This is a genomic window from Amycolatopsis sp. CA-126428, from assembly GCF_002904335.1.
Taxonomy (GTDB): domain Bacteria; phylum Actinomycetota; class Actinomycetes; order Mycobacteriales; family Pseudonocardiaceae; genus Amycolatopsis.
Window position 1 is genome coordinate 1 of record NZ_PPHF01000032.1, and the last position, 54843, is coordinate 54843.

The 54843-nt window shown below is 72.3% G+C and carries 59 protein-coding genes and 1 pseudogene (1 of these 60 only partly in view); 33 read left to right on the plus strand and 27 right to left on the minus strand.

Annotation, left to right across the window (positions count from 1 at the left end):
- The coding region (locus C2L58_RS09185) for a M15 family metallopeptidase (RefSeq protein WP_146073563.1) at positions 1-67 on the plus strand (67 nt) is incomplete at its 5' end.
- A gap of 171 nt (positions 68-238) precedes the next feature.
- On the opposite strand, the gene C2L58_RS09190 is transcribed toward C2L58_RS09185, so the two are convergent.
- Positions 239-3412: a tetratricopeptide repeat protein gene (locus tag C2L58_RS09190; RefSeq protein WP_233225634.1), complete on the minus strand. Its 3174-nt coding sequence runs from the start codon at positions 3410-3412 to the stop codon at positions 239-241.
- A 51-nt stretch (positions 3413-3463) separates the two neighbouring features.
- Entirely contained in the window at positions 3464-4027 is a 564-nt protein-coding gene (locus tag C2L58_RS09195; protein WP_103337134.1) for a TetR family transcriptional regulator, read from the minus strand.
- A 133-nt stretch (positions 4028-4160) separates the two neighbouring features.
- Here C2L58_RS09195 and C2L58_RS09200 point away from each other — a divergent pair, with 133 nt between their 5' ends.
- Positions 4161-4478, plus strand: coding sequence for a muconolactone Delta-isomerase family protein (locus tag C2L58_RS09200; RefSeq protein WP_103337135.1), 318 nt, complete (start codon positions 4161-4163; stop codon positions 4476-4478).
- 13 nt (positions 4479-4491) lie between these two features.
- Here the strand turns inward: C2L58_RS09200 and C2L58_RS09205 are convergent, their stop codons facing one another.
- The gene (locus C2L58_RS09205; RefSeq protein ID WP_103337136.1) at positions 4492-5355 is read right to left on the minus strand and encodes a helix-turn-helix domain-containing protein; all 864 of its coding nucleotides are present in this window, start codon (positions 5353-5355) and stop codon (positions 4492-4494) included.
- Positions 5356-5486: 131 nt separating this feature from the next.
- Between C2L58_RS09205 and C2L58_RS09210 the strand changes: the two genes are divergently transcribed.
- Positions 5487-6437: an NADP-dependent oxidoreductase gene (locus tag C2L58_RS09210; protein WP_103337137.1), complete on the plus strand. Its 951-nt coding sequence runs from the start codon at positions 5487-5489 to the stop codon at positions 6435-6437.
- Positions 6438-6457: 20 nt separating this feature from the next.
- Here the strand turns inward: C2L58_RS09210 and C2L58_RS09215 are convergent, their stop codons facing one another.
- Positions 6458-7129 (minus strand): response regulator, encoded by a 672-nt coding sequence (locus C2L58_RS09215; protein WP_103337138.1) that lies wholly within the window; start codon positions 7127-7129, stop codon positions 6458-6460.
- Positions 7126-8313, minus strand: coding sequence for a sensor histidine kinase (locus C2L58_RS09220; protein WP_233225635.1), 1188 nt, complete (start codon positions 8311-8313; stop codon positions 7126-7128). The genes C2L58_RS09215 and C2L58_RS09220 overlap by 4 nt, the downstream gene beginning before the upstream one ends.
- 151 nt (positions 8314-8464) lie before the next feature.
- On the opposite strand from C2L58_RS09220, the gene C2L58_RS09225 reads away from it, so the two are divergent.
- The 3 genes from C2L58_RS09225 to C2L58_RS09235 all read left to right on the plus strand — a co-directional run bounded on the left by C2L58_RS09225 (position 8465) and on the right by C2L58_RS09235 (position 10872).
- Positions 8465-9388: an ABC transporter ATP-binding protein gene (locus C2L58_RS09225; protein ID WP_103337140.1), complete on the plus strand. Its 924-nt coding sequence runs from the start codon at positions 8465-8467 to the stop codon at positions 9386-9388.
- The gene (locus C2L58_RS09230; RefSeq protein WP_103337141.1) at positions 9385-10167 is read left to right on the plus strand and encodes an ABC transporter permease subunit; all 783 of its coding nucleotides are present in this window, start codon (positions 9385-9387) and stop codon (positions 10165-10167) included. The genes C2L58_RS09225 and C2L58_RS09230 overlap by 4 nt, the downstream gene beginning before the upstream one ends.
- A 75-nt stretch (positions 10168-10242) precedes the next feature.
- Positions 10243-10872 (plus strand): dihydrofolate reductase family protein, encoded by a 630-nt coding sequence (locus C2L58_RS09235; RefSeq protein ID WP_103337142.1) that lies wholly within the window; start codon positions 10243-10245, stop codon positions 10870-10872.
- Positions 10873-10917: 45 nt separating this feature from the next.
- Here C2L58_RS09235 and C2L58_RS09240 read toward each other — a convergent pair whose 3' ends face one another.
- The 5 genes from C2L58_RS09240 to C2L58_RS09260 all read right to left on the minus strand — a co-directional run bounded on the left by C2L58_RS09240 (position 10918) and on the right by C2L58_RS09260 (position 15180).
- On the minus strand, positions 10918-11925 hold the full coding sequence (locus C2L58_RS09240) for an RNA polymerase subunit sigma-70 (protein WP_103337143.1): 1008 nt from the start codon (positions 11923-11925) through the stop codon (positions 10918-10920).
- Positions 11926-12025: 100 nt separating this feature from the next.
- Complete coding sequence (locus C2L58_RS09245; protein WP_233225636.1) at positions 12026-12712, minus strand: DUF2306 domain-containing protein; 687 nt, start codon at positions 12710-12712, stop codon at positions 12026-12028.
- 92 nt (positions 12713-12804) lie between these two features.
- Entirely contained in the window at positions 12805-13497 is a 693-nt protein-coding gene (locus C2L58_RS09250; RefSeq protein ID WP_103337144.1) for a response regulator, read from the minus strand.
- Positions 13494-14627 carry a sensor histidine kinase gene (locus C2L58_RS09255; protein WP_103337145.1) on the minus strand — a complete coding sequence of 378 codons (1134 nt, stop codon included), beginning with the start codon at positions 14625-14627 and terminating at the stop codon, positions 13494-13496. Before C2L58_RS09255 ends, C2L58_RS09250 begins: the two co-directional genes overlap by 4 nt.
- Before the next feature lie 142 nt (positions 14628-14769).
- On the minus strand, positions 14770-15180 hold the full coding sequence (locus C2L58_RS09260; RefSeq protein WP_103337146.1) for a hypothetical protein: 411 nt from the start codon (positions 15178-15180) through the stop codon (positions 14770-14772).
- 218 nt (positions 15181-15398) lie between these two features.
- Between C2L58_RS09260 and C2L58_RS09265 the strand changes: the two genes are divergently transcribed.
- Positions 15399-15692 (plus strand): hypothetical protein, encoded by a 294-nt coding sequence (locus C2L58_RS09265; RefSeq protein WP_103337210.1) that lies wholly within the window; start codon positions 15399-15401, stop codon positions 15690-15692.
- A gap of 14 nt (positions 15693-15706) precedes the next feature.
- Here C2L58_RS09265 and C2L58_RS09270 read toward each other — a convergent pair whose 3' ends face one another.
- Positions 15707-18439 (minus strand): AAA family ATPase, encoded by a 2733-nt coding sequence (locus C2L58_RS09270; protein WP_103337147.1) that lies wholly within the window; start codon positions 18437-18439, stop codon positions 15707-15709.
- A gap of 151 nt (positions 18440-18590) precedes the next feature.
- Here C2L58_RS09270 and C2L58_RS09275 point away from each other — a divergent pair, with 151 nt between their 5' ends.
- The 7 genes and pseudogenes from C2L58_RS09275 (at position 18591) to C2L58_RS09305 (ending at position 24519) form a co-directional block, all read left to right on the plus strand.
- Positions 18591-19163: a VOC family protein gene (locus C2L58_RS09275; RefSeq protein WP_103337148.1), complete on the plus strand. Its 573-nt coding sequence runs from the start codon at positions 18591-18593 to the stop codon at positions 19161-19163.
- A 56-nt stretch (positions 19164-19219) separates the two neighbouring features.
- The gene (locus tag C2L58_RS09280) at positions 19220-20584 is read left to right on the plus strand and encodes a dihydrolipoyl dehydrogenase family protein (protein WP_103337149.1); all 1365 of its coding nucleotides are present in this window, start codon (positions 19220-19222) and stop codon (positions 20582-20584) included.
- Positions 20584-21615: an alcohol dehydrogenase catalytic domain-containing protein gene (locus C2L58_RS09285; protein ID WP_103337150.1), complete on the plus strand. Its 1032-nt coding sequence runs from the start codon at positions 20584-20586 to the stop codon at positions 21613-21615. The genes C2L58_RS09280 and C2L58_RS09285 overlap by 1 nt, the downstream gene beginning before the upstream one ends.
- 106 nt (positions 21616-21721) lie before the next feature.
- Positions 21722-22426, plus strand: coding sequence for a flavodoxin family protein (locus C2L58_RS09290; protein WP_103337151.1), 705 nt, complete (start codon positions 21722-21724; stop codon positions 22424-22426).
- 4 nt (positions 22427-22430) lie between these two features.
- Positions 22431-23621, plus strand: a pseudogene (locus C2L58_RS09295) (cation:proton antiporter).
- 44 nt (positions 23622-23665) lie between these two features.
- Positions 23666-24298, plus strand: a complete 633-nt coding sequence (locus tag C2L58_RS09300; protein WP_233225644.1) for an RNA polymerase sigma factor — start codon at positions 23666-23668, stop codon at positions 24296-24298.
- The gene (locus tag C2L58_RS09305) at positions 24295-24519 is read left to right on the plus strand and encodes an anti-sigma factor family protein (protein ID WP_103337153.1); all 225 of its coding nucleotides are present in this window, start codon (positions 24295-24297) and stop codon (positions 24517-24519) included. Before C2L58_RS09300 ends, C2L58_RS09305 begins: the two co-directional genes overlap by 4 nt.
- A gap of 122 nt (positions 24520-24641) precedes the next feature.
- On the opposite strand, the gene C2L58_RS09310 is transcribed toward C2L58_RS09305, so the two are convergent.
- Together C2L58_RS09310 and C2L58_RS51260 are read right to left on the minus strand one after the other, a co-directional pair.
- On the minus strand, positions 24642-25001 hold the full coding sequence (locus C2L58_RS09310; protein ID WP_233225637.1) for a YciI family protein: 360 nt from the start codon (positions 24999-25001) through the stop codon (positions 24642-24644).
- A 163-nt stretch (positions 25002-25164) separates the two neighbouring features.
- On the minus strand, positions 25165-25299 hold the full coding sequence (locus C2L58_RS51260) for a hypothetical protein (protein WP_255410521.1): 135 nt from the start codon (positions 25297-25299) through the stop codon (positions 25165-25167).
- Positions 25300-25855: 556 nt separating this feature from the next.
- Here C2L58_RS51260 and C2L58_RS09315 point away from each other — a divergent pair.
- Positions 25856-26890 (plus strand): zinc-binding dehydrogenase, encoded by a 1035-nt coding sequence (locus C2L58_RS09315; RefSeq protein WP_103337154.1) that lies wholly within the window; start codon positions 25856-25858, stop codon positions 26888-26890.
- A gap of 43 nt (positions 26891-26933) precedes the next feature.
- On the opposite strand, the gene C2L58_RS09320 is transcribed toward C2L58_RS09315, so the two are convergent.
- The 8 genes from C2L58_RS09320 to C2L58_RS09350 all read right to left on the minus strand — a co-directional run bounded on the left by C2L58_RS09320 (position 26934) and on the right by C2L58_RS09350 (position 32429).
- On the minus strand, positions 26934-27164 hold the full coding sequence (locus tag C2L58_RS09320; RefSeq protein WP_103337155.1) for a hypothetical protein: 231 nt from the start codon (positions 27162-27164) through the stop codon (positions 26934-26936).
- Positions 27165-27500: 336 nt separating this feature from the next.
- On the minus strand, positions 27501-27917 hold the full coding sequence (locus C2L58_RS09325; RefSeq protein WP_103337156.1) for a VOC family protein: 417 nt from the start codon (positions 27915-27917) through the stop codon (positions 27501-27503).
- Positions 27918-27974: 57 nt separating this feature from the next.
- Positions 27975-28313: a helix-turn-helix domain-containing protein gene (locus C2L58_RS09330; RefSeq protein ID WP_233225645.1), complete on the minus strand. Its 339-nt coding sequence runs from the start codon at positions 28311-28313 to the stop codon at positions 27975-27977.
- 96 nt (positions 28314-28409) lie between these two features.
- Complete coding sequence (locus C2L58_RS09335; protein ID WP_103337157.1) at positions 28410-29909, minus strand: UvrD-helicase domain-containing protein; 1500 nt, start codon at positions 29907-29909, stop codon at positions 28410-28412.
- A gap of 139 nt (positions 29910-30048) precedes the next feature.
- Positions 30049-30348, minus strand: a complete 300-nt coding sequence (locus C2L58_RS09340; RefSeq protein ID WP_103337158.1) for an EthD family reductase — start codon at positions 30346-30348, stop codon at positions 30049-30051.
- A 28-nt stretch (positions 30349-30376) separates the two neighbouring features.
- Positions 30377-30499, minus strand: coding sequence for a hypothetical protein (locus C2L58_RS51265; protein WP_255410522.1), 123 nt, complete (start codon positions 30497-30499; stop codon positions 30377-30379).
- Complete coding sequence (locus C2L58_RS51695) at positions 30499-31302, minus strand: NAD-dependent epimerase/dehydratase family protein (protein WP_441296294.1); 804 nt, start codon at positions 31300-31302, stop codon at positions 30499-30501. The genes C2L58_RS51265 and C2L58_RS51695 overlap by 1 nt, the downstream gene beginning before the upstream one ends.
- Positions 31303-31364: 62 nt before the next feature.
- A complete protein-coding gene (locus C2L58_RS09350; RefSeq protein WP_103337159.1) occupies positions 31365-32429 on the minus strand; it encodes a medium chain dehydrogenase/reductase family protein in 1065 nt (354 codons plus the stop codon).
- A gap of 108 nt (positions 32430-32537) precedes the next feature.
- Here C2L58_RS09350 and C2L58_RS09355 point away from each other — a divergent pair, with 108 nt between their 5' ends.
- Entirely contained in the window at positions 32538-33230 is a 693-nt protein-coding gene (locus C2L58_RS09355; RefSeq protein ID WP_103337213.1) for a TetR/AcrR family transcriptional regulator, read from the plus strand.
- Positions 33227-33928, plus strand: a complete 702-nt coding sequence (locus C2L58_RS09360) for a TetR/AcrR family transcriptional regulator (protein ID WP_103337160.1) — start codon at positions 33227-33229, stop codon at positions 33926-33928. Before C2L58_RS09355 ends, C2L58_RS09360 begins: the two co-directional genes overlap by 4 nt.
- Before the next feature lie 3 nt (positions 33929-33931).
- Here the strand turns inward: C2L58_RS09360 and C2L58_RS50315 are convergent, their stop codons facing one another.
- The 3 genes from C2L58_RS50315 to C2L58_RS09375 form a co-directional block, all read right to left on the minus strand.
- A complete protein-coding gene (locus C2L58_RS50315) occupies positions 33932-37315 on the minus strand; it encodes a glycosylhydrolase-like jelly roll fold domain-containing protein (RefSeq protein WP_103337161.1) in 3384 nt (1127 codons plus the stop codon).
- Positions 37316-37421: 106 nt separating this feature from the next.
- Complete coding sequence (locus C2L58_RS09370; protein WP_103337162.1) at positions 37422-38363, minus strand: SDR family oxidoreductase; 942 nt, start codon at positions 38361-38363, stop codon at positions 37422-37424.
- A 12-nt stretch (positions 38364-38375) separates the two neighbouring features.
- Positions 38376-38996, minus strand: a complete 621-nt coding sequence (locus C2L58_RS09375) for an NADPH-dependent F420 reductase (RefSeq protein WP_103337163.1) — start codon at positions 38994-38996, stop codon at positions 38376-38378.
- A gap of 137 nt (positions 38997-39133) precedes the next feature.
- Between C2L58_RS09375 and C2L58_RS09380 the strand changes: the two genes are divergently transcribed.
- On the plus strand, positions 39134-40033 hold the full coding sequence (locus tag C2L58_RS09380; RefSeq protein WP_103337164.1) for a LysR family transcriptional regulator: 900 nt from the start codon (positions 39134-39136) through the stop codon (positions 40031-40033).
- 166 nt (positions 40034-40199) lie between these two features.
- On the opposite strand, the gene C2L58_RS09385 is transcribed toward C2L58_RS09380, so the two are convergent.
- The 3 genes from C2L58_RS09385 to C2L58_RS09395 form a co-directional block, all read right to left on the minus strand.
- On the minus strand, positions 40200-40940 hold the full coding sequence (locus C2L58_RS09385; protein ID WP_103337214.1) for a GAF and ANTAR domain-containing protein: 741 nt from the start codon (positions 40938-40940) through the stop codon (positions 40200-40202).
- Positions 40941-40985: 45 nt separating this feature from the next.
- Positions 40986-41708, minus strand: a complete 723-nt coding sequence (locus C2L58_RS09390) for a GAF and ANTAR domain-containing protein (RefSeq protein WP_103337165.1) — start codon at positions 41706-41708, stop codon at positions 40986-40988.
- 226 nt (positions 41709-41934) lie between these two features.
- Positions 41935-43293 (minus strand): extracellular catalytic domain type 1 short-chain-length polyhydroxyalkanoate depolymerase, encoded by a 1359-nt coding sequence (locus C2L58_RS09395; protein ID WP_103337215.1) that lies wholly within the window; start codon positions 43291-43293, stop codon positions 41935-41937.
- A gap of 499 nt (positions 43294-43792) precedes the next feature.
- On the opposite strand from C2L58_RS09395, the gene C2L58_RS09400 reads away from it, so the two are divergent.
- The 15 genes in view from C2L58_RS09400 to hypB are tightly spaced (at most 47 nt apart) and all read left to right on the plus strand, a layout consistent with a single transcriptional unit that may run on beyond the window.
- On the plus strand, positions 43793-44413 hold the full coding sequence (locus tag C2L58_RS09400; RefSeq protein WP_103337166.1) for a D-sedoheptulose-7-phosphate isomerase: 621 nt from the start codon (positions 43793-43795) through the stop codon (positions 44411-44413).
- Positions 44414-44460: 47 nt separating this feature from the next.
- A complete protein-coding gene (locus tag C2L58_RS09405; protein ID WP_103337167.1) occupies positions 44461-44646 on the plus strand; it encodes a HypC/HybG/HupF family hydrogenase formation chaperone in 186 nt (61 codons plus the stop codon).
- Between the two features lie 19 nt (positions 44647-44665).
- Positions 44666-45358 (plus strand): D-sedoheptulose-7-phosphate isomerase, encoded by a 693-nt coding sequence (locus tag C2L58_RS09410; protein WP_103337168.1) that lies wholly within the window; start codon positions 44666-44668, stop codon positions 45356-45358.
- Positions 45355-46410 carry a hydrogenase expression protein HypE gene (locus C2L58_RS09415; protein WP_103337169.1) on the plus strand — a complete coding sequence of 352 codons (1056 nt, stop codon included), beginning with the start codon at positions 45355-45357 and terminating at the stop codon, positions 46408-46410. The genes C2L58_RS09410 and C2L58_RS09415 overlap by 4 nt, the downstream gene beginning before the upstream one ends.
- A gap of 13 nt (positions 46411-46423) precedes the next feature.
- A complete protein-coding gene (locus tag C2L58_RS09420; protein WP_103337170.1) occupies positions 46424-48220 on the plus strand; it encodes a nickel-dependent hydrogenase large subunit in 1797 nt (598 codons plus the stop codon).
- Entirely contained in the window at positions 48220-48744 is a 525-nt protein-coding gene (locus C2L58_RS09425) for a NifU family protein (protein ID WP_103337171.1), read from the plus strand. Before C2L58_RS09420 ends, C2L58_RS09425 begins: the two co-directional genes overlap by 1 nt.
- A complete protein-coding gene (locus C2L58_RS09430; protein WP_199191184.1) occupies positions 48741-49358 on the plus strand; it encodes a DUF5947 family protein in 618 nt (205 codons plus the stop codon). The genes C2L58_RS09425 and C2L58_RS09430 overlap by 4 nt, the downstream gene beginning before the upstream one ends.
- A complete protein-coding gene (locus C2L58_RS09435; RefSeq protein ID WP_103337172.1) occupies positions 49351-49980 on the plus strand; it encodes a DUF6084 family protein in 630 nt (209 codons plus the stop codon). The genes C2L58_RS09430 and C2L58_RS09435 overlap by 8 nt, the downstream gene beginning before the upstream one ends.
- Entirely contained in the window at positions 49977-51131 is a 1155-nt protein-coding gene (locus tag C2L58_RS09440) for a hypothetical protein (RefSeq protein ID WP_103337173.1), read from the plus strand. The genes C2L58_RS09435 and C2L58_RS09440 overlap by 4 nt, the downstream gene beginning before the upstream one ends.
- Positions 51128-51625, plus strand: a complete 498-nt coding sequence (locus C2L58_RS09445) for a hydrogenase maturation protease (protein ID WP_103337174.1) — start codon at positions 51128-51130, stop codon at positions 51623-51625. The genes C2L58_RS09440 and C2L58_RS09445 overlap by 4 nt, the downstream gene beginning before the upstream one ends.
- 3 nt (positions 51626-51628) lie before the next feature.
- Positions 51629-51901: a HypC/HybG/HupF family hydrogenase formation chaperone gene (locus C2L58_RS09450; RefSeq protein ID WP_103337175.1), complete on the plus strand. Its 273-nt coding sequence runs from the start codon at positions 51629-51631 to the stop codon at positions 51899-51901.
- Positions 51902-51909: 8 nt separating this feature from the next.
- Complete coding sequence (gene hypD, locus C2L58_RS09455) at positions 51910-53037, plus strand: hydrogenase formation protein HypD (RefSeq protein ID WP_103337176.1); 1128 nt, start codon at positions 51910-51912, stop codon at positions 53035-53037.
- Positions 53034-54110, plus strand: a complete 1077-nt coding sequence (hypE, locus tag C2L58_RS09460; protein WP_103337177.1) for a hydrogenase expression/formation protein HypE — start codon at positions 53034-53036, stop codon at positions 54108-54110. Before hypD ends, hypE begins: the two co-directional genes overlap by 4 nt.
- Position 54111: 1 nt before the next feature.
- Entirely contained in the window at positions 54112-54447 is a 336-nt protein-coding gene (locus C2L58_RS09465; protein ID WP_103337178.1) for a hydrogenase maturation nickel metallochaperone HypA/HybF, read from the plus strand.
- On the plus strand, positions 54440-54843 hold the 5' portion of the coding sequence (gene hypB, locus C2L58_RS09470) for a hydrogenase nickel incorporation protein HypB (protein WP_103337179.1). It continues 292 nt past the right edge of the window; the window shows 404 of its 696 coding nt (coding positions 1-404); it begins with the start codon at positions 54440-54442; its stop codon lies off the right edge, out of view. Before C2L58_RS09465 ends, hypB begins: the two co-directional genes overlap by 8 nt.

The following is a 54843-nucleotide window of genomic DNA, read 5'->3' on the forward strand; positions in this document are numbered from 1 at the left end:
CCGCGGCTGGACCTGGGGCGGCTCCTGGGACACCCCCATCGACTACCAGCACTTCGAGAAGCCCTGACCCTCCACCGGAAAGCCGTCCGACGCGGTACGCGGACGAAAAGGTCAAGCAAGCACGCGAGCACCCACTACTACCTCAACGACCACCAGGGGTAGGACCCGCTTCGGTGGTCCTGTTCGGACGGCCCGGTCGCTGGATCCCGACCGGGCCGTCCGAACAGGGCCCCGCGCGCTACCCGCCGACAAAGTGCGCGAGAGCAGCCCTCACGGCCTTCGCCTCCGGAGCCTTCAGTTCGTCGAACACGACCAATGCCTCCCGCAGCCGGGCCACGCCGTCCGCGACGTCCACGGCTCTCAACGAACATCGGCCGAGCCCTTCGAGCGCCCGTCCTTCCTGCAGGCGGAGCCCGATGGCTCTCGACTGGCCGAGGGCTTGCCGGTAGAACTCGCCGGGGTCACCCGCTTCGGGCCAGGCCAGGGCCAGGCCGCCGAGATTGTTGAGGTTCTCGGCCTGCCAGGCCCGGTCGTCACCGAACAGGACCCGGGCGCGCTCCAGGTACCTGAGCGCCAGCCTGAAGTTGCCGCCCGCGTGGTGCAGCCGGCCGAGGTTGTTCAGGGCCACCGCTTCCCGGGTCCGGCTGTCCAACCGGCTGTAGATGAGCTGGGCGCTGCTGTAGCAACTGTCGGCCATTCCGTAGTCACCGCACTCGAAGTACATCCGGCCGAGGTTGTTCAGGGCCCTGGCCTCGGTGTACCGGTCACCCAGCTCCCGGGACAGGGAAAGCACTTGATCGAAGGTGTCGATCGCGCTCGCGTAGTCCCCGCAGACACCGTAGGTACAGCCGATGCAGAGCAGGCTCAAGGCTTCACCGAGCCTGTTGCCGAGTTCGGTGTACAGCGCAAGAGCCCGCCGGCCATCGGCTCGGGCGGCGTCGTGCCGGCCGAGCCGGAACTGCACGCTCGCGAGGCTGCCGAGTGCGCCGGCGACCCCGAACGGGTTCTCCAGCTTTTCGTAGAGCGTGCGGGCACGGGTGAGGTACTCGATCGCTTCCGGGTACTCGCAGAGCTCCATTCGAGCGAACCCGATTTCGGTCAGCGCCGCGGCTTCGCCGAGCCGGTCGCCCGATCCGGCACACAGGTCCCGTGCTCGGACCAGGTGTTCGACCGCCGCGGGATAGTCTCCGAGCAGGCTCTGCACCCGGCCCAGGTCCGCGCGGGTGGCCGCTTCGTCCGTGAGGTCGCCCGCCGCCAGTTCCGCGGCCAGCACGGTCTGGTCGATCCGGTGGGCCTCATGCCAGAATCCGTGTTGCTCGAGGTAGGGGTGGAGCGCGACCGCGAGTTCCGCGGCCCGGTGCAGGTGGCCGTGGACCGCGGCATACGTGATGCAGGCACCGAGGTTGGCGCGTTCCGCGCTCAACCACGCGATCGCCTCGCCCTTCGACTCGAATTCGGGTGTCCCGGCCGGCGGCTCGGCGGCGATCTGCGGGCGCGGGCCGCGGGTGGCGACGAAGCGCGTCGCCGACCGGACGGCGTAGAGGTAGTGGTCGAGCAGGCGTTCGAAGGCTTTGTCGTCACCATCCTCGCTGCTCAGGGTGAGGCTGTAGGCCCGGGTCAGATCGTGGAGGCGATAGCGACCGGGCACCACTTCTTCGAGCAGGTGGTTGAGGTACAGCGCGTCGAGACGTTCACAGGTCGTTTCCGGATCTTCGCCGTCGAGCGCCGCGGCCGCGTGCACCTCGATCCGGGTGCCGGGGTGCAGGGCGAGCCGGCGGAAGAGCCGTTTCTCGTCCGGGCTCAAGTCCCGGTAGGAGAGGTCGAACGCCGCGGCCACGGTTCGGCTGCCCGCGCGGAACATAGTGATCCGGTTGCGGGAGCGCCGGAGGTCGTCGGCCAGCTGCTCGGGCGTCCAGCAGGGGTGGTTGCGCAGCCGGCCGGCCGTGAGCGTGATGGCCAGCGGCAGGTACCCGCACATCGCCATCAGCTCGGCCACGGCTCGGGGATCGTGCCGATGCGTGCCGGTGTAGCGCTGGAACATCGCCGCGGCGTCCGGTGGCGGGAGGGTCTGCAGCGAGACCGGGCCGGCGTCGGCGACGGACTCGAGCCGCCGCCGGCTGGTGACCAGCACGAGGCTGCCGGGACTGCCGGGCAGCAGCGGCCGGACCTGCTCGTCACCGACGGCGTCGTCGAGCAGCAGCAGGATCTTCCGCCCGGCCAGCTTCTCCCGCCACAGCCGGGCCCGATCGTCCAGGCCGGCGGGAATGTCGATCGCGGCAACGCCCCGGAGCATCAGCAGCGATGCCAGGGCATCCCCGGGGTCCACGGGTGCCTGGCCGGGACTGTGGCCGTGCAGTTCGAGGAAGACCTGGCCGTCGGGGAAATGGCCGGCGAGCCGGTAGGCGGCGCGGACCGCGAACGTCGTCTTCCCGATGCCCGGCATGCCGTCCACGACGTGGACGGCCATCCCCAGGGTGCCCTGGCCTGCCGCGGTGGACACCGTCGCGGTGAGCTCGGCCAGCTCCTGAGCACGGCCGGTGAACGCGGGGAGGTCACGGGGAAGCGTGGAGCGGCCGCTCACCGCCGGCGGGAAAGGCGCCGCTTCCGGCCGCCGCGGCGGTTGCTCCGGTTCCGCCGGAACGAGCTCTCCGGTGTTCGGCGGGTACGGGTGATCCGGCAGGCTGATCCAGCCGACGGTCGCGGTCTCCTTCACGGCCACGCGCACCGGCCGAAACGTCGAGGAGTCCACAATGGTGCTGCTGCGGACGACTTCGTCGAAGAACCACGTCGAAACGATCAGCGCGAGCGTTCCCGGCGATTCGGCCAAAGCGATCTTGAGCTGAGGAGCTTCAATCAGGCGGAATGCCTGATTGATCGCCGGACCGGTCGCTCCTTGGTCATCATAGGCGACTTCTCCGGCGTGGAGCGCCATTCTCAGCCGGATCCGCTCCTCGGCCCGGTGCGTTTGATTGTGCTGCTCGAGTTCCCTGGCGAGGGCCACGGAAAGAACTTCGACGAACGGTCCTTTGAGGACCTGCGCCGGCACGAGCACGAGGGTTCCGTCGCCGGTGCTTTCGTGCCGGCAATCGAACCACGGCACCCCGGCTTCCTTGAAGGCCCGCCGTAGCGCGAGGTCGAGCCCTTGTCGCACCACGAGCCGGTGCGGCGTGGTCCTGCCCTGGTTGCCGTAACCTTCGATATCCACCGCGAGCACCGTGCGATGGACGACCAGTCGTGAGTGCTCCATTTCCCCCCACACACACACTCGCCCTGGATTCGAGTGTATGGACGGGCCCGTCGGGGCGGCATCCCGAAGTCGCCGAACGGTGCCTCGGAGCGGATGAATGGTCGCCCGGGTAAAAGCAACGTAAAATTCACCGGCCGGACAAAGGTCAACAACGCCAATCAACACTCTAATTGGCCAATGGACAGCAATTCCGGCCAGCCCCGCCGGGCACGGCGATCAGCCGGCCGCGATCAGCGTGCGGAGCCGGGCGAACGACTGGTCGAGGGCCTCGCACAGATCCAGGTCGCCGTCGTCGACCCAGCGCCGGAAGGCGACCCGGTACACCGCGGAGCCGGTTTCGGCGGCCAGCTCGACCTCGGCGTCGCCGATACCCCGCCGGCGAAGCCCGTCGGCGAGTACGGCCGTCATCTGGGCGTGCTTGATCAACTCGCGTTCCCGGAGATCGGCGTTGGCCATGATCACCGTGCGGCGGATCCGGGCGATTTCACGGTCGCGTCCGACGATGTCGGCCACTGCCTCGAGCGCGGCGGCGACCAGATCCAGCGCCGACGTCGTGGCGGGCGCCCCCTCCAGCGCGGCCAGCGACTTCTTCTCCACCTCGGCCGCCGCGTCGAAGAGGACCTCGCGCTTGTCGGCGAAGTGGCGGAAGAAGGTGCGGGCGGTCACGCCGGCCCGTGCGGCGATGTCGTTGACCATGGTCTGGTCGAAGCCGCGTTCGAGGTACAGGTTCAGCGCGGCCTCGCGCAGCCGGTCACCGGCTCCCGGCTCCCATCGTCCCATCCGGCGAGTTCAGGGCGATCGGCCGCGAACTCGCCGAGTGATGTCAGCCGATGACATCGCTGTGGTACGGTGATGTCATCAGCTGACATCACCCCGTGGCGACGCCACGGATCACCCTTCGGAAGGACCGGCCATGTCAACTCCGAACCCCGCCGCGACGCCCACCTTCATGGTGTTCGCGACCCTCCGCGACGACACCGACCTCGCGGAATTCGCCGCGCTGCGAGAGGACGAGCAGAAGCAGCTGGAAGTGCTGCGCTCGCAGGGGCGGATCGGCGCCCACTACGTTTCCCCCGCCCGGCGGGCGACGTTCGTCGAGGTCGTCGCCGCCGATGAGGCGGAAGTCGCGGAGACGCTGGCGACCCTGCCGTTCGCCCGGTTCTTCGACGCCGAGGTCTACCCGACCACTCCCCCGGATCCCGCGGAGCTCGCCCACCGAGCCCGATCGTGAGCCGAGCACCCGCTCAGCCGGCGGTCGCCGGTCTGCCGGGTGCGTCGAGCAGGCCGCTCAGCAGCTGAAGCCGTTCGTGGTCCGGGCCGCCCGGCTCGGCGGTGTAGACGATGAGCACGGGCCCGGGGGCACCCGGCATCGGGTAGGCGTCCCAGTCCAGGTTCAGCTCGCCGACCAGCGGGTGCTCGAGGCGCATCCGGCCACGCGTGGTGTCTTCGACGTCGTGACGGGCCCACAGCGTCGCGAACTCCGTGCTGCGCACCGCCAGCTCACCCACCAGTTCGACCGCGCGCGGGTGCCCCGGCTCGGCGGCGACCTGGGCCCGCAGCATCGCGGTCAGTTCGGCGACGGTGGCCGCCCGCTCCGGGCACGTCCGGTCGGCCTCCGGGTGCAGCAGCAGCGCGAGCAGGTTCCGCTCGGCCCGGGGCAGCTCGGTGGACGCGCCGAGCAGAGCGCCGGCCAGCGGGTTCCAGGCCAGCAGGTCCAGGAAGCGCCCGACGACCAGGGCGGGCGAGGTGGTCGCACCCAGCAACCGCAGCGTGGTCTCCGGCACCTCCTCCGGCGGGTACGCGCGGGCGGAGCGGGCCGGGGTGCGCGCGGCGGCGGCGAGGCTGTGCAGGTGCCGGGTTTCCTCGGCGGAGAAGTTCAACGCGCCGGCGATGGCGTCGAGGACCTGGTCGGAGGGCCGCACGTCGCGGCCCTGCTCCATGCGCTGGTAGTAGTCCGAGCTCACGCCGGCCAGCAGGGCCAGTTCTTCGCGGCGCAGCCCCGCGACGCGCCGCCGCGGGCCGGGTTCGAGGCCGACGTCCTGCGGCCGGAGCCGGGTTCGCCGGGTCCGCAGGAAGTCGGCGAGCGCGCGGCGGGAGTCGTCGGTCATCGGCCCAGTATGCCGGGGACGTGACGGGCGAGGGTGGGTCCGGCGGACCCAGGAAAAGGGGACCGACCGAGCTGACGCTCCCGGGGCCCAGGATCGGTTCCGTACCAGCCGGTCACGGAAGGAAATACGCCATGAAGGCCGCCCAGATCACGAGCTTCGGAACGCCGGAAGTCCTGCGGGTCACCGAAACCGACACCCCCACGCCCGGTGCCGGCGAAGTCCTGGTGGCGGTCGAGGCGTCCAGCGTGAACGGACACGACACGATCGTCCGCGCCGGCGGCCTGAAGATGGTGTCGGGCCGGAAGTTCCCGATCGGGGCCGGCCTGGACTTCGCCGGCGTCGTCGTCACGGCCGGCGCCGGCGTGGCGGATTTCCGTGCCGGGGACCGGGTGTGGGGCACGGTGCACCCGCGGCAGCGGCACACGACCGCGGCGGCGGCCGAGTACGTCGTGGTCGCCGCCGGCCGCATCGGTCTCGCTCCCGCGGGCGTCTCGGCGATCGAAGCGGCGTCCCTGGTGGTGGCGGGCAGCACCGCGTTGCTCGCGTTGCGCGAGAGCGTCGGGCTGCGCGACGGCGAGCGGGTCCTGGTCCGCGGCGCCGCGGGCGGGGTCGGCACCGCGGCCGTGCAGCTGGCCCACGCGATGGGCGGCCACGTCACCGCGCTGGCCCGCGGCCGCCACGCCACGGCCCTGCGCGATCTGGGGGCCGACGAGGTCCTCGACTACAGCACCACCACCTCGGAGCAGCTCGGACCGTTCGACGTCATCCTCGACACGGTCGGCTCCGAGCTGAACTGCTACCGCGGCCGGCTGGCCAAGGGCGGCCGGATGGTCACCGTCGGGCTGTCGGCGCCCGCACTGGCCGCGATCGCGGCATCGGCCATCCACGGGTCCCGGCGCATCCGCACGTTCAGCGCGAATCCCGGCTCGGCCGTGCTGGACGACACGGCCGGCCACGTCACGTCCGGCGCACTACGCCCGGTCGTGCACAGCGTGTACCCGCTGGCCGACGTCGCCGCCGCGCACCAGGCCTTCGAACGCGGCGGCGTCATGGGAAAACACGTGCTCGCCGTTTCCGGCTGACCCGCCGGTGCCCGCGGGCTTCAGGGCGTGACCAGACCGGCCTGGTAGGCGACGATCACCAGCTGCACACGGTCGCGGGCGGCCAGCTTGAGCAGCAGGTGGGCGACGTGGGTCTTGGCGGTCCCGGCGGTGATGTGCAGCCGCTGCCCGATTTCCGCGTTCGAGAGCCCCTCGGCGACCAGGACCAGCACCTCGCGCTCGCGGGCCGTGATCGCGGCGGGCAGCGGCGCGGGCGGCCCGGGCGGCCCGGGCCGGGCCCGCGGTGCCGGGGAGCGGGTGACGAACTCGGCGATCAGCCGGCGCGTCACCCCCGGCGCCAGCAACGCTTCGCCGGCCGCGATCGTGCGGATCGCGGCCAGGAGGTCCGCCGATGGGGTGTCCTTGAGCAGGAATCCCGCCGCTCCCGCGTGCAACGCCCCGAACACGTACTCGTCGAGGTCGAACGTCGTGAGCACCAGCACGCGGCTGCCCGGCACCGTCGCGGTGATCCGCCGGGTCGCCTCGATGCCGTCCATGACCGGCATGCGGATGTCCATCACCACGACGTCCGGCCGTGCGCGCGGGGCCAGCAGAACCGCCTCGGCGCCGGTGGCGGCTTCGCCGACCACGTCGAGGTCGTCGGCCGAGGCGACGATCTCGCGGAACCCGGCCCGCACGAGCACTTGGTCGTCGGCGATGAGCACCCGGGTCATCGGCCGTCCCGGTCCGGCAGCCGCGCCGTGACTTCGAACCCGCCGCCCGGCACCGGTCCCGCGCCGAATTCGCCGCCGCAGAGCAGGGCGCGCTCCCGCATGCCGACCAGCCCGTGGCCGCCGGGGCGCGGTGGGCCGCCGCGGCCGTGGTCGGTGATCACCAAGGCCACGGCGCCGTCCTCATACGCGATCGCGAGCCGGCAGCCGGGGACGGCGGCGTGTTTGACGACGTTGGTCAACGCCTCCTGCACGATCCGGTAAGCGGACAGGTCGATCCCCGCCGGCAGCGCTCGCGGCGTGCCCCGCACCACGACCTCCACCCGGACACCGGCCGCCGCGGTGCGAACGACGAGGCCGTCCAGCGCAGCCAGCCCCGGCGCCGGCTCGAGGGCGCCGGGAGCGCTGTCGTCTTCGCGGAGGACACCGAGCATCCGGCGCAGTTCGGTCAACGCCGCCCGGCCGGTCGTCTCGATCACGCCGAGCGCGGCGCCGGCGACCGCGGGCTTGCGGTCCAGCACCAGGCGACCCATGTCGGCCTGGATCGTGATCACGCTCATGCTGTGCGCCACGACGTCGTGCAGCTCCCGCGCGATCTGCAGCCGTTCATCGGTCACGGCGAGGCGCACCCGGCTGTCGGTGTCGCGCTCCCGTTGCACGCGCAGCGCTTCGGCATACGCGCGGCGCTGCGCGACCAGCACGCCGATCGTCCAGCCCAGGACCACCACCGCCCCGGGCAGCAGCACCGTCACCGCCGGCCAGGACCACTGTCCACTCCAGACACTCGTGGCCGCGGCGACGAGCACCACGACCGTCCCGAGCGCGGCGTACGCGACCCGGCGAGATTCCTTGGCCGCCAGCGAATACGCGACCGCGGCCATCGGCACCGACCCGAGCGGGACCACCGGCACGACCGACGTCGCCAGCGACAGCCCGAACGCCGGAACCGCCACCACGAACGCCCCCAGCGGCCACCGGCGCCGCAGCGCGAGCGGCACGGCCAGGGCCGCCGCGCCGAGCAACCCGGCCATGGCGTGCCAGCGCGCCTCCGGCGGCCCGTCCCCTCGGCCGCCGACCAGGGGTGCGGCCCAGAAGGCCGCGACGACGAAGGCGGCCGCGCAGTCGAGCAGGGTCCAATGCCCCGGCCGCCACCGCATGAACGGCGGCGTGCGCACCTCGGTGGTCATCGCCCGACCGTAACCAGGCCCCGGATCCCCGCGCATCGGTCAACCGGCCTATGCCGCCAGGCATACACCGCGCGGCCCACGCCCCGGCGGCGATGACCGCACCGGCCTCGGCCGGGCACGGTGAACCGGCAGCACGACCGAGGAGGACCTGATGATCGAAGCCGACGACCTGACCAAGACCTACGGCCGGCGAACAGCCGTCGACCGGCTGACCTTCCGCATCCGGCCCGGCCGGGTGACCGGATTCCTCGGCCCCAACGGCGCCGGCAAGTCGACCACCATCCGGCTGATCCTCGGCCTGGACGCACCGACCGGCGGCCGGGTCCTGGTCGACGGCCGGCCGTATCGGGCGCTCGAGCGGCCGCTGCGGCAGATCGGCGCCCTCCTCGACGCGACCGCCCTGCACGGGGGCCGCCGCGCCCGCGATCACCTCCGCTGGCTCGCCCAGACCAACGACATCCCCGCCGGCCGCGTCACCGAAGTCCTGACGATCACCGGGCTCGCCGACGTCGGCCACCGGCGGGTCGGCGGTTTCTCCCTCGGCATGAAACAGCGGCTGGGCATCGCCGCCGCGCTGCTCGGCGACCCCGGGATCCTGATCTTCGACGAGCCGGTCAACGGCCTCGATCCCGAGGGCGTGCACTGGATCCGCGGGCTGCTCCGGTCGATGGCCGGCGAAGGCCGCACCGTGCTGATCTCCAGCCACCTGATCAGCGAGCTGCAGCTGACCGCCGACCACGTCCTGATCCTCGGCCGCGGCCGGCTCCTGTCGGACTCGTCCATGGCGGATCTGGTGCACCACGCCGGAGGCGGCGACGTGCTGGTCCGCACCGCGGCGGAGACGCCACTCGCGGAGTTGTTCACCGCGCGCGGTGCCCGCGTGACCGCCGAGCCACGTCACGGCCTCGCGGTCGCCGGGCTCGCCCCCGGTGACGTCGCCGCGATCGCCGCCGCGCACAGCATCCCCCTGCTCGAACTGACCCCGCGCCCGCCGTCGCTCGAAGACGTCTTCCGCCGGATCACCGACCCCGGCCTGCAGTACCGCAGCGGGCCCCACCGAGAGGACGCCCGATGAGCCCGTTCCCGCCCGGCCGCGGCCTGCTGGCCGCCGAGTGGACGAAGCTCCGCTCACTGCGCTCGACACCGCTCATCCTGGCTGTCGCGGCGGCCGCAACGCTCTCCCTCGCCGTGTTCCAAGCGCGCTCCGCCGTCCGGTCCTGGGACGCTTGGGGACCACGGGCGCGCACGGAGTTCGACCCCGTGTTCGGCACCTTCACCGGCTTCCAGCCGGCCCAGTTCGCCTTCGGGTTGCTCGGCGTCCTCGCCGTCACCGCGGAGTACGGCACGGGCACGATCCGCGCCACCTTCGCCGCCACCCCGCGACGCGGCCGGGTCGTGGCCGCCAAGCTGCTCGTCATCGGCGGAATCGCGCTCGCAGCCGGCGTACTGCTCGCCTTCCTCACCTTCTTCACCGGACAGGCCGCCCTCGCCGCCCGGCACCTCGACGTCGGCCTCGGCGACCCGAACGTCCTGCGCGCCGTGCTCGGCCAAGGCTTCTACATCGGCACCGTCGCCCTGCTCGGAGCCGCGATCGGCATGATCGTCCGGCACACCGCGGGCGCGACCGCCGTCGTGGTCGGGCTGCTGTTCCTCAGCGTCATCGTCTTGAAGGGGATTTCGAACTCCCCCGCGCTCGTCCGCTGGGCACCCGGCGTCGCCGGAGAGGGCCTGACCTGGACCACTTTCCACGACCCGGAGTGGCCGTCCGCCGGCTTCGCGACACTGGTCTGCCTGACGTACCTCGCCGTCACGACCACCGCGGCGGCCTTGTGCGTCACCCGCCGCGACGTCTGAAGGGCGGCGCACCGATCAGGTTCCCGCGCCGCGACCGTCTGTACGTGTGAGATCGACTCACAGGAGGCTGACACGATGCGGAACCTGATCTTCGGCATGAACGTGACCCTGGACGGCTACATCGCCGCGCCCGGGGATGACATCGGCTGGGGCGGGCCGCCGAGCGATGAGCTTTTCCAGTGGTGGCTCGACCAGGAGCGGGCGAGTGCACTGACGCTGTACGGGCGCAAGCTGTGGGAGACGATGAGCTCCTACTGGCCGACCGGCGACCAGCAGCCCGACGCCACGCCGGCGCAGGTCGAGTTCGCGCGGAACTGGCGGGACACGCCCAAGGTGGTGTTCTCCTCGACGCTCGGCAAGGTCGGCGACGTCGGCGACGTCGGCGACGTCGGCGACGTCGGCGACGTCGGCGACGTCGGGGAGATCGGCTGGAACACCCGCCTGGTCACCGGCGACGCCGTCGCCGAGATCAGCCGGCTCAAGGCCGGCGACGGCGGCCCGATGCGCATCGGCGGCGCCACGCTCGCCGGGGCGGCCATGCGGGCCGGGCTGATCGACGAGTACGCCCTGGCCACCTATCCGGTCGTGGCGGGCGGCGGCACGCCGTTCTTCACCGCGCTGGACAGCCGGGTGCAGCTGGACCTGGTGGAGACGCGGACCTTTCCCGGCGGCGTGGTGCTGACCCGGTACGAGACGAGACGGTGAGCTCACCGTGCCCCGCCGGCGACGGCGGCGGGGCGCGGTGCCCGGTCACAGCGTCGGGGACAGCCCCAGCCACGGCTGGCCGGCGGCATCGAACCCGGTGAGCTCGGCGATCTTCCCGTCGACGACGTGCAGGACCGCGATGACGAACAGCCGGTGCTCCGGGTCGCCGGGGGCGCGGCGGTACAGCACGGCGGCCGGCATGCGGTTGACGGTCGTGGGGATACCGCGCCAGTCGTCGTAGCCGCGCTGGAAGAGCCCGCCGGAGACCCAGCCGTCGACCGCCTCCTCGGCCCCGATCGTCACGGTGCCCGGATCGGGCAGCATCGCGAACCGCAGCTCGTCCCGCAGCAGGGACATCAAGCCGTCGAGGTCGTTGCGCTCATGGGCGTCGATGTACGACTTCACCACGCCGCGCTCGTCGTCCGACAGCTCGTGGGTGGCGGGGCTGCGCCAGTCGAGGCGGCGGCCGGGCAGCTGCTCCCGCATCGTCACGCGCGCCCGCTGCAGGGCGCTGGTCACCGAGGCGACGGTCAGCCCGAGCGCGTCGGCGGCCTTCGACGCCGGCCAGCCTTGGACGTCGCGCAGGACGAACACCGCCCGCTGCCGCGGCGGCAGGTGCTGGACGGCGACGATGAACGCCAGCTCGACCGTCTCCCGCGCCACCACCGCTTCCTGCGGGTCCTCGGGGAGCATCCGGTCGGGGTAGGGCTGCAGGTGCGGCACCTCCCAGACCTCGCCCGGCACCTCGACCGGCCGGGGCGTGCGGTCGTTGCGCTTCTCCAGGAAGTCGAGGCAGGCGTTCGTCGCGATCCGGTACAGCCAGGTCCGCAGCGCGGCGTGGCCCTGGAACGACTCCCGCTTGTGCCACGCCCGCAGGAACGTCTCCTGCGTCAGGTCCTGGGCGTCCTCGTAGTTCGCGAGCATCCGGTAGCAGTGCACCTGCAGCTCACGCCGCTGGCGCTCGGTGACGAGCGCGAACCGCGCCGGGTCACCTGAGCCGGCGGCCGCGATGAACGCGGCCTCGTCGGCGCCCAGCGGTCTGGCGTCGGTCATGGTCGTCGATCCTTCCACCGGGGCGAGGGGGCTACCGGAACCGACGACCCGGCGGCGGATTCCTGATCGGTGACGCCGCTCACACCGAGCCGCCTCGGTCTCAGCCGAGCGGCACCGCGGGCGTGGCGGCCGCGCGGACCGGCGGCCGCCGGCGCAGGGCCCATTCGGCGACGACGAGGTTGAGCACCCAGCCCGCCGCCATCAGCATCGCCCGGGTGACCTCGCCGGGCACGCCCACCAGCAGGGTCCACGGGACGTGCGTCAGCACCTGGGTCCCCGCGCCCAGCCCGATCGCGTACCCGCGGGTCATCCAGACCCGGTGCCGGCGAACGTCACGCCGGCGGATCGCGAGCGTGGCCAGGACGATCGACACGGCCATCGCCGTGCCGAAGAACAGCCGGAACACGGCGAGGAGGTCACCGTCGCCCGGCGGAAGGTCGGAGAACAGCGTCATCCACAGACCCGACAGCGCCGCGGCAAGCCCGCAGGGCACCAGCAGCCGCCCCGCGACCCGGTGCCAGCGGGGCCGGCGCCGGCGCAGCGCCGGCACGAACTGGAACGCCCCCAGGACACAGAAAATGGTCGCGCCGAAGATGTGCAGCACGACGGGCACCGGCGTGGCGAAGAACCGCGCGTTGTCGGCGGTGACCCGCGCGCCGCCCGCCAGCTCGGCCACGCGCGCGGCTCCGGCGGCCACCGGCACCGCGCTGAGCAGAAGCAGCCCCGCCGGGAGCAGCCACTCCGGTCTTTTGTTGTGCAGCAAGGAAAAGCCCCTCTCGGAGGTCATGCGCGGACGTCTTCGCCCAGCATGACGGCCGACGGCCCGCGGCTCATCGGCAGAAGGGCCGGACCTCGACCGGCCTTAAGTACCGCCCCGCGCTAGTACTTTCGGCGCGGCGCCGGTGCCGGTGCCCCGGCCGCGGTGCGGACGCGACGGGTTTCGTGGGCCCAGATGGCGATCTCGACGCGGTTGCGGGCGCCGAGCTTCGCCATCAGGCTCGCGACGTGGGTCTTGACCGTGCTCAGCGTGATGTAGAGCTCCTCGGTGATCTCGTGGTTGGTCCGCCCGCGCGCCACGCTCAGCAGGACCTGTTCTTCGCGGTCGGTGAGGGGTTCGACGGGCTGGCTCGGCGCGCCGGATCCGGTGCCCGCGAAGGCCTCGAGCAGCCGCGCGGTGACGCTGGGCGCGATCAGGGCCTCGCCGGTCGCGGCGGCGTGGACGGCCTGGGCGAGCAGCGGGGCGCCCGCGTTCTTGAGCAGGAACCCCCGCGCGCCCGCCCGCAACGCCGCATACACGTACTCGTCGAGATCGAACGTGGTGATGACGACGACGGCCAGGGGGTTCTCGACGCCGGGGCCGGCCAGCCGGCGGGTGGCCTCGATGCCGTCGGTGCCGGGCATGCGGATGTCGAACAGGCACACGTCGGGGCGCAGCCGCCGCGCCAGCTCGACGGCCGCCTCGCCGTCCGCGGCCTCGCCGACGACCTCGATCCCCGGCTGGCTGTCGAGCAGCATGGTCAGGCCGGTGCGGACGATCTCCTGGTCGTCGGCGACGAGCACGCGGATGCTCATGCCGCCGCCCCGCCCCGGGGCAGGACGGCGGTCACGGTCCAGCCGCGCCCCGGGTTCGGGCCCGCTTCGCAGGTCCCGCCGAGCAGGCCGGCCCGCTCGATCATCCCGGCGAGTCCGTAGCCCGACGACGACGCCGGGCGCACCGGGCCGGGCTCTCCGTCATCGCTCACGCGCAGCCGCACCGAGGTGTCGTCGGCGGTGACCCGGACCTCGATCCGGGTCACGTGCCGGGCGTGACGCCGGGCGTTGGTGACCGATTCCTGGGCCAGGCGGTAGATCGCGCTGCCGATCGACGGCGGGAGGTCGTCGACGTCACCGGCGACCGTCACGTCGACGGACGGGCGGGCCCGGCTCATGAGCTTCTCCAGATCGGCGATCCGCGGGTTCGGCGCGAGGTCGGCCGGCTCGTCGCGGCGCAGGACGCGGACCATGGCGCGCATCTCGTCGAGGGCGCGCGCCGCTTCGGCTTCGATCAGCCGCAGCGCGTCGGCCGCGGCTTCCGGCCGCGACGGCATCATCGCCAGGCCGGCCTGCGCGCGGATCGCCATCGCCGAGACGTGGTGGGCGACCGTGTCGTGCAGGTCCCGGGCCAGCCGTTCCCGCTCGAGCAGCTTGGCCTGGTCCAGCTCCCGCAGCCGCGCGCGGGCCCGGTACCGGACCGCCGCGGCCAGCGTGACGGTCGCGAACAGCACGACCAGCCCGCCCACCGCGTCGGCGACGCCCTTCTGCCCGAGGGCGACCGCCAAGCCGGTCCCGGGCAGCACGATCCCCAGCCCGAGCACGATCTCGCGCCCCGACCCCCACCGCGCCAACGAATACGGCAGGAGCAGCAGCCCGGCCAGCGCATACGCCGACGGGGCCGCACCGCCGGTCAGCAGCATGAGGACGGACGTGGTGCCGAACGAGGCCAGGAACATCGGGAACGGCCGGGTCCGGCGCCACAGCAACGTCGGCACCAGCACGGCGACGACGAGCACCGACAGGACCCGCCACGGCATGTCCGGCCGGAACAGGCCCTCGAGCACCACGGCGGCCCCGAGCACGCCGAGCAGCGCCCAGTCACGCCACACCCGTGACGGCGGATCGGGCGGCCGGGGTTCGTCCCACAGCGAGCGGAGCGCGGAGTTCACCCGCTGATGGTACGAAAGGACCGGCCGGCCCAGATCACCCGGAAGTACGACCGCGGCGCGGCTCTCCCCCCTGGACAGTGCCCCGGACGTCCTCGACGGCGAACGCCACGACGAGCAGTCCGCGCGGCGGACGTCGTCTCGTTCAGCGCCAGGCCGCCGCCCGGTACGCGGCGACCCTGATCCGCAGGCCGCGCAGGTGGACCAGGTCGATGGCGAACGCCGGGACCGGCCGGTACCCCGCGGCCGGGTCGTCGGCCCGGCACGGGCCGTCGAGGTGGACGAACTGGTCGCCGGAGTCGTACCGCGGCTCCGACCACACCGCCGCCTCCCCCGCGCCGGGATCGCGGCGAGCGCGGGCCAGCCAGTAGATCGGCAGCTTCAGCACCTCGCCCAGCACCTTGTCGAGCGCGGGGAGGTCGGCCTCGGCGATCGCGAGACCCCGCCCGCTCCACACCCGCGGCGCCCAGTGGCCACCGGCGGCGGCATGGGTGAAGGTCGCGGTGTCACCGGACGCGGTGATCGTCCAGTCGGCCACGGTGGTGAGGGTCGGCATGACGGCTCCTGCGGTCGCGGCCCCCAGGTTTCGGCCCACGGTAGTGGATCATGTCCGCGGCGGGGTACCACCGGCGGCACCCGGGAACTGCGCCAACCGGACCGGGGTGCCCCGAAAGCGCAGCTCAGCGTGGCGTTCCGGAAATCCACGCCGGCCGTTGTTAACCTAAGATTCACCGGTAGCACACCGGATCGGAAACCCAGGCGAGGGTGGTGGCCGTGCCCGACGAACAGACCGGGGAACTCGTACCCCGGTCGGTGGCCGAGCTCGCCGCCGACTCGGCCTGGACGGTCACCCGCACCGGCACGACCGGGCACTGGCTCACCGCCGAGCGGGTCGTCGAGCGCGACGGGCGGCGCCTGCTCATCGGGCTGACCCCGATCCCTCCCGGGACGGTCGCCCTCATGCTGTGGGCCGACGGCGAGGTCGTCGAGCACCTGCGGGGCAGCGAAGCCGAGGCGTGCACCACCGCACACCGGTGGATCGGGGAGTTGCCGGCCGGCCGCCGCTGAGCGGGTCGGCGCGCTCAGGCCTTCTCGAGCGCCGTTTCGCGCAGTTGACGCCGTGAGCTGATCCCGAGCTTGCCGAACACCTTGCGCAGGTGCCATTCCACGGTGCGCGGGCTGAGGAAGAGCCGCGTGCCGATTTCCGGGTTGGACAGTCCTTCGCGGGCCAGGCGCGCGATCTGGAACTCCTGGGCGGTCAGTTCCCCGGTGGTCCCGGCGGTGCGTTTGCGGGCCGTCTCGCCGGTGGCCAGCAGTTCGCGGCGCGCGCGGTCGGCGAAGGCTTCGAGGCCCATCGCGGAGGTCATGGTGTGCGCGGTGCGCAGGTGCTCCCGGGCGTCGACACGGCGTCCCGCACGCCGGAGCCACTCGCCGAACAACAGGTGCCCCCGGGCCAGCTCGACCCGCAACGGCGTCCCGGCGAGCAGCGCGATCGATTCGGCGTAGCACTCCTCCGGGGTCTCGCCGGCCAGCGCCCGCAGGCGGGCTTCGAGCGCCCGCGTCCACACCGTCGGGGTGGCCCGGGCACGTCCGGACATCCGGTCCAGCGCGGCCGCGACGAGATCGTCGTCGCCGGTGCGCGAAGCGGCTTCCGCCAGTTCGGCGGTCGCCAGGGCCTGGTGGCCGATGGTGTCGTGCTCGAACACCCGGCGGGCCGCGTCGCGGGCGAGGTCGTGGCGGCCGAGGCCGTTGGCGAGCACGGCGTGCGCGTAGTCGGCGAACCGCACGACCCGGCCCTGGCGGCGGCCGGCGGCCTCCGCGGTCGCGGCGGCGATGACCGCGGTGGCCTCGGCGTCCCGGCCGCGCAGGGCGGCGAGCAGGATGGCGCTGTACCCGACCGCCCGGCCGCCGGTGACGTCGGCGAGCAGGCGGTCTTCGTCGACCAGCACCTGGGCCGCCGTCAGGTCGCCGGCCGCCAGCTCGTGGTTGGCCAGGAAGTTGAGGGCGAACTGCAGCTGGACGAGCGCGCCGGTGTCGCGGGCCAGCCGGACCTGGCGTTCGGCGAGGGCGCGGCCGGCCGCGTAGTCGAGCACCTCGGTCGCGAGGGTGCCGCCGGCCCGGTTGCCCAGCAGCCACAGCACGCGCGCGGTGTTCTCGCCGCCGGTGTCCAGCGCTCGGACGGCGTCGATCGCCCCGGTCATCAGCGGGGCCGCGGCGGCGTACCCGTCGGTGAGCCGGGTCGCGAGCGCGTCGAGCACGAGGTCGGCGGCGGTGGGCGGCACGTGGGCCGCCGGCGCCGCGCGCGCTCGTTTCGCGGCTTCGACGACGCCGGATCCCGCCCACACGGCGGCACCGAGCGCCTCCAGGTACGTCTCGCGGGCCGGGGCACCGTCGAGGTGCCCGGCGGCACGCAGGAGGAGCCCGGCCGCGTCGCCGCTGCGCCGCTGGTCGAACGCGATCTGCCCGCGGAGCCGTTCGGCTTCGGCGTCCCGCACCGGATCGGGCGGCCCGGCCCCGGCGGCGCCCAGCAAGCCCAGCGCCGCGTCCAGCGCGCCGGCGCCGCGTTTCGCCCGGGCCGCGGCGAGCTCGCGCCGGGCCCGCACCGCCGGGTCGGGGGTGAGGGTGGCCGCCTGTTCGAGCAACGCCGCGGCGGCGATGAGACCTCCCCGCGCCTGGGCCCGGCCGGCCGAGCGCTCCAGCTCGGCCGCGACGTCTTCGTCCGGGGCGACGGTCGCCTGCGCGCGGTGCCAGGCGCGCCGGTCCGGGTCGAGGACGGCGTCGGTCACCTCCGCCAGCACCCGGTGCACTTCCCGCCGGTCCGGGCCGGCCGCGGACCGGTAGACCGCCGAGCGCACCAGCGGGTGCCGGAACCGGATCCGCGGCCCGAACTCGATCAGCCCGGTCGCCTCGGCCGCGGCCGCCGGGTCGGCCCCCAGGCCGAGCTCGCCGGCCGCGCGCCAGAGCAGGGTCGCGTCCCCCAGCGGCTCCGCGGCCGCGACCAGCAGCAGCTTCCGGGTGTCGGCCGGCAACGGCGCCAGCTGCTGCAGGAAGCACCGCTCGAGGCGGCCGGCCAGCCCGTCGCCGTCCGGCCGGCGGAGACCGTCGGCCTGCTCGGCGGCGGTCCAGAACCGGGGCAGCTCGACCAGGGCGAGGGGGTTGCCGTGCGTTTCGGCGACGATCCGGTCGCGCACCCGGACGTCCAGCGGGCCCTGGAGCACCGAGTCCAGCAGGGCGCCGGCCGCCGCGTCCCCGAGGCCGTGGACGGCCAGCTCCGGCAACCCGGCCAGGTCGAGCTGCTCCGCGGGTTCCCGCACCGCGAGGACCAGGGCGATCGGCTCCGCGAGCAAGCGCCGGGCGACGAACGCGATCGTCTGCGCGGACACCCGATCGAGCCACTGGGCGTCGTCGACCAGGCACACCAGGGGCCGGTCCTCGGCGACGTCGGCGAGCAGGGTCAGCACCGCCAGCCCGACCAGGAACCGGTCCGGCGGTTCCCCGGCGGTCAGGCCGAACGCCGTGCCGAGGGCGGTCCGCTGCGGAGCCGGCAAGTGCCCGGCCCGGTCGGCGAAGGGCGCGCACAGCTGCTGCAGGCCGGCGTAGGCCAGCTCCTGCTCGGACTCGACGCCGGCCGTCCGCGCGACCCGGCAGCCGGCCGCCCGGGCCGCGACGTGCTCCAGGAGCGCGGTCTTGCCGATGCCGGCCTCGCCGCGCAGCACCAGCACCCGGCTCTGTCCCGTCCGCGCCGCGGCGAGCGCGCCGTCGAGGACGGCGAGTTCGTCGCCGCGGCCGACCAGCTCCGCCTCCCGACCCGGCATGACCCGGAACCCTAGCGCGATCCCCGGGCCCGGGCCCGGGCCGGACCAGGGTGTCTCACGGGGGCGAACGGGCCGCCGGAGGTCGAGTGTGGTGGTGAGCGGCACTGAGTCCCTTACTGATCCGCCGCCACCCCCGAGAAGGAGTCCGATCATGGACATGAAGCTCGAAGTCGTGGTCCTGCCCGTCACCGACGTCGACCGGACCAAGCACTTCTACAAGACACTCGGCTGGCGCGAAGACGCCGACATCGAGTTCGGCGCCTCGCGCGTCGTGCAGCTGACCCCGCCGGGGTCGGCGGCGTCGGTCCACTTCGGCACCGGCATCACCGACGCCACCCCCGGCTCGGTCCGCGGCACCTACCTCGTCGTCGACGACATCGAAGCGGCCCGCAAGGAGCTCACCGCGCTCGGCGTCGACGTCAGCGAGGTCTTCCACCGCGACGGCACCGGTGCGTTCGCCCCGGGCGCGCACCCCGACCGCGGCACGTACTCGTCGTTCGCGTCCTTCGGCGACCCCGACGGCAACACCTGGCTGCTGCAGGAGATCACCACCCGGTTCCCGGGCCGCGTCACCGGCGTGACCTACGGCTCGACGCAGCAGCTGGAGAAGGGCCTGCGCGAGGCCGCGGCCGCGCACGGCGAGCACGAGAAGGAGACCGGGCAGTACGACGAGCAGTGGCCGGTCTGGTACGCCCAGTACATGACCGACCACCAGGACGCTTGAGCCCATCCGGCGGTGCGCGGGGCGACCCGCGCACCGAAACCCCGAAAGCAGGCACCATGGCTCACCACGATTTCGACGCCATCGTCCTCGGCGGTGGCGCACCGGGCGAACACACCGCGGCCGCGCTCGCCGCGGGCGGCCTCCGGGTCGCCGTCGTCGAGCGGGAACTGCTCGGCGGCGAATGCTCCTACTGGGCGTGCATCCCGTCCAAAACCCTCCTGCGGCCCGGCGAAGCACTGGCCGCCGCCCGGGCCGTCCCGGGTGCGCGCGAAGCGGTCACCGGCCAGGTGGACGCCGCCGCGGCGCTGGCCTGGCGCGACTTCATGGTCTCGTCCTACGACGACGCGGGCGCCGAGAAGTGGGCCCACGACACCGGCATCGAGGTCCTCCGAGGCGAAGGCAAGCTCGCCGGACCGCACACCGTCGCCGTGAACGGAAAGCCGTACACCGCCGGGCACATCGTCGTCGCGACCGGTTCCGCGCCGGTGTTCCCGCCCGTGCCCGGGCTGCGCGAGCTGCCCGGGCTGTGGACCAACCGCGAGGCCACCGGCGCGACCGAGATCCCGCGCCGGCTCCTCGTGCTCGGCGCCGGGCCGACCGGCGTCGAGCTGGCCCAGGCGTTCGCCCGGCTCGGCGCCGAGGTCGCGCTGGTCGACGGCGCCGGCCACGTCCTCCCCCGCGAACCCCGGGCGCTCGGCGAAGCGGTCGGCGAGGCCCTGCGCGCCGACGGCATCGCCCTGCACCTCGGGCAGCACGCGAGTGCGGCGCGGCTCGACGGCGACGAGTACGTGCTCGACCTGCCCGACGGCACCAGCCTGCGCGCCGACCGGCTGCTCGTCGCCACCGGACGGCGGCCGCGCGTCGACGGCATCGGGCTCGAAACCGTCGGCGTCGAAGCCGACCCCCACGGGATCCCGGTCGACGAACGCATGGCCGCGGGCGACGGCCTGTGGGCCGTCGGCGACGTCATCGGCCAGTGGAACCTGACCCACGTCGGCGAGTACCAGGGCCGGGTGGTGGCCGCGAACATCCTCGGCCGGCCCACGACCGTCAACTACGACGCCATCCCCCGGGTCGTGTTCACCGACCCGCAGGCCGCGGCCGTCGGCGCCGCCGAAGGCGCTTTCACGGCGACGGTCCCGCTGTCGGGCGTGCCCCGCACGGCCACGTTCACCCGCGCCTACGAGACCCGGCCCGGTTTCCTGACCGTCTTCTCCGACGGCGAACGGCTCACCGGCGCCTACGCCGCCGGGCCCGAAGCCGGCGAATGGCTCCAGCAGGCCACCCTCGCGATCCGCGCCCGCGTCCCCCTGGCCGTGCTGCTCGACGTCGTCCAGCCGTTCCCCACCTTCTCCGAAGCGTTCCTGCACGTCCTGCGCGACCTCGACCGCCAGCTCCACACCCCGATCGGAGCCCCGTGATGTCCTACCGTGCGTTCGAAGTGACCGGCACCCGCCAGTTCGCTCTCGTGGAGCGCGAGCTCCGCGACCCCTTGCCCGGCGAGGTCCGGCTGCGGGTCGAAGCCTGCGGGGTCTGCCACAGCGACACCCTCGCCGTCGAAGGGCTGCGCGCCGACCCGTCGGTGCCGGTCGTACCCGGCCACGAGATCGTCGGCGTGGTCGACGCCGTGGGCCCGGGCGTGACCGCGTGGGCGGCCGGCGACCACGTCGGCGTCGGCTACCTCAACGGCCACTGCGGGCAGTGCGACAACTGCCGCCGCGGCGACTTCGTCAACTGCACCGACCAGCCCTGGACCGGCACCACGACCGACGGCGGCTACGCCGAAGTCGCCTACGCCCGCGCCACCGGCCTGGTCCGCATCCCCGACGGCGCCCGGCCGCTCGACGTCGCGCCGCTGCTGTGTGCGGGGCTCACCGTCTACCGCGCCCTGCTCACCGCCGGCGCCCGGCCCGGTTCGCTGGTCGCGATCCAGGGCATCGGCGGCCTCGGCCACCTCGGCATCCAGTACGCCAAGACCCTCGGCCACCGCGTGGCGGCGATCGCCCGCGGCACCGGCAAAGCCGGATTGGCCGCCGAACTCGGCGCGGACGAGTACATCGACAGCACCGCGGCCGACCCGGGCCAAGCGCTCGCCCGGCTCGGCGGGGCCGCGGCGATCATCGCGACGGCGTCCAGCGGCGCCTCCATGTCACCGCTGGTGGCGGGGCTGGGCACCCGCGGGCAGCTGCTCGTCGTCGGGGCCGCGCCGGACCCGATCGAGGTCCGGACCCCGGACCTGATCTTCGGCACGCACGCGGTCGTCGGCGCCCTCACCGGCTCGGCCATCGAGAACGAGGACAGCCTCCGGCTGGCCCACGACCGCGGGATCCGCAGCCGCAACGAGATCCTGCCGCTGTCCGAAGCCCCGAAGGCCTACGAACGGATGATGTCCGGCGACGCGCGGTTCCGCGTCGTCCTCGACACCGGCTCCCCGGAAGCGGCCGCCGGCTGAGCCGGGGCGCCGCACTTTCCGGTTGCCCGGGCTTTCGTGTAACGCCGGGGCGGGTCGCCGGCACTGAGCTGGGCGGTTCACCCACCAGCCCGAAGGAGCCTGGCCCATGCCGAGTTACGACGACCTGCGCGCCCTGTTCGTCAACTGCACGCTCAAGCGCTCGCCCGAGCGCAGCAACACCGAAGGCCTGATCGACGTCAGCCGCCGGATCATGGAGAAGAACGGCGTCGGGGTCGAAGTGGTGCGCGCGATCGATCACGACATCGCGACCGGGGTCTGGCCGGACATGACCGAGCACGGCTGGGCGAGCGACGAGTGGCCGTCGCTCTACGAAAAGGTGATGGCCGCCGACATCCTGGTGATCGCCGGGCCGATCTGGCTGGGGGACAACAGTTCCGTCACCAAGCTGGTCATCGAGCGGCTCTACGCCTGCTCGCACCTGCTCAACGAGGCCGGCCAGTACGCCTACTACGGCCGGGTCGGCGGTTGCCTGATCACCGGCAACGAAGACGGCGTCAAGCACTGCGCGATGAACGTCCTCTACAGCCTCCAGCACCTCGGCTACACCATCCCGCCCCAGGCGGACGCGGGCTGGATCGGCGAAGCCGGCCCGGGACCGTCCTACCTGGACGCCGGTTCGGGTGGGCCCGAGAACGACTTCACCAACCGCAACACCACGTTCATGACGTGGAACCTGATGCACCTCGCCCGCATCCTGAAGGACGCCGGCGGCATCCCGGTGCACGGCAACCAGCGCAGCGAATGGGACGCCGGCTGCCGCTTCGACTTCGCCAACCCCGAATACCGCTGAAGTCATGCCGGGCGTCGGTTTCGTCAACTTGTCCGCGGTCGCGGCGATCGCGCTCGCGGCGCCGCTGCTGCTCGGGCTCGCGCCGAAGCTGCGCGTGCCCGCGGTGGTGCTGGAGATCGTGGCCGGGATCGCGCTCGGGCCGTCCGGGCTGGGCTGGCTCGAGCCGGACCTGCCGGTGCAGATCGTCGCCCTGCTCGGGCTGGCGTTCCTGTTGTTCCTGGCCGGGCTGGAGATCGACGTGCACCGGCTGCGCGGGCGGGCGTTGCGGGTGGCGGTGCTGGGCTACGGCGGCACCGTCGGCCTCGGCCTCGCCGCCGGGGCCGGGTTCGCGACCGCCGGGTGGGTCCACAGCCCGCTGCTGGTGGCCGTGGCGCTCTCGGCGACGTCGCTCGGGCTGGTCGTGCCGGTGCTCAAGGACGCCGGGCAGGCCGACGGCGGCCTCGGGCAGGCGGTCATCGCCGCGTGCTCGGTGGCCGACTTCGCCGCCGTCCTGCTGGTGTCGCTGCTGTTTTCCGCCTCCGGCGGCAGCACCGGCGCGCGGCTGGTGCTGCTCGTCGCGTTCGCGGGCCTGGTCGTGGTCACCGCGGCGGTGATCGCGCTGGCCGGCCGGTCGCGGCGGCTCGGCGCCACCCTGACGCGGCTGCAGGACACCACGGCCGAGATCCGCATCCGCGCGGCCGTGGTGCTGCTGGTCGCGTTCGTCGCGCTGGCCTAGGCGTTCGGGCTCGAGAGCATCCTCGGCGCCTTCCTGGCGGGGGCGGTCGTCGGCCTGCTCGACCGCGATTCCGGCTCGCACCCGCGGTTCCGCCTCAAGCTGGACGCGATCGGCTACGGCTTCCTGGTCCCGGTCTTCTTCGTCACCAGCGGCCTGCGGCTCGATCTGTCCGGTTTGGTCGCCGACGCGGGCGCGCTCGCCCGCGTCCCGCTGTTCCTGGCCGCGCTGCTGCTCGCGCGCGGCATCCCGGCGCTGTTGTTCGCGCGCGAATTCGGGACGCGGCGGGCGATCGCGGCCGGCCTGCTGCAGGCGACGTCGCTGCCGTTCCTGGTCACCGCCACGCAGATCGGGGTGCTGACCGGCCTGATGACGCCGGTGACCGCGGCCGCGCTGGTCTGCGCGGGACTGCTGTCGGTGCTGCTGTTCCCGGCCGGGGCGCTGGCGTTGCTGCGGGCGCCGGACCCGGTGGCCGTAAGGTGACCGTCACCCTTTTCCCGCACCGCCGCGGCTACGCTCGGGCGGTGATGAAGCTGCCCCCGGACGACGACCTCGTCGCGGCGCTGCGGGCCGGGGACGGCGCGGCGTTCGCCGGCTTGCTCGACGCCTGGTCGTCGTCGATGCTGCGGCTGGCCCGGTCCTTCGTCTCGACGCACGCCACCGCCGAGGAGGTCGTGCAGGACACCTGGCTCGCGGTCGTGAAAGGACTGTCCGCCTTCGAAGGCAGGTCGTCGTTCAAGACCTGGGTGTACCGCATCCTGGTCAACACGGCCAAGAAACGCGGCACGCACGAAAAGCGCAGCGTCCCGTGGACCAGCCTGCTGCCCGGCGACGAGGACCACGGCCCGACGGTGGACCCCAGCCGGTTCCAGGGCCCCGGCGGCGCCTACCCCGGACACTGGCGGGCAGCTCCCGAACCGTGGGACTCGCCGGAGAAAACCGCACTGGCACTGGAAATCCGCGAGGTGATCACCGGCGTGCTGGACGAGTTGCCGGCCCGGCAGCGCGCCGTGATCAGCCTGCGCGACGTCGGCGACCACACCGCCGAGGAGGTCTGCGAAATCCTGCAGATCTCCGCGGCCAACCAGCGGGTGCTGCTGCACCGCGCCCGCGCGGTCGTCCGCGCCCGGCTGGCCGGCTACCTGGGGGCGGCCCGATGAACTGCGACGAGTTCGTCGAGCTGGTCACCGCCTTCCTCGACGGCGCCCTCGACCCCGCGACCGAAGCGCGGTTCGTCGAGCACCTGGCGTTGTGCGAAGGCTGCGAACACTACCTGGAGCAGTTCCGGACCACGATCACGGAGCTGGGCGAACTGCCGCTGGAGTCGTTGTCGCCCGCGGTGCGCGAGGACCTGCTGAACGCGTTCCGCGCCTGGCACTGAGGCCGGCCGAGCAGCCGCGCGCCCGGTACCGCGGCTTCGAGGGTGCGCCGGGTCCCGGGGGTCGTAGCCGGTGACGCTGATCCGCGGCACGACGCCGAACGCCGGCATCGAACTCCCGCGCGTTAGGCCTCGAACCCGGCGAGCGGGCGCACCTCGATCGGCACCGAGATCGCGGCGGTGACCCGGGCGGCCCACGCCACCGCGGCGTCGAGGTCCTCGGCCTCGATGAGGTAGAAGCCCCCGAGGTGTTCCTTGCCTTCCGCGAACGGCCCGTCGGTGTTCAGCACCTCACCGCCGGACTCCCGCACCACCCGCGCGGCACCCGGTTCGCTCAACCGGGCGCTGAAGACCCACGCCCCGGTCGCTTTCAGGTCCTTCTCCACCTCGCCGAGCAGCCGGTGCGATCGACGCATCCGCTCCTCGGTGGGCTCCTCACGAACTTCACCTTCGACGCTGTGCACGGACAACAGGAACCGGGCCATGACTCCACTCCTCCCGGCGGACGGACGCCGCCGTTCACTCCTCATACGAACGAGTGTTGCCCGGATCGACAGATCCGCCATCCGGTGGGCGCGGTCGTTCCACCGCGGTGCACGGGGGTTCCCCCGATTGTCACGCCATAGAGGTGTCAGCTTCTCGCGCACCTCAGGAGGACACCAATGCCCAGTGCCAGCCGGATGTCGACGCCGGTCGACCGCCGAGGCGGTCGTGGCCCTCCGGGCCGAGGGGCATCCGCACCCCGGCCAGGTGCGGGTCGAACGGGTGGAACCGACCGAGCACGGGTTCACCATCGAGTTCGAGGAACGCCGGACCCACGACGGCCGGTCCTGGTACAGCCGGGAGATGATCCGGGCCGACGTCGCCGGGGACAGCATCGTCGAAATGGCGATCTACTGCACCGGCGACCGGGATGAAGCCAAGCAACGTCCTCGTGCGTACCACCGACGACCCCGGCCGAGCCCGGGTCGCCGCCGCGCTCGCCCGGTGCCGGGTCCACGCCGGGCACGCGGCCCGCGCCACCCGGTTCGCCGACGAGGCGACCGTCGTCTTCCAGGGCTACCCGATCCTCGGCCGCTCACTGTACATTTCGGACGGAGCGGGCCACGCCGACGCGGCGGACATCGACTCCTACGTCACGCGCGGGCCGGCGAGTCCCTCGTCTGGCGCGAACCCGAGGACGCCAACCTCTTCTCCAAGAACGTCCTGGTGGGGTGAGACGTGCCGCGGCGGGATCACCCGATCGTGGGACAGCCGGACCCGATCCCCTGCCGGACTCCGGCTCAGCGCGTTTGATGGGTGGTGGCCAGGGAAAACCACCCACGACGAGAGTGAGCCGATGAAGGCGACGTTGATCTACGGTGCCGGCGACGTGCGCGTCGAGACCGTGCCCGACCCCCGGCTGCACGAGCCGACCGACGCGATCGTGCGGGTGCTGCGCTCCTGCATCTGCGGCAGCGACCTGTGGCCCTACGGGGCCAAGCCGGCCCAGGACCACGGCGACCGGATCGGCCACGAGTTCCTCGGCGTCGTCGAGGACGTCGGCGCCGACGTCACCGGCCTCGAGCCCGGCGACGTCGTGGTCGCGCCGTTCGTGTGGGCCGACAACACCTGCGACTTCTGCCGTGAAGGCCTGCAGACCTCCTGCCGCCACGGCGGCCAGTGGGGCTCGGCGGACGTCGACGGCGGGCAAGGCGAAGCCGTCCGCGTCCCGCAGGCCGCCGGGACGCTGGTCAAGCTGCCCGTGGGCGAGGACTCGGCGCTGCTGCCGTCGCTGCTGAGCCTGTCCGACGTCTTCCCGACGGGCCACCACTGCGCCGTCACCGCCGGGGTCGGCCCGCGCACGACCGTCACGGTGATCGGCGACGGCGCGGTCGGGCTGTCCGCCGTGCTCGCCGCCCGGCGCCTGGGCGCCGAGCGGATCATCCTGATGGGCCGCCACGCTTCTCGCACCGACCTCGGCCGGGAGTTCGGCGCCACCGACGTCGTCGCCGAACGCGGCGACGAAGGCATCGAACGCGTCCGGGAGCTCACCGGCGGCGACGGCACCCACGCCGTCCTCGAATGCGTCGGCCTCGAACCGGCGATCGAGACGGCGTTCGGCGTCGTGCGCGACGGCGGCACCGTCAGCCGCGTCGGCGCCCCGCAGTACCCGGACGTCCCGGCCGGCGTCCGGGAGTTCCTGCGCAACATCACCCTCACCGGCGGGGTGGCCCCGGCTCGCGCCTACATCGAGGACCTGCTGCCGGACATCCTCGACGGCCGGATCGAGCCGGGCAAGGTCTTCGACCGCACCGTCGCACTCGACGACGTCCCCGGTGGGTACCAGGCCATGGCCGACCGCGAAGCGCTGAAGGTGCTGATCCGCCCGTGACCACCCCGGCATCATCCACAAGGGACTGATCGGGCACCGGGCGCTACCGGGCGTCGAGCTCCTCACGCAAGATCACGTCGACGCGGCGGCGGGCGCGTCCCAGCGTGGCAGCGGCCCCGGCCGCCGCGAGCACCGAGGTCATCACCCACCCGGCGCCCGCCGACTGCGACCACGCGAGCAGCACCACACCCACCGCGGCGATCGTCAGCGGCGCGGTACCGGCCCGGCCACTCATCCACACCGGCAGCACACGCCCGATCCAGAACAAGCTCATCAGCGACCACCTTCCAGCGAGCACGGCGTGACCACCGCACTCCTGACAGACGCAGAAGCCACCGGACTTGTTACAGAATGTCACCGGTTGTTCGGCAGACGAGGCCCCCCGGATCGCATCATCGTCACCCGAACGCGCGACAGGCAGGGGCCGATGCCCCTGGTGCACTCGTGTCCCTGGCGGCAGACTGAAGGCAAGTCACGGACACAGAGGGCCACGGCCCCGAGCATCGGTGGCCCAGGTTGGCGGTCGGGTTCAGACCAGAGCCTCGCCGCGAACCGCACCGGCCGCCTTCGACAGCAGCCTCGAGGACTGCGTCGACGCGGCGGCGCGTTTTCAGGAACCCGACAGTGGCTGGCTGAACCGGATGCTGTTGCCGAACGGGTCACGCAGGCCGCAGTCGATGCCGTACGGCCGCTCGGTCGGCTCCTCGGTGAACTCGACGCCCTTGGCCGACAGCGTCTCGTAGGTCTTGCGGCAGTCGTCGGTGGTGAAGAACAGCGAGCCGGCCATCGCGCCCTTCGTCAGCAGGTCGCGGACCTGGTTCGCGGTCGCCTCGTCCATCCGGGGCGGCCCGGGCTTCTCCAGCAGGATCTCCCGGTCCGGCCGGCCGGGCACGTTGATCGTCAGCCACCGCATGAACCCCAGGTCGGCGTCGGTGTGGACCTCCAGGCCGAGCTTGCCGACGTAGAAGTCGAGTGCCTCGTCCTGGTCGAGCACGAAGATCTGCGAGATCTTGATTGCGTTGAACATGCGGGCGACGGTAGTGCAGGGGCGCGCCGGGACGCTTATCCAAAACGATCGTCCCGGTCAGCTCCGCGGCCGCGTCCACGCCATCGCGAAGCAGGTCGGCACGTCCGCCAGCGGGCCACGTCGCCGGTAGGCCGTCGGCGACTCGCCGACGATGTCCCGGAACGTCCGGCTGAACGTCCCCAGGCTGGTGAAGCCGACCTCCACGCAGATGTCGGTGACGTTCCGGTCGCCCGAACGCAGCAGGAACATGGCCCGCTCCACCCGGCGGCGCTGCAGGTAGCGGTGCGGGGTTTCCCCGAAGGTGGCGCGGAAGGTCCGGCTGAAGTGCACCGCCGAGACGTGCGCGACGCGAGCCAGCGCCGGCAGGTCCAGCGGCTTCGCGTAGTCCCGGTCCATGGTGTCGCGGGCACGCAGCAGGCGACGGTTGCTCTCCTCGGCGGCTCGGCTCACGTCCGGATCCCACCACACCGGGCGCGGCCCGGTGTGGTGGCGTCAGCTGGCTGCCCGGCCGAGCTGCTCCGGGCCCGGGTTGCCGTCGGGATGCCGGTTGATCCAGGCCAGGCCGCCGAGGTCGAGACGGTTCCGGGCCCGCGTGACGGCGACGTAGGCGAGCCGGGCTTCGCTGGGCTCGATCTTGCCCGGGATCGGCTCCCCGTCGAGGTCGGTGTTCTCCGGGTCGACGGGCTCGGGGAAGTCGTCGGCGATGCGGACGCTCGGCCATTCGCGGCCTTTCGCGGCGTGGGCGGTCGAGACCACGACTTCGGCGTGGGTTTCGGCGGCCAGCCGGGAAAGGGTGTGCAGCACGACGTCCGCGCCGTGTTCGTCGATGACCTCCACGAAGGACAGCAGGTCGCGGCCGTCCGGGTCCCACTCCGCGTAGTCCTGGACTTCGCCCCAAGAGGCGAACAGCAGCAGCTCGGGGTGGGTGGTCCGGCGGCCGGCCTGCAGGTCGCGCGCGGCCTCGGCCAGGCTCTGGAGAACCGCGGCGCGGCCGGCGAGCGCGACCCGGCGGCCCTTGCCGAGCAGGGTGAGGATCTCGGCCATCGCGCCGCCGTTGGTGCGGCACAGGATCGCGTCCGGCTGCTCGACGGTTTCCACCCGGCTGGCCACCACGGGAGAGCCGGTGAGGCGGATCGGCGCGCCGGCGATGGCCAGCCATCGGTTCGCTTCGGCGGCTACGCCGTCCCCGAACCGGAACGAGTGCGACAACGCCAATGAGCGGCCCGAGAAGCCGGTCATGACGTCGCGGGCGCCGCGCCAGCCGTAGATGGCCTGCGCGGAGTCCCCCACCATGACCAGCTGGGCGTGGTCGCCCTGGGCGAGGAACACCCGCTCGACGACCGGGTTGGTGTCCTGCGCCTCGTCCAGCAGGAAGAAGTCGCCGTAGAGCCGCGGCCGGGTCAGGGCCCACATCTTCAGGTAGTGGTCGTGCTTGAACGGCACCCGCCCGCGCTCGGGGTTCTGCAGGTCCGCCCACATCCGCTGGGCGTAGGGCAGCACCAGCTGCGTGAGCTGGTCGTGCAGGTGTTCCTCGCCGATGCCCTTGAGCCAGGGCACGTGCTGCCGGTCGAGGGTCTCGTCGGCGGAGTAGCAGTAGAGGATCACCGTGCGCTGGGCGGCGTAGCACAGCGCGGCCTTGGTGAGCTTCCGCTCGCCGATCGTCACTTCCATGGTGATGCCCAGCGACTGCGCGAGTTTCGCGGTGGCCATCCGCGGGTGGTTGAGCCGGTCCTGGTAGCGGTGCCCGACCGCCTTGAACGCGAGGCTGTGCGCGGTCGAGCACGCCACGTTCGGGCCGAACAGGCGGCGGGCCTCGGTCGCGATGGCCTTGTTGAACGCCAGGTACCGGCCGCGGCGGCGGGTGCTCGAGCCCAGCATCGTCAGCGTGGTCGTCTTCCCGGTGCCCGCGCCGGCCTGCAGCACCAGGTGGTCACCGGCGCGGAACGCGTCGACCGCGGCCCGTTGTTCGGACGTCGGCGGGCGTGCGGGCATCGGGTTTCCTCCCCGGGGAAGCGGCAGGACGGGTGATCGAACGATTACATGCCGTTCCGGGGCATTCGTACCGCCATCCCGGCCGTACGTGTGTTCGCGCTGCTCCTTGTGGGGGACGCCCCGGCCGGGATCGCCGCCCTCAGCTGAGCGGGTAGTGGATCATCTCCACCCCGCCGGTGGCGTAGTTGGCCACATCGGCGGCGACGGCCTTGCCCGCCTCCGAGCCGAGCGCCCCGGCCATGGCCTCGGCGGACTCGAAGTCGGCGTGGAAGACCGCGAAGTACTTGCGCTCCCCGCCGAGCGAGGCCACGTCGAAGGAGTACTGGGACTGCACGAGGCCGGGAAGCTTCGCCGCCAGCGGCAGGTGAGTGCCGACGTAGTGGTCACGGAAGTGGGCTTCGTCGACGGGCGGCGGGTACAGCACGGTCAGCCGGTGCATCGGAGTCCTCTCTCTGCTCTCTGCCGGGTCAGCGGCGGTCCTCCCCAGCGTGACACACCGGGTTCGCGGCCGACCGGCCGGTGATCGGCAGCCGCATCGGCGGTTCGGCCGCCTCGAACTGCACCATCATCGAGCCACGCGGCTTCCGCATCATGGACTTCCTCTTCTCGTCAAGCCCCGCGCGAGTTCGGAGGCCGGGATCAGCGCAAGGCGGCGGTCAGCGCCGCATCCAGCTGTGGGTGCGTGTAGCGGTAGCCGCCCTCGAGGGCGCGGCGGGGCACCGCGCGCTGGCCCGTGGTGACCATGTCCGCCATCTCGCCGAGCGCCATCCGGAGTGCGAGGCCGGGTGTCGGCAGGACGGCGGGGCGGTGCAGCGCCCGGCCCAGCGCCTTCGAGAACTCCCGCTGGGTGACCGGTTCGGGGGCGGTGCCGTTTCAGCGTGCCGCCCGCGGCGTCGAGAACGACCCCGGTGCGCATCCGCACCACCCGGACACCGAACTCGGCCGCCCTGGCTGCTTCGTCCTCCCATGCGCGGGAAACCCCGGCCAGGAACGTGGCGCCCGGCCCGGTCTCCTCGGTGATCTCCTCGTCGCCGCGCGGACCGTAGTAGGCCACGCCGGAGCTGGAGACGAGGACCCGCGGCCGGTCCGCTTCGGGGGTGGCCCGCAGGCCTTCGACGAGGTTGCGGGTGCCGGTCACCCGGGAGCGCCGGACGCGGTCCTTGACCTCCTCGGTCAGGCGCCGGCCGAGGGGTTCGCCGGCCAGGTGGACCACGGCGTCCCGGCCGGCGAGCGCGCCGAGCGGGGCGGGTCCGGTGAGCGGGTCCCACTGCCACGTCGAGCGGCCGGTGCTCGCGGAGCGGGAAAGCACGGTCACCTCGTCGCCGCGGTCACGGAGGCGGGCGGCGAGCCTGCCGCCGATGAGACCGGACACGCCGGTGATGGTGATCTTCATGGTGCCGGACTCCTTGCAGAAGAAGGGAAAAGGGCGTTCCTTCCGCGACCGCGGGAAGCCGCTTACGGCACCAGCACGATCTTCCCGAGCGCGGTTCGCGCGGAGGATTCGGAGAGTTCCACGGCCGCCGCCACCTCGGTCAGCGGGTAGCGGGCGGCGATCTTCGCCGTGAGCACCCCCTCGCGCAGAAGCCCGAAGACGTGGGTGAGGTCGGTGCGGATCCGCGTGCGGAACGCCTCGCGCTTGGCCGAACCCGGCTTGCCCGCGCCCGACCAGACGTCGAAGAAGCTCGCGTGCTTGCCGGTGGGCAGGTGGTTCCAGAACGCCAGCTTCGTCAGCACGTTCAGGAAGCTCAGCACCACCGGAGTCCGGTCGTCGAGCTTGCTCGCGATGCTGTAGCAGACCAACGATCCGGTCTTGTTGAGCAAGCGGTAGGAGCGGGAGATGCTCGCCCCGCCGAGGTGGTCGAACACGGCGTCCACCCCGCCGGGGGCGAGTGCGCGGACCCGGGCGGAGACGTCGGGGTCCCGGTAGTCGACCGGCTCGACGCCCAGTGCGCGCAGCGCCTCGTGGTGCCGCGGGCTCGCCGTGCCGATCACCCGGGCACCCGCGTGGCGGGCGAGCTGGGCCAGCAGGGTCCCGACCCCGCCGGCGACGCCCAGCACGAGCACGGTCTGCCCGGCGCGCACCTTCGCGACGTGGTGGAGCATCTCGTAGGCCGTCAGCCCGTTGACCGTCAGCGTCTCCGCTTCCTCCGCGCTCACGCCTTCGGGCACCTCGACCAGATCGGCGGCCGGCAGCAGAACGGCCGTGGCCCAGGCGCCGGTCTTGGTCAGTGCGGCGAACCGCCGGCCGATCAGCGCGCGGTCCACGTCCGGGCCGACCGACTCGACGATCCCGACGAGGTCGTAGCCGGGCACGAACGGGAACGCGGGCTGGCCGTAGTAGCGGCCCCGGCGCATCGCGCTCTCGGCGAAGGACACGGCGGTCGCTTCGACGCGCACCAGGGCCTGGCCGGCCGCCGGCGCCGGCAACGAGCGCCGGACCAGCCGCAGCCCGGACGGTTCGACCTTGCCCGGCAGCACCACTTCGGTCGCGGTCACGGTGGGGATGCTCGTCTCGGCCATGGCCGGCTCCTCGAATTAGTGCGACTCCTCGTCGCTTCGTTAATGATCGTAACTATGCACCGATGTGTCATACTGCGTCAACCCATAGCGCGAAGCGAGGTGTCCACGATGGCCGGACCGGAGCCGACCCGGCGCGAGCGGTACCGGCGCCGGACCGTGGCCGAGATCAAGGCCGCCGCGATGGCTCAGCTGTGCGAGGGCGGCGCGGAGACGGTGTCGCTCACCGCGATCGCGCGGAGCATGGCGATGTCCGCACCGGCGCTGTACCGCTACTTCGCCTGCCGCGACGAACTGCTGGCCGACCTGGCCGTCGATGTCCACCTCGCGCTCGCCGACGCCCTCGAAGCCCACGCCCTCGAAGCCGCCGCCCGGGGAGCCTCCGCCGCCGCCCGGGTCGCCGCGGTCGCCCACGCCTACCGCGACTGGGCACTGGCCCGGCCGCACGCCTACCACCTGGCGCACGAAACCGCCTACGGCTCCGCCCGAGAGCACGCCGCCGACCGCATCGCGGCCGCCGCGCAGCGGTGCATGACCGTGTTCCTGAGCGTCGTGGCCGAAGCCGGCGAGCCACCCCCGGCCGCGGTGCGGCACTTCGGGCTGATCTGGTGGAGCAGGCTGCACGGCCTGATCAGCCTCGAGCTGGGCGGGCACCTGGCCGCCACCGGCGTCGACACCGCGCTGCTCTACCGGACCGAAATCGACGCGATGCTGAACGCACTGGGCCGCCGCCACACCGTGACGACCCGTAGCGGAGCGACCTTCCCGTCGACACCGCTACGGTCCATTACGATGCGACGATGACCAACGAGCCGCCCGCGATGAACCGACGCGAACGGCTGCGCGCCCAGACGTTCCGGGAAATCGAGGACACGTCGTTCGCGATCATCGACGCCGACGGCGTGCACGCGCTGACGATCGCGGCTCTCGCCCGCAGCATGGCGATGTCCGCACCCGCGGTCTACCGCTACTTCGCGTCCCGGGACGCGCTCATCGCCCACCTGGTCACGTCGTCCTACCAGCAGCTCGTCACGGCGATGCGGGAAGCGGTCGAGGGCAGCCGGCGGGCGCCGCGCGCGCGGGTCCGGCTCCTGGTCGCCGCCTACCGCGACTGGGCCCTGCGCCACCGCCGCCGCTACGGGATGCTCTTCGCCGAACGCGCCGGCGACGCCCCCGGCGAGCCGGCCGCATCGACCCCGCTGGACCAGGCGATGGCCCTGCTCATCGACCTGCTGGCCGCCATCCAGGACACGGCCCCGGCCGGCGGCAAGACCGGCGACCGCGCCCTCGACGAGCAACTGCGGCACTGGGCCCGAGCCCAGGAGCGGCCGGACGCCACGCCCCGCGCGGCCACCGCCGCCATCCGGATCTGGACCCGCATCCACGGCATCGTCAGCCTCGAGCTCACCGGGATCTTCGACAACCGCACCATCGAGGTCCAGCGGCTGATCGACCTGGAGATCGACGACGCCATCACGTCCCTGACGACCACCGCCGCCTGATCTTCAGGAGCTCGGCGCCGAGCGGGCCAGCGCGACCTCGACGAGGCGGTGCGGCCGCAGCGTGACAGGGCCGAGCAGACCGGAGGCGAGCGCCTGCCCGCGCGCGTTGGCGCCGGTGTTGGTGACGCGGACCCGCACCCGGTTGCGGCCGGGCCGCACCACCGCCGTCACGTCGACGCGGTACGGCGGCCAGAGCCGGGACCCGGCGCTCCGCCCGTTGACTTCGATCTCGGCCACTTCGCGGACCTCCCCGAGGTCGAGGCGCCACGACCGGCCGGACAGAACCGCGGCGTCGAGGAGGAATTCCCTTTCGTACCAGGCAGATCCGGAATACGCCGGGTCCAGGTCCGTCCAGGAACCGAGCGCGCGCGTGACCACCGGCGCCCCCTCCCGATCGAAGTGGAACGCCCAGTCGCCACCGAGGGGCACCGGCGCGAGCGGGTCGGGAACCGCCGCCGTGCCGGTGTAGGAACGCCCGCCGTCGACCGCGGTGACCGTGACCTCGCCCGGCCCGGTCACCCGCACCGTGGCGGTCGCGGCGCGGGCGTCGATGCGCACGCCTTCGACCGGCGCCGACGCGGACACGGCGTGCGCGGGTTCCCGCCCCGCGCGGAACACCACCAGCAGCGTCGCTTTCGGCTCGAGCCGCAGCTCCACCGCGGTACTCCCGGGCCGCACCCGCCGCCACACGCCCACCGGCGTCACGGTTCCGGTGTCGGGGTCCCACACCTCGGGCACCCCGGCCGCCGGGAACGTCGCGGTCAGCGCCACGACGTCCGCGCGCTCGTTGAGCACGACGAACGTGGCCCGGCCCTCGCCTTCGAGACGCAGAACGCGGACGTCGTCGTGCCGTGGCTCCAGCACCGCCGCCGCACCGCCCGCCCCGGCGGCGGCGACCGCGGCCGCCACCGGATCGGCCGCCCGGACCACCGAGCGGACGGCGAACAGCTCGGCCAGCGCGCCGCGCAGGCCGGCGTCGTCTCCCCCGGCCTCGCGGCCCGGCTCGCCGACGACGACCACCGTGCCCCCGCCGCGGGCGAACCGGATCAGCGTCCGCACCGCCCCGAGCGCGAGGACCGGCGTCCGCGGCACCACCACGATCCCGTACGCCTGCTGCCCCACGACCAGCCGCGACCCGGCCGGCCGGGCGTGCGTCACCAAGGCGGGGTCCGCGTCGAGCGCGCCTTCGTCGAGGAAGTCGAAATCGACCTGGACGTCCTCCAGCGCGTGCGCCGCGGTGAGGAACGCGGTGTCCAGCTCGGCCATCGCCGGGGTGTCCTGGGTGGACTCGGCCGCGCGTTGCGGCTGGAGCAGCGCGGTGCGGGCCCTGGCCGGCAGCCGGCACGCTTCCATCAGCCGGCCGATCCAGTCGTTCAGCGGCGCCGACACCGCCCACCACGGGTTGACCGGCTGGAACGGCGGCGGGTACACGATCTGGTTCTCGTCGCTGAACCTCGCGTGCAGCAGCGTGTGGTTCACCCCGCGCACGGCGAACGCGCCGATCACCTCGCGGACCAAGGCGGGCGTGACCGGCCAGCCGGTGCCGCCCATCGCCTCCAGGTAGACCCGCTCCAGCCCGAGCTGGTGGGCGGTGCTGGCCGGCCACCGCGACAGCGTGCGGTGGTAGCCGCGCCGGTAGTGGTCGAAGATCAGGTCGGTGCCCGGCACCTGCGCCCACTGGTTGGTGGTGTTCAGGTTGCCGGAGCTGCGCAGCTGCTCCCCCGGCCCGTATTCGTCCCACAGCGGGTTGGAGATCAGCCGCAGGCCGTGCGCGGCCATCCACTGCCCCTGGGTCCGGTAGTACGCGGCGGCGAACCGGTCGCTGACCGCGCGCCAGAAGATCCCGCGCAGCCGCAGGCCGTCCGGGCCGAGGTCGTCGTGCACCGCGGTCAACGCGATCCCCGGTGCCACCCCGGCCCGGCGCAGTTCCGCGTCCAATGTGGACGACCAGGGCACGGTGTCGAACGGCCCGTCGGCCGAAGCGAGGTAGGGCTCGTCGTCGGCGAAGCCGCGCAGGACCGAGCCCGCCGCCCACGGGAACCGCCGCAGGTACTCCCCCGGCACGGCGTCGACGAACAGCCGCACCGCCTCGTCGTCGAGCAGGTCGAGGTAGGCGCGCCCGGTGCCGGTGGGGGTGCTCAGCGGGCGGACGGTGAACAGGTCCAGCCGCCAGTTCCCGGCGGGCGGTGTCCACGTGCCGCCCGCGCGGGCCTGCTCGGTGAGGTCCACCAGCGAGCCCGGATCGGCCGAGGACTCCGGCCGGGCGGCCGCGGCGACCAGCGGGACACCGGTCGCGGGCAGGTCGAAGGCGTCGAGCGCGGCCACGTCGTCGAACGTCTCCGCATACAGCACGCGGCCGTCCGGATCGCGCACGCTCAGGCTGTCCCACGACGATCGCTGGCTCGCCACCGCGCGCACGCCGACGCGGCCGGCGCCGTATCGCAGTTCGGCCGGGGCCTGCGCGGCACCGTCCAGCGACACCGTCAGCGTCGTCCCGCGGACCCCCACCACCAGCTCGTGGTCGGCCGCCGGGTCGAACCCGGCGACCGGGGAACCGCTGCGGACCAGGCCGAACGCGCCGCCGGTCTGCTGCCAGACGTCGACGGCACCGTCGGCGCGCAGGTCGGCGAGGACGCCGTTGCCCTCGTCGGCGCTGCGCACCATGAGCCCGGCCGTGGCGCTTTCGACCCGGACCTTCGCCACGACGTCGTAGTCCTGCCACTGCGCGCCCTCGCGCAGCAGCGTCACGCCGTCGCGGGCGCCGGCGTCGACCAGCAGCCGCCCGCCGGAGACCGAGAGCCCGCGGCTGACCAGCGGCACCGGCACCCCGCCCGCGACGGTCAGCACCTGGTGCCCCACGCCCTTGAGCCGCAGGTCCGGCCGCGGCCGGTAGACCCGGTCGCCGACCTGCCCGCCGTCGACGACGAGCCCGCCGGCGCGGCCGCTCGGGAAGTAGTCGTCGTTGAACAGCCACAGGTGCATCCCGTGCCGCTGGGCCTCGCGCAGGGTGAACTCGATGAGCGCGAACCAGTCCTCCGTGAAGAACGCCGGCCGCAGCGCCGCCGTGTCGAACGGGAACACCAGCACCTCGTGGACGCCCTTGTCCCGCAGGTCCGCCAGCCCGGCGGTCACGAGGGTGGTGGTGACGGCGCCGTTCCAGAACCACAGCACGGTGGGCCGCGAATCCGGGCGCGGGTTCGCGAACCGCCGCGCCGGATCGGCGGTGCCGGACGCGGCGGTGCCGGACGCGGCGGTGCCGGCGTAGGCGATCGGCCACCCACCGGCCGTCCCGGCGACGACCGCCGCGGCGGCGAGCGCGAGCACGCGCCGCCGGGACAGTGCGCACTCACCGCCGATGGGATGGAGCATCGGATCGTTCTCGGCCATGGCGACCTCTCCCCAAGCGACTTGAAACGATTCAAGACAGCCGGGAAGTTACGTGACGCGGGTCACGCCGGTCAAGGAATGGCCGCAAACCTGTCCGGTGCGGCTCCTATCCCCGGTTCGCGGGGAAGTAGTGGCCGTTGTCCAGACCGTCGAGCAGGCCGGGCCGCGCGGGTTCCCAGCCGAGGGTCTCGCGGGTGATGAGGTTCGACGCCGGATAGCCCTGCGTGACGATGTTCGCGAGGAAGCCGAAGTGGCCCGGCACCATCAGGACGTCGACCGGGATGCTTACGACGGGCAGGCCGAGCCGGCTGCCGATGGCCTCGGCGATGGCGCGGAACGGGATGGCGCCGTCCGCCACCGCGTGCCAGTAGCTGCCGGCCGGGCCCTTTTCCCAAGCCAAGCGGAACACGGAAGCGGCATCGCGGGCGTGCACGGCGTTCCACTGGTTGGCACCGTCTCCGGGGTAGCCGGCGACGCCTTTCTCCTTCGCCAGCGCGATCAGCCGCTGGAGGAAGCCGGCTCGGTCGGTCGTGCTGTGCGCGATGTTGGCGATGCGCACGATCGACGACCGCACCCCGCGCTCGGCCAGGCCGATGACGGTGGTCTCCACGACGTTGCGAGCCCGCAGGGTGCCCGCGTGCTCCTCGCCGCCGGGCAGGGCCGGGTCCTGCTCGGTGGCCGGCCGGCCCAGGTTCCCCGGCGAGCCGATGCTCCCGGCCGCGACCAGCGGCTTGCCGGTTCCCGCGAGTGCTTCGCCGTAGGCGAGCATGATCGGGACTTCGGCGGCGGCCACGGCGGCGACTCCGCCGGTGGGGAGCAGGTCCTGCCGGTGCGCGACGTGGATGACGCCGTCGGAGTCCGCGGCGGCTTCCTTGAGCCCGTCGAGGTCCTCGAGGTCGCCGCGGCGCACCGTCGCGCCGAGCGCGGACAACGTGGCCGCGGCCGGGTCCGAGCGGGCCAGGGCGGTGACCTCGTGCCCGGCGGCGACGAGCTCGGGAACGATGTGGGAACCGATGTGGCCGGTCCCGCCGGTGACGAAAACTCGCACGATGTGTCCTGCTCAGTCTTTGCCGGTGACGCCGAGGCTGATGTCGAACCCCGCGCCGTGGTTGGCCAGGCCCATCAGCAGTGGACCGATCGCCTCCAGCCATCGCGCCGCCGCGAGATCGCCGGCGTCCAGCGGACGCAGCCCGAGGCTCTCGATGAAGGCCGACACCCGGGTCTTGGCGTCCACGTCGTCGCCGGCGATGAGCACGTCCAGCCGGCCGCCCCGGGCGAGAACGTGGCCGAAGACGGTGTTGAACGCCTTCACGACGTGCGCGCTCGCCGGGAGGGCCTTGGCGATCTCCTGCGCCCCGGAGGTGCCGGCGGGGGTGACGACCCCGGTGGCGTCGGCGTTGAAGGTGTTGGAGATGTCGATGACGATCTTGCCGGCCAGTGCGTCGCCGAACCGGGCCAAGACCGGCGTGGCACTGGCGTAAGGCACCGCGGAGACCACGATGTCACCGGCCGGGGTGGCGCCGAAGGCTCCGGCCGTCGCGCTGCCGCCGAGCTCGGCGGCCAGGTCCTCGGCCTTGGCCGCGTCGCGGCCGATGACCTCGACGGTGTGGCCGGCCTCGACCGCGCGGGTGGCGATGGCGCGGGCCATGCCCCCGACGCCGACGATGCTGATGGTGCTCATGGTGTGCCGCTTTCTGGAGTCGGAAGTGGTTGCGGGCGCCCGACATCCATGGTTGCCGCCGGTCGGAGTCGATGTCCAAGACCTCTTCCGGCCGCGGCGATACCCTGGTGGCATCGCCGGACTTCGGGAGCCCGTGGATGGATCTGGACCTGCGCAAGCTGCGTTATTTCGTCGCGGTCGCCGACACGCTGCACTTCGGCCGCGCCGCCGAACGACTGCACATCGCGCAGCCGGTGCTGAGCCGGCAGATCCGCGCGCTCGAACAGGATCTCGGCACCGCGCTGTTCACCAGGGACAGCCACGGGGTGGTGCTGACCGACGCCGGCGCGCAGCTGCTCACGGACGCCGCCCCCTTGCTGGCCTCCGCCGACGCCGCCCGCCGCCGGGTGACCGCGGCCGCGCGGGGCGACCGGCGGCTGATGGTCGGCTTCCGGGCCGGCGTCGCGGTCACCCCGGCGATCCACCGGTTCGCCGTCCGGCACCCGGATGTGCGAGTCGACGTGCAGCGCATCGAAGCCGACGAGCAGGCCGAGCTGCTGCTCGACGGCCGCATCGACATCGGCTACGTGCGGCTGCCCATCGACGAGGCCGGCCTGCGCGTCGTTCCGCTCTACACCGAGCCGCGGGTGGCGGTGCTGCCCGCGCGCCATCGGCTGGCCGGCAAGGAAGAAGTCACCGAAGCCGACCTGGCCGGCGAACCGCTGCTTTGGCACGCCGACGCGAGCACGCAGCCCACCAGGCGCCCGCACCTCAACGCCGGATACCTGGTCCGCGGCGTGGACGAAACACTCGAGCACGTCGCCGCCGGCCGGGGCATCTCGTTCTTGGCGCGCTCGGCGACCGTCTTCTACACGCATCCGGAGGTCGCTTACGTGCCCGTCCCGGATCTGGCCCCGGACCAGGTCTGCCTCGCCACGGCGACCGCACATCTCTCGCCGGTGGTCGAAGACTTCTTCACCGCGGCTCAGGCGGCCGCCGAAATCACGGCGGAATGCGGCAACCACGAAATGTGGCAGCTCGGCGGCGAGCCTCGCTAGCCCGTCATTACCGAGCCGGCTCGCCGCCACCTGGTCCAGCGCCGGCAGGACTACCTCGACGAGCTCGAACGCCGTGACCGCGGCGGCTTCCTCCGCTGGCCGGCCGACGGTGCCGGCGCCGGCAGCGATCCCGGGCCGTACCTGACGAACCGGCGCCGATGCCCGGTCAGTTCTTGCGGTCGTGGCGGGCCAGCACGAGTGCCGGGTCGAGCTGCCGCTCGGCGAGTCCGCGGGCGACCTCGCCGAGCAGGAGGTGGTGGCTGCGGGCGTAGCCGCGCAACGCGGTGAAGGCGTCGTCCATGCTGAGCCGACCGGTCACCGCGAGGACGCCCTTCGCCTGCTCGATGGTCACCCGGCTGTTCAGGGCGGTCTGCAGCTGCTCGGACATCGTCTCGCCGTGCCGGATCGCCCGCTCCTGGAGGATGCCGATGGTCGCCGTGTCGGCCAGCGCCTGCGCCAGGTGGACGTCGTCGGGTCCGAGCTCACCGGGCCGGGCGCCGAACAGGTTCAGCGCGCCGACGATCTGCTTGCGCAGCCGCATCGGCAGCGCGTGCACCGACGCGAACCCCTGCCGAGACGCCTCCGCCGCGAACCGCGGCCACCGCGTGGCCTCCGCGGCGACGTCGGCGACCAGCACCGGAGCCCGGGTCGCGAAGCACTCCACGCACGGCCCCTCGTCGATGCTGAGCTGAAAGAGCTCCAGCAGCCGGGCCTGCTCGGTGGAGGAGGCGAGCACCTGCAGGCTCCCGCGCTCGTCGACCAGCGTCAGGCCGGCCGCGGCGACGTCGAGCAGCTCCACGCAGCGCCGCACCAGCGTGTGCAGGAGGTCGGCGACGTCGTAGTCGTCGACGAGGGTGTCGGCCAGCGCGACGAACGTCCGGGTCACCTGTCGTTCACGGTCGGCCATGGCCACCATCTCCTGGTTGCTCGTGGGATGTCTTCATGGTGGTCCTCACCAGGCCTCCCGGTCCAATCGGAGCCGGCCGGCGACGATGTCGGCGGCGACGTCCCGCAACGCCCGGCCGTGCCCGAAGGCGTATGCGCGCATCCGGGCCAGCGCCTCCGCGGCCGGCAGGTCCAGGTGCGCGATGACCATCCCGGTGGCCTGGTGCACCTCGCGGTGGCGCATCCCGGCCCCTTCCATCCACCGCCCGTCGCCGTCGAGCCACCGGTCACCGCCGAGCAGCCCGGACAGCGCCAGCGCGGCGATGTCCGCCACCTGCAAGGCGACCGCGAGTTCGTCGGCGGCCAGTGAGCCCGGGGTCGACCGGTACGTGTCCAGGGTCGCCACCCGCACGACACCGATCTGCAGCGGGAAGGTGAACAAGGCCGCCACCGGGTACTCGGCGGCCTGCGCGGCGAACACCGGCCAGGCGGCGGGCAGCCCCGCGCCGAGATCGGCGACCAGGACCGGGCCGCCGTGGGTGTAGGCGTCGAAACACGGCCCTTCCCCGAGGCCGAACTGCAGTTCGGCCAGCGCGCCGCTGATGGCGTCACTGGTGTAGACGACCTCTCGATGCCCGGCGTCGGCCAGCACCGACACCGCGGCCCCGTCCACCGGGAGCAACCGGACACACGCACGGCACACCCGGCCGACCATGTCGACCCCGCTGCCGGGCCGGCCCCCGGCCAGCGCCGCCAGCACGCTCTCCCGCAGCACGTCGATTTCAGCCACGGGCCACCCGACCCTGCACGCCGGTCTCCTCCGAGTCGGTGTTCTCACACCACACCGACTCGGAAACGACAAGGTCCGGATCAGCTCCGCCACCGCGGGTGCGCTCGCCCGCACCCTACCGCGCGAGGCCGTCACCCGCCCCAGGCCAGAGCGCAACTCGAAGGGCGTCGAAGCGTGGCGGAAGGGGAACTGCCGCCGCACTTCACCCTAAGGTGTCAGTTCCGGTTCAGCGCGTGGCCGAGGCCGGGCCGGTCCACTTCTGGTTCTGCCCGCCCCCGCAGGTGCCCAGCCGCACGGCGGTCCCGTTGGCCGTCGAGCCGGCCGCGACCTCCAGGCAGAGCCCGGACTGCGTGCCGGTCACCGTGCCGTCGGCGTTGCTCCGCCACTTCTGGTTGGCGCCGCCGTGGCAGGCCCAGATGATCACCGCCGTGCCCGCGCCGGTTCCGCCGCCCTCGGCGTCGAGGCAGCGCAGCGTGTCGCCGGAGTAGACGGTCAGCTCGCCGGCGGCGGTCGCCGTCCAGGTCTGGTTCGTCCCGGCGTTGCAGTCCCACAGCTGCAACCGGGTGCCCTGCGTCGTCGACCGGCCCGGAACGTCGAGGCACCTCCCCGCGGCCACCGAGCGCACCGGACCGCTGCGGGGTCCGGTGCTGCCGCCGCCGTCGAGGCCGAGGAAGGAAATCGCGTACGCGAGCATCCCGGCCTGCGGCAGGGTGTGCCCGGTGCCCGCGACGACGATGCCTTCCACGGAGGCGTGGGTCCCGGTGTCGCCGTAGCGGTTCCGCGTCCAGGACGACTGCGGGTGGTCGGTGGCGGCCGGCGTCTGGTTCAGCCCGTGCAGGGCCGTCCACTGCTTGATCTCTTCGCCGTAGTTCGGGTAGGCCAGCGTGGTGTCCTGGTCGCCGTGCCACAGCTGCATCCGCGGGTAGGCGCCGGCGTAGCCGGGGTACATGGCGTGCGCCTGGTCCGCCCACTGCTGTGCGGACTTGACGACGTTCCCGCCGGCGCACTGGCTGTTCCACAACGAGCCGTCCGTGGTCGCGAAACACCCCGCGGGCACGCCGGAGAACGCGGCCCCGGCGGCGAACACGTCCGGGTATTCGGCGGCCAGGACGTTCGTCATCATGGCCCCCGAGGAGAAGCCGCTGACCACGATGCGGCCCGGGTCCACGTTGTAGTGCTGCCGGGCCCACCCGACCATCGACATGATGCCGGTGGAGTCGCTGCCGCCGTTGCGGGTCAGGCCCGCCTTCGTGGAGACGTCGAAGCAGTGCCCGTCGCGGGTGGCCTCGGGCACGACGACGAGGTAGCCGTACCGGTCGGCCGCCGTCGCGTAGTCGTGCCCGTTGCCGTTGAAGATCCCGCCCGCCGAGCCACCGCAGTAGTGGACCAGCACGAGCAGGGCGGGTTTCGCCGCCAGCGAGTCGGGCGCGTACACGTACATGCCGAGGTTGGTCGGGTTGGTGCCGAAGTCGGTGACCCTGGTCAAGGTGGCGGCCGCGGCGGAACCGGCGGCCAGGAACGCCATGGTGACGGTCAGCGGCACCATCAGCACCAGCGCCAGCAAGCCGCGGATCACCCGTTTCATCGCTTCCTCCGCCTTCATCGCCAGATCCATTGCTCGGCAGGCCGCCGGAAGCGGCCTTCTCGGGTCAGACCGGCAGCGCGATCCCGCACGGGATGCGGTACTCCCCTTCAGGAATGCGGCCGACGCGTGCCGTGAAATTCGTCCGGCTACCGGGCCGGAGAAACTGGACTCACGATAAGAGCGGCCGATGACGAGGTCAATGATCGCCCGGCCGCCGCTGAAAGTTACTTGTTCCCCCGATTCCGAATTCGTCGATGGTGGTGGCGAGCTGAATGGTTCTGCCGCTTTGCGACCGCCCGGCAGTGGTTCGCCCGGCACGCGGGCTGCGGTCGCACGGGTCCGGCCGCGAGGCGCAGCAGCGGCTCACCCGGGCGGAGCACGTCCCGGGCGACCGAGAGCACCAAATTCAGACCGCTTTACGCTATTGTGTGATCCAGCTCACAGCTCTAGCCTGAGATGTGCTCCCATCACCGAGCAGCAGCCCGGAGGAAGTACCGCGATGTCGTGGGCACCGAATCACCCGGACTCCGTCGACGCCCTCTTCGAGCGCCGGAAGGCACCCGTGCTCGCCCTGGCCGACGACGCCAGGACGGTGGCCGAGGCGTGCCACGACATGGCCCGCCGCTTCCACCGCGGCGGCAAGCTCGTGGTGTTCGGCAACGGCGGCCCCAGCACCGACGCCCAGCACGTGGCGGTGGAGTTCGTCCACCCGGTGATCGTCGGCAAGCGCGCCCTGCCGGCGCTGTCGCTGACCGCCGACGTCGCGACCGTCACCGGCGTCGCCAACCGCGTGGGCCTCGAAGACGTCTTCGCCCACCAGCTGCGGATCATCGGCGAACCGGCCGACATCGCCTTGGGCATCTCGGCCGACGGCGAGTGCGCCAACGTCCGCCGCGCTCTCGAAACCGCCCGCGACCTCGGGATGCTCACCGTCGCCCTGACCGGTGGCACCGGCGGCGCGATCGCCGCGACCACCGGGCTGGGCCACGTCTTCGTCGCCCGCTCGGCCGACCCGAGGATCGTCAAGGAAGTGCACGTGACCACCTACCACGTGCTGTGGGAGCTGGTCCACGTGTTCTTCGAACACCCCGGTGCGCTGACCCCGGAGGTGGCGTCGTGAGCGCCCGTGACGCCGACAGAGAAGCCGGCCCCGTCTGTCACGACGGGGTGTGCATCACCTGCTCCGACACCGCGGTCGAATTGACCGTGGTCGAGCTCCTCGAAGACGAGCTCGCCGTCGTGGATACCGGCTCGGGCCGGGAAGAGGTGAGCGTGGCGCTGGTCTCGGCCGGCGTCGGCGACCGAATCCTGGTGCACGCCGGGGAAGCCATCGCTCGTCTGGAGAATCCCTGACCTAGGGAGTTGACGCGCCATGACGCGGGAGCACACCCCCGTCGGCGCGGACGGTCTCGAAACGCTGTACCCGTTCCTCTACGCGGGCTCCAGCGACATCGACGCCGTCCTCCGCCAGGTGGAACAGTCCACGGTGGACAAGGTGCACGAGATCGTCGCCCTGCGCGGCGACGTGCTCGCGGCCGACCGCGACCGCCTGTTCGCGTGCGCCCAGGACGTCGCGCGCGCGTTCGCCGGCGGCGGCCGGCTGCTCGCGTTCGGCAACGGCGGCAGCTCGACCGACGCCCAAGACCTGGCCAGCCTGTTCCTGAGCCCGGCCGGCGACGCCCGGCCGTTGCCCGCTTTCGGGTTGACGAACGACATCGCCGTGGTGACCGCCCTCTCCAACGACATCGGGTTCGACGTCGTGTTCGCCCGGCAGATCGGCGCGTTCGGCCGAGCCGGCGACATCGCGGTGGGCCTGTCCACCAGCGGGAATTCCGCGAACCTGGTGCGTGCCTTCGACGAAGCCGCCCGGCGCGGCCTGGTGACCGTCGGCATCGCCGGCTACGACGGCGGGAAGATGGCCGAGCTGGACAGCATCGACCACCTCTTCGTCGTCCCGTCCCCTTCCGTGCACCGCATCCAGGAAGCCCAGACGACCCTTTACCACGCGCTGTGGGAGCTGACCCTCGGCGCGCTCGACGACCTCGCCAAGGGTGATCAGCCGTGACGCATGCCGCAGAACAAACCGAAGAACAGCCCATCCACATCCTCTGGATCAACGCCGGACTGTCGTGCGACGGCGACTCCGTCGCACTGACGGCCGCCACGCAACCGAGCATCGAGGAAATCGTCCTCGGCGCTTTGCCCGGCTTGCCCAAGATCGCGGTCCACTGGCCGCTGATCGACTTCGAATGCGGCCCCGACAAGGGGGCCGACACGTTCATCGAGTGGTTCTACAAAGCCGACCGCGGTGAGCTGGAACCGTTCGTGCTGGTCATCGAAGGCTCGATCCCGAACGAGGCGATCAAGGACGAAGGCTACTGGTGCGGGTTCGGCAACAACCCCGAGACCGGCCAGCCGATGACCACCAGCGAGTGGCTGGACCGCCTGACGCCCAAGGCGCTGGCCGTGATGGCCGTCGGCACCTGCGCCACCTACGGCGGCATCCACGCGATGGAGGGCAACCCGACCGGCGCCATGGGCGTGCCCGACTACCTGGGCTGGGACTGGAAGTCCGGGGCCGGCATCCCGATCGTCTGCGTGCCCGGCTGCCCGACCCACCCGGACAACCTGTCCGAGACCATCACCTACCTGCTCTACCAGGCCGCCGGCCAGGCACCGATGATCCCGCTCGACGACCACCTGCGGCCGCAGTGGCTCTTCGGTGCGACCGTGCACGAGGGCTGCGACCGCGGCGGCTACTACGAACAGGGCCAGTTCGCCGACAGCTACGACTCCCCCAAGTGCCTGGTGAAGCTGGGCTGCTGGGGTCCGGTCGTCAAGTGCAACGTGCCCAAGCGGGGCTGGATCAACGGCGTCGGCGGCTGCCCGAACGTCGGCGGTATCTGCATCGGCTGCACGATGCCGGGCTTCCCGGACAAGTTCATGCCGTTCATGGACGAGCCGCCGGGCGCGCAGGTGTCCTCGCTCGCGAGCGGCGCGTACGGGTCGGTGATCCGGCGGCTGCGGAAGATCACCGAGCGCAAGCTCGACAAGGAGCCCAAGTGGCGGCACACGGGCAAGAAGCTCAACACCGGCTACAAGTCCTCGTGGCGCTGAGGGAGATCGGGACATGACGGAAACGCAGACCGACAAGGGCATCAGCACCAAGGGCAAGACCGACCTCGTCGAAATGGCGTGGGACCCGATCACCCGGATCGTGGGCAGCCTCGGGATCTACACGAAGATCGACTGGGCCGCCAAGCGGGTCGTCGAGTGCCACAGCACGTCGTCGGTGTTCCGCGGCTACAGCATCTTCATGAAGGGCAAGGACCCGCGCGACGCGCACTTCATCACCAGCCGGATCTGCGGGATCTGCGGCGACAACCACGCGACCTGCTCGGTGTACGCGCAGAACATGGCCTACGGCGTCCGCCCGCCGCACCTCGGCGAGTGGATCCTCAACCTCGGCGAGGCCGCCGAGTACATGTTCGACCACAACATCTTCCAGGAGAACCTGGTCGGGGTCGACTACTGCGAGAAGATGGTCGCCGAGACCAACCCCGGCGTCCTGGAGCAGGCCAACCGCACCGAGGCACCGCACGCGCGTGACCACGGGTACCGGACCATCGGCGACATCATGCGCTCGCTGAACCCGCTGGAAGGCGAGTTCTACCGCGAGGCCCTGCAGGTTTCCCGCAGCACGCGCGAGATGTTCTGCCTGATGGAGGGCCGGCACGTCCATCCGTCCACTTTGTACCCGGGCGGGGTCGGCACGGTGGCCACCGTGCAGCTGTTCACCGACTACCTGACCCGGCTGATGCGCTACGTCGAGTTCATGAAGCGCTGCCTGCCGATGCACGACGACCTCTTCGACTTCTTCTACGAAGCCCTGCCCGGCTACGAAGAAGTCGGGCGGCGGCGCGTCCTGCTCGGCTGCTGGGGCAGCCTGAACGACCCCGAGTACTGCGACTTCAGCTACCGGAACATGGAGGCCTGGGGCCGCAAGATGTTCGTGACGCCGGGCGTGGTCGTCGACGGCAAGCTCGTCACCACCAGCCTGCTCGACATCAACCTCGGGATCCGGATCCTGCTCGGCAGCTCGTTCTACGAAGACTGGGCCGACCAGCCGATGTTCGTCACGCACGACCCGCTCGGCAACCCGGTCGACCAGCGCCACCCGTGGAACCAGCACACCATCCCGCGCCCGGCCAAGCGCGACTTCGACGGCAAGTACTCGTGGACGATGTCGCCGCGCTGGTTCGACGGCACCGACCACCTGGCCCTCGACACCGGCGGCGGCCCGATCGCACGCCTGTGGGTGACCGCGCTCGCCGGGCTCGTCGACACGCCGTACGTCAAGTCGACCGGGCACAGCGTCACGATCACCCTGCCGCGCACGGCGACCAAACCCGAGGCCAGCTTCGAGTGGAAGATCCCGCAGTGGAGCAACGCCCTCGAGCGCAACCGCGCCCGGACGTACTTCCAGGCGTATTCGGCGGCGCTGGCCCTGCACTTCGCCGAGCAGGCACTGGGTGAGGTCCGCCAGGGCCGCACCAAGACGTGGGAGCCGTTCAAGGTCCCCGACGAAGGCGTCAGCTGCGGGTTCACCGAGGCCGTCCGCGGGGTGCTGTCGCACCACATGGTGATCAAGGGCGGCAAGATCGCGAACTATCACCCGTACCCGCCGACGCCGTGGAACGGCAGCGTCCGCGACAGCTTCGGCACGCCGGGGCCGTACGAGGACGCCGTGCAGAACACGCCGATCTTCGAGGAGAACACGCAGGAGAACTTCAAGGGCATCGACATCATGCGCGCGGTCCGCAGCTTCGACCCGTGCCTGCCGTGCGGCGTCCACATGTACACCGGCAGCGGCAAGGTGATCGAGCGGCTGCACACCCCGCACGCGTTCGGCGGGGAGCTCGGCTGATGACCGACGTCGACCGGGTCGGCGAGCGCATCGAGCAGCTGCTGGGCGAGTTCTCCGGCGCGGACGCCGAACTCGCCGAGGACCTCGTCCACACGCTGCTCGAGTTCTACGGCGCCGGCCTGGCCCGGATCGTGGAGCTCGCCGGCGCGGATCCCGTGCTGCTCGAGCGCCTCGCCGAGGACGAGCACGTCCGCGGGCTGCTCGTGCTGCACGACCTGCACCCGCGGTCGACGCACGAGCGGGTCACCGAGGCGCTCGACAAGGTCCGGCCGTACCTGGGCTCGCACGCCGGTGACGTCGAGTTCGTCGGGATCGACGACGGTGTCCTGCGGCTGCGGCTGCAGGGCACCTGCGACGGCTGCCCGTCGTCGACGGTCACCGCGAAGTACGCCATCGAGCGCGTGGTCCGGGAAGCGGCGCCGGAAATCTCCGACGTCGTCGTCGAAGGGGTCGTGCCGGAGGAAACCGGCCCGGGTGGACGCACACTGCTGCCGCTGGTGCCGTGTCCCGTGGAGGTCCCGTGACGGGCGGCCTGCGCAGGTTCCGCACTCCCGTCCGGCGCGCCGCGCCGGGCGAGAAGTGCGAGATGTGCGCGGAACCGATCAGCGCGGAGCACGGGCACGTCATCGACCTCGAATCCCGCACGATCCTGTGCACCTGCCGGGGCTGCTACCTGCTCTTCACCCACCGCGGGGCGGGCGGGAAGCGGCACCGGGCGGTGCCGGACCGCTTCCGGCACGCGCCACGCTTCGGGCCGGGGACGGCGCTGTGGGAGACGGCCGGGATCCCGGTGAAGACGGCGTTCCTGTTCCGCAATTCGGTGCAGGACCGCCCGGTCGCGTTCTACCCGAGCCCGGCGGGGGCGACCGAGTCGCTGCTGCCGCTCGGCACGTGGGACGAGCTGCGAGCGGGCACGCCGGCGTTCGCCGACATCGCCGACGACGTCGAAGCCCTGCTGCTGAACCAGCTCGACCGGGGTTTCGAGGGCTTCCTGGTACCGATCGACGTCTGCTACGAGCTGGTCGGGATCGTGCGCTCGACGTGGCGGGGCTTCGACGGCGGCACCGAAGCGCACGAGGCCATCGACGGGTTCTTCGCCCGCCTGCGGGAACGCAGCGAGGTCGTGGCCGATGGCTGAGCTGACCTTCGACTGCATCGACGTCCGGCCGCTGAAGTACGCCGCGTCGCCGACGCTGGCGTTCAAGCTGCGGATCTCCGAGCTGACCGGGCAGCCCGTCCACGCGATGGTGCTGCGCGTCCAGATCCGCATCGAGCCGCAGCGCCGCCGGTACGCCGACGAGGAGTCGGAGCTGCTCACCCACCTCTTCGGCGAGCGGTCCCGGTGGGGCGAGACGCTGAAGCCGTTCCAGTTCACGACGGTTTCGGTGACCGTGCCGGGGTTCTCCGGCGCCACCGAGGTCGACGCCGAGGTGCCGTGCACCTACGACCTCGAAGTCGCGGCCGGCAAGTACTTCCACGCGCTGTCCGAGGGTGTCGTGCCGATGGTGCTGCTGTTCAGCGGGACGGTGTTCGGTAAGGGCGGGCCGGGGTTCTGGGTCGAGCAGGTGCCGTGGCACACCCAGGCCGAGTACCGGATGCCGGTGACCGTCTGGGACGAGCTGATGTCCCGCTACTTCCCGAACGTCGTGTGGATCAAGCTGCCGCGGGAGACGGTGGACGCGCTGCTCAAGTACAAGGCGGCCAACGCCATCCCGACCTGGGAAGCCGCCGTCGAGCAACTGCTGGCGGGTGGGCCGTGAACGCCGGAGAGCAGGCCCGCGCGGTCGGGGACGCCGTGCTCTACGAGGGCTACCTCCTCTACCCGTACCGGGCGTCGGCGCCGAAGAACCGGGTGCGCTGGCAGTGGGGCGTGCTGGTGCCGCCGTCGTACGCGTCGGCCGAGATCGGCGAGCACTCCTCCGCCCGCGTCGAATGCCTCGCCGAACCGGCGGACCACCCGATCCTGCACGTCAAGCTGCGGTTCCTCCAGGCGCGGACGCGGCTCGACACCGAATGGGACGAAGCCGTCGAGCACGAAGTCGACTTCGAGCTGCCCCTATCGCCACTCCCGGTCGAGACGCCCTTCCAGGTGCCGGGCGACGGGCAGCGGACGCAGGAGCTGTCCGGTGTCCTCACCGCCCGCGCCGACCCGCTCGACGGGCCGTTCGGCGGCGCCCGGCTGCGGCTGGACCTGCACAACACGACGTCGTGGCCCGCCGACGGCGTCCGCGAGCACGCCCTGCGGCACGCGCTGCTCGCCGCCCACCTCGTGCTCAGCGTCGACACCGGGCACTTCCTGTCGATGCTGGACCCGCCCGAGTGGGCGAAACCCGCGGTCGAGGCCTGCCGGCAGGAGCGGCTGTGGCCGGTGCTGATCGGCGACACCGCACGCAGCACGGTGGTGCTCGCGTCGCCGATCATCCTCTACGACGACCCGGCGATCGCGCCGGAAAGCCCGGGTGACCTGTTCGACGGCACCGAGATCGACGAGATCCTGACGCTGCGCACGATGACGCTGACCGAGGAGGAGAAGCGCGAGGCCCGGGCCACCGACCCGCGCGCCGCGGCCATCGTGGACCGCGTCGACGCGATGCCGCCCGAACTGCTCGAACGGCTGCACGGCGCGGTCCGGTCCCTGCGGCCGGTCCAGCCTTCCGTGACCGTCGCGGGCGTCCGCGTCGCCGAAGGGTCTCGCGTGCGGCTGCGGCCGAACCTGCGCGGCGCCGACGCCCAGGACATGTTCCTCGCCGGCCTGGTCGCCACGGTCCGGACCGTGCTGACCGATGTGGACGGTGTCACGTACGTCGCGGTCACCCTCGACGACGACCCGGGCGCCGACCTGCAGCACACGCACGGCCGGTACCGGTACTTCTCCCCCGACGAGATCGAGCCCCTGGAGGGTGCGGAATGAGACCCCGGGTCCTGGTCGCCGGCATCGGCAACATCTTCCTGAGCGACGACGGTTTCGGCGTGGAAGTCGTCAAGGAACTGGCGGGCACCGACCTGCCCGAATGGGTCCGGCTCGCCGACTACGGCATCGCCGGCATGCACCTCGCCTACGACCTGACGGCCGGCTACGAAACGACGATCCTGCTCGACGCGACGCCGCACGGACGCCCGCCCGGCACGCTCTCGCTCATCGAGGCGGACGTCGGCGACAACGCCGCTGTGACCCAGATCGACGCGCACGGCATGCAGCCCGAAGCCGTGTTCCGGCTGCTGCGGCTGCTCGGCGGGGACGCCGGCCGGGTGCTGATCGTCGGCTGCGAACCCGGGTGCGTCGACGAAGGGATCGGCCTGTCCCCGGCGGTCGCGGCCGCGGTGCCGGCCGCGGTCCGCGCCGTCACCGAACTCGCCTGGGGCACCCGCCCCGAGCTGCCGGTCAAGGAAAAGACGGAGGTCTGAGCCATGTGCCTCGGCATACCGGGCGAGATCATCGAGATCAGCGAGGAGCGCCCGGACCTCGCGAAGGTGTCGGTCAGCGGTGTCAAGCGCACCATCAACATCGGCCTGCTCGAAGACGACCCGCCGAAGCCCGGCGAGTGGATCCTCATCCACGTCGGCTTCGCACTGTCCAAAATAGACGAGCAGGAGGCCGCGGCCGCGCTGGAGTTCCTCGAGAGCATCGGCAAGGCGTACGAGGACGAGATGGCCGCCCTGCTCGAATCCCGGATCGAATAGGAGGCGTCATGCGCTTCGTCGACGAGTTCCGCGACGCGGAGAAGGCGCGGGCGCTGTCCGCGAAGATCACGTCGCTGTGCGAGCCGGGCCGCCACTACAAGTTCATGGAGGTCTGCGGCGGGCACACGCACACCATCTACAAGCACGGCCTCGAGGACTACCTGCCCGAGAGCATCACGCTGGTGCACGGGCCGGGCTGCCCGGTGTGCGTGATCCCGATGGGCCGCATCGACGACGCCATCCACATCGCCCGGCAGCCCGGCGTGCTCATGACGTCGTTCGGCGACATGATGCGCGTGCCCGGCTCCGGCGGGAACTTCTTCGACTCCAACGCCGAGGGCACCAACATCCGGATGGTGTATTCGCCGCTGGACTCGCTGAAGATCGCGCGGCAGAACCCGGACCTGCGCGTGGTGTTCATGGCCATCGGGTTCGAGACGACGACGCCGTCCACCGCGATGACGCTGCTGCGCGCGGCCGCCGAGGGCATCGAGAACTTCTCGGTGTTCGGCAACCACGTCACGATCATCCCGGCGATCAAGGCCATCCTCGACTCCCCCGACCTGCGGCTCGACGGCTTCATCGGGCCGGGGCACGTGTCGACGGTGATCGGCTGCCGTCCCTACGAGTTCATCGCCCGCGACTACGGCAAGCCCGTCGTGGTCGCCGGGTTCGAGCCCTTGGACATCCTGCAGTCGATCTACCTGCTGATGCTGCAGCTGTCCTCGGGACGCTCCGAAGTGGAGAACCAGTACTCGCGCGTGGTGCCCTGGAACGGCAACATCGTGGCGCTGAAGGCCATCAACGAGGTGATGGAGCTGCGGCCGTACTTCGAGTGGCGCGGCCTCGGGTTCATCACGCACTCGGCGATGGCGATCCGCGGGAAGTACGCGAAGTTCGACGCCGAACGGATCTTCGAGATCCCCGGCCTGCGCGTCGCCGACCCGAAGGCGTGCCAGTGCGGCGAGGTGCTCAAGGGCGTGCTGAAACCGTGGGAGTGCAAGGTGTTCGGCACCGCGTGCACCCCGGAGACGCCGATCGGGACGTGCATGGTCTCGCCCGAAGGCGCCTGCGCGGCGTACTACAACTTCGGCCGGTTCAGCCGCCAGCGCGTCCGGGAGGCGAGCCGCGCATGACCACCACCGAGCGCGAGCAGCAGGTCCTCGAGCGCATCGAGCGGGCGCGGCGCCGGCGCGCGAAGGTGCGGGAAGAACGCATCACGTTGTCCCACGGCGCCGGCGGCAAGTCGACGCACACGCTCATCGAAGCCGTGTTCCTCGACGCGTTCCGCAACCCGCTGCTCGAGCCCCTCGAAGACGCCGCATCGCTGACCATCGGCGACGCCCGCCTGGCCCTGACGACGGACTCGTACGTCGTCTCGCCGCTGTTCTTCCCCGGCGGGAACATCGGCGACCTGGCGGTCAACGGCACGGTGAACGACCTCGCCGTCTCCGGCGCGCGGCCGCTGTACCTCACCGCGGGATTCATCCTCGAAGAAGGTTTCCCCGTCGAGGACCTGCTGAAGATCGTCGATTCGATGAAGGCGGCGGCTCTTGCGGCGGACGTCCAGATCGTCACCGGCGACACGAAGGTCGTGCAGCGCGGCAAGGCCGACGGCGTCTACATCAACACCGCCGGGGTCGGAGTGCTCACCCGCACCGGGCTCGGCGTCGCCACCGCGAAGCCCGGAGACGCCGTCCTCGTCTCCGGGCCGATCGGCGACCACGGCGTCACGATCATGCTGGCCCGCGGCGAGCTGGACATCGACGCCGACCTCGAATCCGACACCGCACCGGTGCACGACCTGGTGGCCGGGCTGCTGGCCGCGGTGCCCGGCGTGCGCGCGATGCGCGACGCGACCCGCGGCGGCGTCGCGACCATCCTCAACGAGATCGCGAAGGCCGCGGAGGTCGCCGTGGTCGTCGACGAGAAGGCCGTCCCGGTGCGGGACGAGGTCCGCGGCGCGTCGGAGCTGCTCGGCATCGACCCGCTGTACGTCGCCTGCGAAGGCCGGATCGTGGTCGTCGTCGACGGCACCCGGGCCGCGGACGCGCTGGCCGCGTTGCGCGCGCACCCGCTCGGCGCGGACGCCGCCGTGATCGGGCGGATCGCCGACGACCCACCCGGGATCGTGCTGCTGAACACCGCGTTCGGCGGCACCCGGATCGTGGACCTGCTGGTCGGGGATCCGCTGCCGAGGATCTGCTGAAATGCACGAAATGGCGATCACGCAGTCGGTCGTCGACGCGATCGTCGCCAAGCTGGGCGACGCGGCGGTGACCAGCGTGCGGCTGGAGATCGGGCGGCTGTCCGGCGTGGTGCCGGACAGCGTCCGGTTCTGCTTCGACGTCCTCTGCACGGGGACGTCGCTCGAAGGCGCCCGGCTGGACATCGCCGAGCCGTCCGGGCGGGCGCGCTGCCGGGCCTGCGGCGACGAGTTCTCCCTCGACGATTTCATCCTGCTGTGTCCCTGCGGCAGCGCCGACGTCGCGGTGCTCGCCGGGCGCGAACTGCGCATCACCTCGGTGGAGGTCGGTCATGTGTGACACCTGCGGTTGCTCGGACGCGGACGTCCGGATCACCGACCACGACCGGACGGTGGTCATGGAGCAGGACATCCTGGCGAAGAACGACGAACTCGCGTCGCACAACCGCACGCACCTGCGTGAGGGAGGTGTCTTCGCGATCAACCTGATGAGCTCGCCCGGCGCCGGCAAGACGACGCTGCTGGAGCGGACCATCCGCGACCTCGACAGGCCCTGCGCGGTGATCGAAGGCGACCAGGAGACGCTGCTGGACGCCGAGCGGATCAAGGCCACCGGCGCGCCGGTGGTGCAGATCAACACCGGCGCGGGCTGTCACCTGGATGCGGCCATGCTGCACCGGGCGCTGCATTCGCTGTCGCCCGCACCCGGCTCGACGCTGTTCATCGAGAACGTCGG

Coding starts and splice junctions, on each gene's coding strand:
- C2L58_RS09290 (WP_103337151.1), top strand. CDS start 21,722: ATGCCGAGTTACGACGACCTGCGCGCCCTGTTCGTCAACTGCACGCTC.
- C2L58_RS09240 (WP_103337143.1), bottom strand. CDS start 11,925: ATGACCGACGCCAGACCGCTGGGCGCCGACGAGGCCGCGTTCATCGCG.
- C2L58_RS09330 (WP_233225645.1), bottom strand. CDS start 28,313: ATGGACCGGGACTACGCGAAGCCGCTGGACCTGCCGGCGCTGGCTCGC.
- C2L58_RS09380 (WP_103337164.1), top strand. CDS start 39,134: ATGGATCTGGACCTGCGCAAGCTGCGTTATTTCGTCGCGGTCGCCGAC.
- C2L58_RS09400 (WP_103337166.1), top strand. CDS start 43,793: ATGTCGTGGGCACCGAATCACCCGGACTCCGTCGACGCCCTCTTCGAG.
- C2L58_RS09445 (WP_103337174.1), top strand. CDS start 51,128: ATGAGACCCCGGGTCCTGGTCGCCGGCATCGGCAACATCTTCCTGAGC.
- C2L58_RS09315 (WP_103337154.1), top strand. CDS start 25,856: ATGAAGGCGACGTTGATCTACGGTGCCGGCGACGTGCGCGTCGAGACC.
- C2L58_RS09355 (WP_103337213.1), top strand. CDS start 32,538: ATGGCCGGACCGGAGCCGACCCGGCGCGAGCGGTACCGGCGCCGGACC.
- C2L58_RS09260 (WP_103337146.1), bottom strand. CDS start 15,180: ATGCCGACCCTCACCACCGTGGCCGACTGGACGATCACCGCGTCCGGT.
- C2L58_RS09320 (WP_103337155.1), bottom strand. CDS start 27,164: ATGAGCTTGTTCTGGATCGGGCGTGTGCTGCCGGTGTGGATGAGTGGC.
- C2L58_RS09450 (WP_103337175.1), top strand. CDS start 51,629: ATGTGCCTCGGCATACCGGGCGAGATCATCGAGATCAGCGAGGAGCGC.
- C2L58_RS51265 (WP_255410522.1), bottom strand. CDS start 30,499: ATGCGGAAGCCGCGTGGCTCGATGATGGTGCAGTTCGAGGCGGCCGAA.
- C2L58_RS09225 (WP_103337140.1), top strand. CDS start 8,465: ATGATCGAAGCCGACGACCTGACCAAGACCTACGGCCGGCGAACAGCC.
- C2L58_RS09305 (WP_103337153.1), top strand. CDS start 24,295: ATGAACTGCGACGAGTTCGTCGAGCTGGTCACCGCCTTCCTCGACGGC.
- C2L58_RS50315 (WP_103337161.1), bottom strand. CDS start 37,315: ATGGCCGAGAACGATCCGATGCTCCATCCCATCGGCGGTGAGTGCGCA.
- C2L58_RS51695 (WP_441296294.1), bottom strand. CDS start 31,302: ATGAAGATCACCATCACCGGCGTGTCCGGTCTCATCGGCGGCAGGCTC.
- C2L58_RS09375 (WP_103337163.1), bottom strand. CDS start 38,996: ATGAGCACCATCAGCATCGTCGGCGTCGGGGGCATGGCCCGCGCCATC.
- C2L58_RS09465 (WP_103337178.1), top strand. CDS start 54,112: ATGCACGAAATGGCGATCACGCAGTCGGTCGTCGACGCGATCGTCGCC.
- hypE (WP_103337177.1), top strand. CDS start 53,034: ATGACCACCACCGAGCGCGAGCAGCAGGTCCTCGAGCGCATCGAGCGG.
- C2L58_RS09325 (WP_103337156.1), bottom strand. CDS start 27,917: ATGTTCAACGCAATCAAGATCTCGCAGATCTTCGTGCTCGACCAGGAC.
- C2L58_RS09285 (WP_103337150.1), top strand. CDS start 20,584: ATGTCCTACCGTGCGTTCGAAGTGACCGGCACCCGCCAGTTCGCTCTC.
- C2L58_RS09340 (WP_103337158.1), bottom strand. CDS start 30,348: ATGCACCGGCTGACCGTGCTGTACCCGCCGCCCGTCGACGAAGCCCAC.
- C2L58_RS09195 (WP_103337134.1), bottom strand. CDS start 4,027: ATGGGACGATGGGAGCCGGGAGCCGGTGACCGGCTGCGCGAGGCCGCG.
- C2L58_RS09205 (WP_103337136.1), bottom strand. CDS start 5,355: ATGACCGACGACTCCCGCCGCGCGCTCGCCGACTTCCTGCGGACCCGG.
- C2L58_RS09210 (WP_103337137.1), top strand. CDS start 5,487: ATGAAGGCCGCCCAGATCACGAGCTTCGGAACGCCGGAAGTCCTGCGG.
- C2L58_RS09245 (WP_233225636.1), bottom strand. CDS start 12,712: ATGACCTCCGAGAGGGGCTTTTCCTTGCTGCACAACAAAAGACCGGAG.
- C2L58_RS09435 (WP_103337172.1), top strand. CDS start 49,351: ATGGCTGAGCTGACCTTCGACTGCATCGACGTCCGGCCGCTGAAGTAC.
- C2L58_RS09220 (WP_233225635.1), bottom strand. CDS start 8,313: ATGACCACCGAGGTGCGCACGCCGCCGTTCATGCGGTGGCGGCCGGGG.
- C2L58_RS09230 (WP_103337141.1), top strand. CDS start 9,385: ATGAGCCCGTTCCCGCCCGGCCGCGGCCTGCTGGCCGCCGAGTGGACG.
- C2L58_RS09385 (WP_103337214.1), bottom strand. CDS start 40,940: ATGGCCGACCGTGAACGACAGGTGACCCGGACGTTCGTCGCGCTGGCC.
- C2L58_RS09360 (WP_103337160.1), top strand. CDS start 33,227: ATGACCAACGAGCCGCCCGCGATGAACCGACGCGAACGGCTGCGCGCC.
- C2L58_RS09250 (WP_103337144.1), bottom strand. CDS start 13,497: ATGAGCATCCGCGTGCTCGTCGCCGACGACCAGGAGATCGTCCGCACC.
- C2L58_RS09200 (WP_103337135.1), top strand. CDS start 4,161: ATGTCAACTCCGAACCCCGCCGCGACGCCCACCTTCATGGTGTTCGCG.
- C2L58_RS09275 (WP_103337148.1), top strand. CDS start 18,591: ATGGACATGAAGCTCGAAGTCGTGGTCCTGCCCGTCACCGACGTCGAC.
- C2L58_RS09335 (WP_103337157.1), bottom strand. CDS start 29,909: ATGCCCGCACGCCCGCCGACGTCCGAACAACGGGCCGCGGTCGACGCG.
- C2L58_RS09215 (WP_103337138.1), bottom strand. CDS start 7,129: ATGACCCGGGTGCTCATCGCCGACGACCAAGTGCTCGTGCGGGCCGGG.
- C2L58_RS09310 (WP_233225637.1), bottom strand. CDS start 25,001: ATGGCCCGGTTCCTGTTGTCCGTGCACAGCGTCGAAGGTGAAGTTCGT.
- C2L58_RS09395 (WP_103337215.1), bottom strand. CDS start 43,293: ATGAAACGGGTGATCCGCGGCTTGCTGGCGCTGGTGCTGATGGTGCCG.
- C2L58_RS09300 (WP_233225644.1), top strand. CDS start 23,666: ATGAAGCTGCCCCCGGACGACGACCTCGTCGCGGCGCTGCGGGCCGGG.
- C2L58_RS09235 (WP_103337142.1), top strand. CDS start 10,243: ATGCGGAACCTGATCTTCGGCATGAACGTGACCCTGGACGGCTACATC.
- C2L58_RS09270 (WP_103337147.1), bottom strand. CDS start 18,439: ATGCCGGGTCGGGAGGCGGAGCTGGTCGGCCGCGGCGACGAACTCGCC.
- hypD (WP_103337176.1), top strand. CDS start 51,910: ATGCGCTTCGTCGACGAGTTCCGCGACGCGGAGAAGGCGCGGGCGCTG.
- C2L58_RS09280 (WP_103337149.1), top strand. CDS start 19,220: ATGGCTCACCACGATTTCGACGCCATCGTCCTCGGCGGTGGCGCACCG.
- C2L58_RS09350 (WP_103337159.1), bottom strand. CDS start 32,429: ATGGCCGAGACGAGCATCCCCACCGTGACCGCGACCGAAGTGGTGCTG.
- C2L58_RS09425 (WP_103337171.1), top strand. CDS start 48,220: ATGACCGACGTCGACCGGGTCGGCGAGCGCATCGAGCAGCTGCTGGGC.
- C2L58_RS09420 (WP_103337170.1), top strand. CDS start 46,424: ATGACGGAAACGCAGACCGACAAGGGCATCAGCACCAAGGGCAAGACC.
- C2L58_RS09410 (WP_103337168.1), top strand. CDS start 44,666: ATGACGCGGGAGCACACCCCCGTCGGCGCGGACGGTCTCGAAACGCTG.